The 44,970-nt window shown below is 62.1% G+C and carries 42 protein-coding genes; 17 read left to right on the forward strand and 25 right to left on the reverse strand.

The window, feature by feature from the left end:
* On the forward strand, positions 1-1,011 hold a 1,011-nt coding region (locus PARACOCCUSGL_RS20700; RefSeq protein ID WP_237701531.1), incomplete at its 5' end, for a DUF563 domain-containing protein.
* Positions 1,008-1,835 (forward strand): glycosyltransferase, encoded by an 828-nt coding sequence (locus PARACOCCUSGL_RS0114985; protein WP_138918365.1) that lies wholly within the window; start codon positions 1,008-1,010, stop codon positions 1,833-1,835. The genes PARACOCCUSGL_RS20700 and PARACOCCUSGL_RS0114985, both read left to right, overlap by 4 nt.
* Positions 1,836-1,887: 52 nt before the next feature.
* Here the strand turns inward: PARACOCCUSGL_RS0114985 and ettA are convergent, their stop codons facing one another.
* The 3 genes from ettA to rimO form a co-directional block, all read right to left on the reverse strand.
* Complete coding sequence (ettA, locus tag PARACOCCUSGL_RS0114990) at positions 1,888-3,543, reverse strand: energy-dependent translational throttle protein EttA (protein WP_010398205.1); 1,656 nt, start codon at positions 3,541-3,543, stop codon at positions 1,888-1,890.
* Positions 3,544-3,613: 70 nt separating this feature from the next.
* Entirely contained in the window at positions 3,614-4,471 is an 858-nt protein-coding gene (locus PARACOCCUSGL_RS0114995) for a sulfotransferase (RefSeq protein WP_010398207.1), read from the reverse strand.
* Positions 4,472-4,549: 78 nt separating this feature from the next.
* Positions 4,550-5,917 carry a 30S ribosomal protein S12 methylthiotransferase RimO gene (gene rimO, locus PARACOCCUSGL_RS0115000; protein WP_029372368.1) on the reverse strand — a complete coding sequence of 456 codons (1,368 nt, stop codon included), beginning with the start codon at positions 5,915-5,917 and terminating at the stop codon, positions 4,550-4,552.
* Positions 5,918-6,023: 106 nt separating this feature from the next.
* Here rimO and PARACOCCUSGL_RS0115005 point away from each other — a divergent pair, with 106 nt between their 5' ends.
* A complete protein-coding gene (locus PARACOCCUSGL_RS0115005) occupies positions 6,024-6,497 on the forward strand; it encodes a hypothetical protein (protein WP_227493403.1) in 474 nt (157 codons plus the stop codon).
* Positions 6,498-6,551: 54 nt separating this feature from the next.
* Here the strand turns inward: PARACOCCUSGL_RS0115005 and PARACOCCUSGL_RS0115010 are convergent, their stop codons facing one another.
* The 5 genes from PARACOCCUSGL_RS0115010 to PARACOCCUSGL_RS0115030 all read right to left on the reverse strand — a co-directional run bounded on the left by PARACOCCUSGL_RS0115010 (position 6,552) and on the right by PARACOCCUSGL_RS0115030 (position 10,709).
* On the reverse strand, positions 6,552-7,313 hold the full coding sequence (locus PARACOCCUSGL_RS0115010; RefSeq protein ID WP_010398213.1) for an ABC transporter permease: 762 nt from the start codon (positions 7,311-7,313) through the stop codon (positions 6,552-6,554).
* On the reverse strand, positions 7,310-8,239 hold the full coding sequence (locus PARACOCCUSGL_RS0115015; protein WP_010398215.1) for an ABC transporter ATP-binding protein: 930 nt from the start codon (positions 8,237-8,239) through the stop codon (positions 7,310-7,312). The genes PARACOCCUSGL_RS0115010 and PARACOCCUSGL_RS0115015 overlap by 4 nt, the downstream gene beginning before the upstream one ends.
* 102 nt (positions 8,240-8,341) lie before the next feature.
* The gene (locus PARACOCCUSGL_RS0115020) at positions 8,342-9,109 is read right to left on the reverse strand and encodes a 1-acyl-sn-glycerol-3-phosphate acyltransferase (protein WP_010398217.1); all 768 of its coding nucleotides are present in this window, start codon (positions 9,107-9,109) and stop codon (positions 8,342-8,344) included.
* Positions 9,109-10,038 (reverse strand): ABC transporter permease, encoded by a 930-nt coding sequence (locus tag PARACOCCUSGL_RS0115025; RefSeq protein ID WP_010398219.1) that lies wholly within the window; start codon positions 10,036-10,038, stop codon positions 9,109-9,111. The genes PARACOCCUSGL_RS0115020 and PARACOCCUSGL_RS0115025 overlap by 1 nt, the downstream gene beginning before the upstream one ends.
* Positions 10,035-10,709, reverse strand: a complete 675-nt coding sequence (locus tag PARACOCCUSGL_RS0115030) for a cell division ATP-binding protein FtsE (protein WP_010398222.1) — start codon at positions 10,707-10,709, stop codon at positions 10,035-10,037. Before PARACOCCUSGL_RS0115030 ends, PARACOCCUSGL_RS0115025 begins: the two co-directional genes overlap by 4 nt.
* A 123-nt stretch (positions 10,710-10,832) precedes the next feature.
* Here PARACOCCUSGL_RS0115030 and PARACOCCUSGL_RS0115035 point away from each other — a divergent pair, with 123 nt between their 5' ends.
* On the forward strand, positions 10,833-11,792 hold the full coding sequence (locus tag PARACOCCUSGL_RS0115035; RefSeq protein WP_010398224.1) for a zinc-ribbon domain-containing protein: 960 nt from the start codon (positions 10,833-10,835) through the stop codon (positions 11,790-11,792).
* Between the two features lie 3 nt (positions 11,793-11,795).
* Here the strand turns inward: PARACOCCUSGL_RS0115035 and PARACOCCUSGL_RS0115040 are convergent, their stop codons facing one another.
* From PARACOCCUSGL_RS0115040 to argH, 5 genes are all read right to left on the reverse strand, one after another.
* A complete protein-coding gene (locus PARACOCCUSGL_RS0115040; protein WP_010398225.1) occupies positions 11,796-14,309 on the reverse strand; it encodes a DUF4175 domain-containing protein in 2,514 nt (837 codons plus the stop codon).
* A 90-nt stretch (positions 14,310-14,399) separates the two neighbouring features.
* Positions 14,400-15,665: a diaminopimelate decarboxylase gene (lysA, locus tag PARACOCCUSGL_RS0115045; RefSeq protein WP_010398227.1), complete on the reverse strand. Its 1,266-nt coding sequence runs from the start codon at positions 15,663-15,665 to the stop codon at positions 14,400-14,402.
* Positions 15,665-15,940 carry a DUF2834 domain-containing protein gene (locus PARACOCCUSGL_RS0115050; RefSeq protein ID WP_010398229.1) on the reverse strand — a complete coding sequence of 92 codons (276 nt, stop codon included), beginning with the start codon at positions 15,938-15,940 and terminating at the stop codon, positions 15,665-15,667. The genes lysA and PARACOCCUSGL_RS0115050 overlap by 1 nt, the downstream gene beginning before the upstream one ends.
* Positions 15,921-16,076, reverse strand: coding sequence for a hypothetical protein (locus PARACOCCUSGL_RS22200; protein ID WP_010398230.1), 156 nt, complete (start codon positions 16,074-16,076; stop codon positions 15,921-15,923). Before PARACOCCUSGL_RS22200 ends, PARACOCCUSGL_RS0115050 begins: the two co-directional genes overlap by 20 nt.
* The gene (gene argH / locus PARACOCCUSGL_RS0115060) at positions 16,073-17,482 is read right to left on the reverse strand and encodes an argininosuccinate lyase (RefSeq protein ID WP_010398232.1); all 1,410 of its coding nucleotides are present in this window, start codon (positions 17,480-17,482) and stop codon (positions 16,073-16,075) included. Before argH ends, PARACOCCUSGL_RS22200 begins: the two co-directional genes overlap by 4 nt.
* Positions 17,483-17,504: 22 nt before the next feature.
* Here argH and PARACOCCUSGL_RS0115065 point away from each other — a divergent pair, with 22 nt between their 5' ends.
* Positions 17,505-18,047 carry a TlpA disulfide reductase family protein gene (locus tag PARACOCCUSGL_RS0115065; RefSeq protein ID WP_010398234.1) on the forward strand — a complete coding sequence of 181 codons (543 nt, stop codon included), beginning with the start codon at positions 17,505-17,507 and terminating at the stop codon, positions 18,045-18,047.
* Here PARACOCCUSGL_RS0115065 and PARACOCCUSGL_RS0115070 read toward each other — a convergent pair.
* A complete protein-coding gene (locus tag PARACOCCUSGL_RS0115070) occupies positions 18,025-18,609 on the reverse strand; it encodes a DNA-3-methyladenine glycosylase I (protein ID WP_010398237.1) in 585 nt (194 codons plus the stop codon). The two genes, PARACOCCUSGL_RS0115065 and PARACOCCUSGL_RS0115070, sit on opposite strands and share 23 nt — an antisense overlap.
* 91 nt (positions 18,610-18,700) lie before the next feature.
* On the opposite strand from PARACOCCUSGL_RS0115070, the gene PARACOCCUSGL_RS0115075 reads away from it, so the two are divergent.
* From PARACOCCUSGL_RS0115075 to PARACOCCUSGL_RS0115085, 3 genes are all read left to right on the forward strand, one after another.
* Entirely contained in the window at positions 18,701-19,528 is an 828-nt protein-coding gene (locus PARACOCCUSGL_RS0115075; RefSeq protein WP_010398239.1) for an EAL domain-containing protein, read from the forward strand.
* Positions 19,529-19,801: 273 nt separating this feature from the next.
* The gene (locus PARACOCCUSGL_RS0115080; RefSeq protein ID WP_010398242.1) at positions 19,802-20,977 is read left to right on the forward strand and encodes an acetyl-CoA C-acetyltransferase; all 1,176 of its coding nucleotides are present in this window, start codon (positions 19,802-19,804) and stop codon (positions 20,975-20,977) included.
* Positions 20,978-21,076: 99 nt separating this feature from the next.
* Positions 21,077-21,802, forward strand: coding sequence for a beta-ketoacyl-ACP reductase (locus PARACOCCUSGL_RS0115085; protein WP_010398245.1), 726 nt, complete (start codon positions 21,077-21,079; stop codon positions 21,800-21,802).
* Positions 21,803-21,901: 99 nt separating this feature from the next.
* Here the strand turns inward: PARACOCCUSGL_RS0115085 and PARACOCCUSGL_RS21565 are convergent, their stop codons facing one another.
* Genes PARACOCCUSGL_RS21565 through PARACOCCUSGL_RS0115100 form a run of 3 tightly spaced genes read right to left on the reverse strand, consistent with a single transcriptional unit; the run spans position 21,902 to position 23,088 of the window.
* Entirely contained in the window at positions 21,902-22,066 is a 165-nt protein-coding gene (locus PARACOCCUSGL_RS21565) for a YdcH family protein (protein WP_010398248.1), read from the reverse strand.
* Between the two features lie 58 nt (positions 22,067-22,124).
* On the reverse strand, positions 22,125-22,883 hold the full coding sequence (locus PARACOCCUSGL_RS0115095) for a tRNA1(Val) (adenine(37)-N6)-methyltransferase (protein WP_010398251.1): 759 nt from the start codon (positions 22,881-22,883) through the stop codon (positions 22,125-22,127).
* On the reverse strand, positions 22,876-23,088 hold the full coding sequence (locus PARACOCCUSGL_RS0115100) for a DUF2007 domain-containing protein (protein WP_010398258.1): 213 nt from the start codon (positions 23,086-23,088) through the stop codon (positions 22,876-22,878). The genes PARACOCCUSGL_RS0115095 and PARACOCCUSGL_RS0115100 overlap by 8 nt, the downstream gene beginning before the upstream one ends.
* 75 nt (positions 23,089-23,163) lie before the next feature.
* On the opposite strand from PARACOCCUSGL_RS0115100, the gene PARACOCCUSGL_RS0115105 reads away from it, so the two are divergent.
* Positions 23,164-24,165, forward strand: a complete 1,002-nt coding sequence (locus PARACOCCUSGL_RS0115105; RefSeq protein WP_010398260.1) for a polyprenyl synthetase family protein — start codon at positions 23,164-23,166, stop codon at positions 24,163-24,165.
* A gap of 69 nt (positions 24,166-24,234) precedes the next feature.
* On the opposite strand, the gene PARACOCCUSGL_RS0115110 is transcribed toward PARACOCCUSGL_RS0115105, so the two are convergent.
* Entirely contained in the window at positions 24,235-25,680 is a 1,446-nt protein-coding gene (locus PARACOCCUSGL_RS0115110; RefSeq protein WP_010398263.1) for an ammonium transporter, read from the reverse strand.
* A gap of 259 nt (positions 25,681-25,939) precedes the next feature.
* Between PARACOCCUSGL_RS0115110 and PARACOCCUSGL_RS0115115 the strand changes: the two genes are divergently transcribed.
* Entirely contained in the window at positions 25,940-28,264 is a 2,325-nt protein-coding gene (locus PARACOCCUSGL_RS0115115) for a transglycosylase domain-containing protein (RefSeq protein WP_010398266.1), read from the forward strand.
* 55 nt (positions 28,265-28,319) lie between these two features.
* On the opposite strand, the gene PARACOCCUSGL_RS0115120 is transcribed toward PARACOCCUSGL_RS0115115, so the two are convergent.
* On the reverse strand, positions 28,320-28,928 hold the full coding sequence (locus tag PARACOCCUSGL_RS0115120) for a phospholipid-binding protein MlaC (RefSeq protein ID WP_010398269.1): 609 nt from the start codon (positions 28,926-28,928) through the stop codon (positions 28,320-28,322).
* A complete protein-coding gene (locus PARACOCCUSGL_RS0115125) occupies positions 28,918-29,649 on the reverse strand; it encodes a VacJ family lipoprotein (protein ID WP_010398271.1) in 732 nt (243 codons plus the stop codon). The genes PARACOCCUSGL_RS0115120 and PARACOCCUSGL_RS0115125 overlap by 11 nt, the downstream gene beginning before the upstream one ends.
* 145 nt (positions 29,650-29,794) lie before the next feature.
* On the opposite strand from PARACOCCUSGL_RS0115125, the gene PARACOCCUSGL_RS0115130 reads away from it, so the two are divergent.
* On the forward strand, positions 29,795-31,537 hold the full coding sequence (locus PARACOCCUSGL_RS0115130) for a type I secretion system permease/ATPase (protein WP_010398273.1): 1,743 nt from the start codon (positions 29,795-29,797) through the stop codon (positions 31,535-31,537).
* The gene (locus PARACOCCUSGL_RS0115135) at positions 31,534-32,970 is read left to right on the forward strand and encodes an HlyD family type I secretion periplasmic adaptor subunit (RefSeq protein ID WP_029372380.1); all 1,437 of its coding nucleotides are present in this window, start codon (positions 31,534-31,536) and stop codon (positions 32,968-32,970) included. The genes PARACOCCUSGL_RS0115130 and PARACOCCUSGL_RS0115135 overlap by 4 nt, the downstream gene beginning before the upstream one ends.
* 311 nt (positions 32,971-33,281) lie before the next feature.
* Here PARACOCCUSGL_RS0115135 and argF read toward each other — a convergent pair whose 3' ends face one another.
* From argF to PARACOCCUSGL_RS0115150, 3 genes are all read right to left on the reverse strand, one after another.
* The gene (gene argF / locus PARACOCCUSGL_RS0115140) at positions 33,282-34,208 is read right to left on the reverse strand and encodes an ornithine carbamoyltransferase (RefSeq protein WP_010398279.1); all 927 of its coding nucleotides are present in this window, start codon (positions 34,206-34,208) and stop codon (positions 33,282-33,284) included.
* A 418-nt stretch (positions 34,209-34,626) separates the two neighbouring features.
* A complete protein-coding gene (locus PARACOCCUSGL_RS0115145) occupies positions 34,627-35,799 on the reverse strand; it encodes an aspartate aminotransferase family protein (RefSeq protein ID WP_010398281.1) in 1,173 nt (390 codons plus the stop codon).
* Between the two features lie 172 nt (positions 35,800-35,971).
* Positions 35,972-36,805, reverse strand: coding sequence for an ABC transporter permease (locus tag PARACOCCUSGL_RS0115150; RefSeq protein WP_050804202.1), 834 nt, complete (start codon positions 36,803-36,805; stop codon positions 35,972-35,974).
* Between the two features lie 130 nt (positions 36,806-36,935).
* On the opposite strand from PARACOCCUSGL_RS0115150, the gene PARACOCCUSGL_RS0115155 reads away from it, so the two are divergent.
* From PARACOCCUSGL_RS0115155 to rocF, 5 genes are all read left to right on the forward strand, one after another.
* A complete protein-coding gene (locus PARACOCCUSGL_RS0115155) occupies positions 36,936-37,538 on the forward strand; it encodes a GcrA family cell cycle regulator (RefSeq protein ID WP_010398288.1) in 603 nt (200 codons plus the stop codon).
* A complete protein-coding gene (locus tag PARACOCCUSGL_RS0115160) occupies positions 37,539-37,985 on the forward strand; it encodes an NUDIX hydrolase (RefSeq protein WP_010398290.1) in 447 nt (148 codons plus the stop codon).
* 77 nt (positions 37,986-38,062) lie between these two features.
* Complete coding sequence (gene metG / locus PARACOCCUSGL_RS0115165; protein ID WP_010398293.1) at positions 38,063-39,781, forward strand: methionine--tRNA ligase; 1,719 nt, start codon at positions 38,063-38,065, stop codon at positions 39,779-39,781.
* A gap of 216 nt (positions 39,782-39,997) precedes the next feature.
* Positions 39,998-42,139, forward strand: a complete 2,142-nt coding sequence (locus tag PARACOCCUSGL_RS0115170) for a TonB-dependent receptor domain-containing protein (protein WP_050804203.1) — start codon at positions 39,998-40,000, stop codon at positions 42,137-42,139.
* 94 nt (positions 42,140-42,233) lie between these two features.
* Positions 42,234-43,154: an arginase gene (gene rocF / locus PARACOCCUSGL_RS0115175; RefSeq protein ID WP_010398297.1), complete on the forward strand. Its 921-nt coding sequence runs from the start codon at positions 42,234-42,236 to the stop codon at positions 43,152-43,154.
* 987 nt (positions 43,155-44,141) lie between these two features.
* Here rocF and PARACOCCUSGL_RS20705 read toward each other — a convergent pair.
* On the reverse strand, positions 44,142-44,459 hold the full coding sequence (locus PARACOCCUSGL_RS20705) for a TetR family transcriptional regulator C-terminal domain-containing protein (protein WP_010398301.1): 318 nt from the start codon (positions 44,457-44,459) through the stop codon (positions 44,142-44,144).
* 183 nt (positions 44,460-44,642) lie between these two features.
* Positions 44,643-44,970: efflux RND transporter permease subunit (locus tag PARACOCCUSGL_RS0115190; protein WP_010398303.1), on the reverse strand; the 328-nt coding region annotated here is incomplete at its 5' end.

Raw genomic sequence — 44,970 nt, forward strand, 5'->3', positions numbered from 1 at the left:
AAGCGTAAATCAATGGGTCCTGACCCTAGCGGCGTGTGGAAGGACGGTGACATCCCCGAGGCAGCCCAATGGCGCGGAGCCGGGCGCATGTCCCTTGCCCTTGAAGAAGCGCCCGAACCGACCGCAAAGCTTGAGGGGCATTATCTTTTTGCCGGGATGTATTATGGCCATTTCGGCCATTTCATCTCTGAGACGATCAGCAGGCTTTGGGCGGCCAACAACGATTATGACGGGATAATCTTTACCCCAAAACACGCCACCCTGACGCATTTCAAAAAACCCCACCGCGAGCTTTTCGATATTTTCGACATCAAATGTCCGACCCTGGTGGTCGGTGAGCCGACACTTGTCGAAAAGCTGACCATTCCCGGTCAGGGGTTCGGTCTGGGCGACATCGCCTTCGGGACCGAAGAATACCGCAACTTCCTGCGCAATACCGTAGGCAAGGTTGCCCCGAACGGACCGGAAAAAATCTATATTTCGCGTACCAAGTATATCGCGAACGGCGGGCTTTTGGCCGAAGCTGTGCTTGAGGAAAACCTCAGCCGTGCCGGCTATGTTCCGGTTTTCCCCGAACAGTTGTCCTGGAAAGATCAGTTCGCGCTTTACCGCGCGGCGCAAAAGATCATCAGCCTTGACACTTCGGCCCTGCACATGGCCGGCATGGCAGCTGATCCCGGCAAGGAGATCGCCGTCATCCTGCGCAGAAACAACGCTGAACATCACAGCATGCGCCTGCAACTCAGCGGTATGATGGGCAAGGATCCGCTGCTGATCAACAGCCTCGTGGCAGAATATCTCGAACCCGGCAAGAAACCCAACCATAACAGCTGGGGTCATGCGGATTTTGGCGAGATCCGTACCGCTCTGATCGAGCATGGCTTCCTGACTGCTGACGATCCGTGGGATATTCCCACTGATGAGACCATCCAGGCCGACGTCGCCGAGGCCGAACGCCGCGCCGGGAAAAACCTTGTACATTCACCGATTAAAGCACGGTTCGCGGTATGACTAGAAAGATGACGATTGTCGGCATATGCCGATTTTCCATGATTGGCCGGGGCGACTGGAAAGCCTATCGCAACGTCGAGGACAAGGACCTCGAACCGATCTTCAAGGAAAAAGAGAAAGAGCTCTTTAGCGAAGAGCGCATGGCCGCCCGCTTTGAGACCTTTGAGCAGCTGACTCTTGCCTCTCTGGACGCTCAGACCGACCCGGATTTCAAACTCCTGGTGATCTCTTCGGACCGGATGCCCAAGACCTACCGCCAAAAGCTGCAGGCCCTTTGCGACGCGCGACCCTATGTCGAACTGCGCTTTGTCCCGCCGATGCATGTTGCGGACGCGCAGATCAAGACACTCGAAGAGATGGGCCTTGAGCTCAAGGATTGCTTGCAGTTCCGTCTGGACGACGACGATTGCGTCTCAAAGGATTATATCCGCAAGCTGCACAAGCACGGCGACACCCTTTGGAAAGCCCATGGCGCCTTTGCCGTCAGCTTCCCCACCGTGATCTATTCGGTCATTGATGGGCCGACGCAGGGGCTTTACCGCTGGTTCAATCCCTTCCTCGGCGTGGGTGTGGCGGTACGCCACCCGCAACGCACCGTCTTTGGTTTTGCCCATTACCGCATTCCGACGGTAATGGTTGCCCTGACCGACCCCTCGGTTCCAAGCATCGTGACCCATTACGGGATGAACGATACCCCGCGCCACGCCAAGGAAATTCTGGCGAAACGTGGCATGAAAAAAGCCTCACGCGAAGAGCTGGACCGCATAATCGAGCGGCACTTCGATTTTCTCCAGGGCCAGGGGGCGAAAACCGCAGGTCTTTGACCCGGTCACAATACCGCAAAAAAGAAAAGGGGGCGTTTCCGCCCCCTTTTTTCTACCGGGTGAACTTCTTGTACTTCACCCGTTTTGGCTCGACTGAATCCGGGCCAAGGCGGCGGATCTTGTCAGCCTCGTAATCCTCAAAGTTGCCCTCGAACCACTCGACATGGGCATCGCCCTCGAACGCGAGGATATGGGTGCACAACCGGTCAAGGAAGAAGCGGTCGTGCGAGATGATGACGGCGCAACCAGCGAAATCTTCAAGCGCCGCTTCCAGCGCCTGCAACGTCTCGACGTCAAGGTCGTTGGTCGGTTCGTCCAGCAGCAGCACGTTGCCGCCCGATTTCAGCAGCTTGGCCATATGCACGCGGTTGCGTTCACCGCCCGAGAGCAGGCCAACCTTTTTCTGTTGGTCACCGCCCTTGAAGTTAAAGGCCGAGCAATAGGCGCGGCTGTTCATCGAGGCGTCACCCAGCTCGATATGTTCGGCCCCACCCGAGATTTCTTCCCACACGGTCTTGTTGGGATCAAGCGCGTCGCGCGACTGATCGACATAGCTCAGCTTGACGGTGTCGCCGTAGGTGATCTCACCAGCATCAGGCTGTTCCTGTCCGGTCAGCATCCGGAAAAGGGTGGACTTACCGGCACCGTTCGGGCCGATCACGCCAACAATACCGCCCGGCGGCAGGCTGAAGGACAGGTCCTCGATCAACAGCTTGTCGCCCATGGCTTTGCGCAGCCCGTTGACCTCGATCACCTTGTTGCCCAGCCGTTCGCCGTTCGGAATGATGATCTGGGCGCGGGTCAGTTTTTCACGCTCGGACTGGCTGGCCAGTTCGTTATAGGCGTTGATCCGGGCCTTTTGCTTGGCTTGACGTGCCTTGGCGCCGGCACGGATCCACTCCAACTCGCGCTCAAGGGTCTTGTGACGCGCCTTGTCCTCACGGGCTTCCTGCTCAAGCCGCTTGGCCTTTTGTTCCAGCCAGCTTGAATAATTCCCTTCGTAGGGAATGCCGCGGCCGCGGTCGAGCTCAAGGATCCAGCCGGTGATATCGTCCAGGAAGTACCGGTCGTGAGTCACGATCAGGATGGTGCCGGGATATTCGATCAGGTGCTTTTGCAGCCAGGCAATCGTTTCGGCGTCCAGGTGGTTGGTCGGTTCGTCAAGCAGCAGCATGTCCGGCTGTTCAAGCAGCAGCTTGCACAGCGCCACGCGCCGCCGCTCACCCCCTGAAAGGCTTTCGACATCCGCGTCATCGGGCGGGCAGCGCAGGGCCTCCATCGCCACGTCGATCTGGCTGTCGAGATCCCACAGGTTCTCGGCGTCGATTTCATCCTGCAGGCGCGCCATTTCCTCGGCCGTCTCGTCCGAGTAGTTCATCGCCAGCTCGTTATAGCGGTCCAGCTTGGCCTGCTTGGCCTTGACGCCCTCCATAACGTTGCCACGCACGTTCAGGCTGGGGTCCAGTTGCGGCTCTTGCGGCAGATAGCCGACGGTTGCGCCTTTGGCGGCCCAGGCCTCGCCGGTAAAGTCCTTGTCGATCCCGGCCATGATGCGCAGCAGCGTCGACTTACCGGCACCGTTGACGCCGACAACGCCGATCTTGACGCCGGGCAGAAAGTTCAGGCGGATGTTTTCAAAGGTCTTCTTTCCGCCCGGATAGGTCTTGGACACCCCGTCCATGTGATAGACATACTGGTAGGAGGCCATGATCGTTCCCCGTCTCTGAAATTCGTGAAGTTGGCCGCTATGTAGTCGAGCCGGCAGGAAAGGGAAAGTCTCACCGGAATTGGCTGACGAATTCCGGGCCAAACTGACGTTCAAGGAATTCGAACTGCGGCTCAAGCTTTTCGCGCAGCCGGGCGCGGGCCTTGTCGGGCACCACCAGCGCATGACCCGAGGCAAAGACTTTCTTGCCCATATCGCGATAGTCATGAGGGTTAAGGCCGAAGAAATCTTCGATCTGGCGCAGCACGCCCAAGGGGTCACGGGCAATCCGGCCAAAGGGCAGATAAAGCAACTGGTCGGGACCGAAATGCCCGCTCCAGCGCGGGACATAGCTCAGGTAGTCACCGCGCTGCATCAGGACCGGATCCTCGACCTCTTGCAGCCACTCCTCGACCGTCGCGGGTTTGCGGCCCTTGCGGGTAAGGTTCATCTTAAGCTGCGAAATCGCGCGGTCCACCGGATGGCGGATGATATAGATGAACTTGGCGCGCGGCAGGAACTTGGCCACGAAATCAACGCCCTCCTGCGGAAGGGTCGAATATTCGGGCGTCACATCAATCGCCTTGGTTCCCGCAGGCGCAGGGGCAAAGACCAGCTTGTACCAATGGTTCGTAAACATGGGCTGGCGCGTCACGCGATCCATGTAACTCACCACCTCGGCCGGGACTTCCTGCCCGCGCGAGGTCCAGCGTTTCTCGATGTTCTGACGGCTGCGGCGGAAATGCCAGGGCAACCATTTGCGATGTTCTTCGATAAAGCGGTGGTTAAAGAACTGCGCTTCCTTGAAGGGTGGCGTCCACACACCGGGATGCTGCGACAGCATCTGCGACAACCACGTCGTGCCGGCTTTTTGGGCGCCAATGCACAGGAAATCAGGTTTGCGAGGCTTGCCTTCAGGATCCCAGTTCATCTGTTCCGCCGTACTGCGCCTTTTTCACCCCTGATAAGCCAGCGCGCCCAAAGTCACAACCTGCGCGAGTATTGCTGGCTATATCCTGCCCCAGAGATCGTATTCGCTTGCCTCATCCACGGTGACAGTGACGATATCGCCGGGTGAGAGCTCTGCAAAGCCTTCGTCTATAAAGAGGTTGCCGTCAATCTCGGGCGCATCGGCCTTGGTGCGACAGGTCGCGCCTTCTTCGTCGATGCTGTCGACAATGACATCAAGCCGCTGGCCGACTTTGGCCGCAAGCCGCGCCTGCGAGATCGCCTGCGCCTTTTGCATAAAGCGGTCCCAGCGTTCCTGTTTGACCTCATCTGGCACGTGATCGGGCAGATCGTTCGCCCGCGCACCCCTGACGTTTTCGTATTGGAAACAGCCAACCCGATCTAGCTGTGCCTCGTCGAGCCAATCCAGCAGTGTCTGGAACTCTTCCTCGGTCTCGCCGGGATAGCCAACGATAAAGGTCGAACGCAGGGTGATATCGGGGCAGATGGCGCGCCATGCCGCAATCTCGTCCAGCGTCTTTGCAGCCGCGGCAGGCCGGGCCATGCGGCGCAGCGTCTCGGGGTGGGCGTGCTGGAAGGGAATGTCGAGATAGGGCAGCACCAGCCCCTCGGCCATCAGGGGGATCAGATCGCGCACATGCGGATAGGGATAAACATAGTGCAGCCGAACCCAGACACCAAGCTGACCCAGATCGCGGGCCAGGTCGGTGATATGGGCGCGATGGCCGCGTTCGGTCGCGAATTTACGGTCCAGCCCATAGGCCGAGGTGTCCTGCGAGATGACCAGTAACTCGCGCACCCCTGCCTCGACCAGCTTTTCGGCCTCGCGGATCACGGCATGGGCCGGACGGCTGACCAGACGGCCGCGCATATCGGGAATGATGCAGAACTTGCAGGCGTGGTTGCAGCCCTCGGATATCTTCAGATAGCTGTAATGGCGCGGCGTCAGCCTGACGCCCGAGGCCGGAAGCAGGTCGATGAAAGGGTCGGGGCTGGGCGGTACCGCGTGATGAACGGCATCCAGCACCTGCTCATATTGCTGCGGTCCGGTCACCGCCAGCACGCTGGGATGTGCGCCAGTGATATATTCCGGTTCGGCGCCAAGGCAGCCGGTAACGATGACCTTGCCATTCTCGGCCAGAGCCTCGCCGATCGCTTGCAACGATTCCGCCTTGGCGCTGTCCAGAAACCCGCAGGTATTCACGATCACCGCACCCGCGCCCTTATAGTCGGGGCTGATGGCATAACCCTCGGCGCGCAGGCGGGTCAGGATGCGCTCACTATCCACCAGCGCCTTGGGGCAGCCAAGGCTGACCATGCCAATGGTGGGCTGGCCCTCTCTTCGACTGGTGTCAAAGATGGGCGCAGGGGCTAGATCGGGGCGCAACAGGGGCGGGTTCTGGCTCATGCGCGGCATATAATGCGGGTCGCGGCGCTTGTTAAGCGCCAAGCGTTGCTCGCCGGAACGTCATTTGGTCCTGGGCGTTCGGCAGGGCATAGCAAAGGACATGAAGATGCGCCTTCTTACCAACCGCCTTGCTGCCGCGCTGGCCCTGATGCTGGGGCTTGGCGCCACGATCACCGCCCTGCCCGGCATGTCCGAGGCTCAGGCCCGGGGCCGGGGTCAGCCTATCGTGATCATGAACGACAAGGGCGGCAATGTCGTAAAGACGATCCGCCACCGCAACCGTCTGGTTGCCAGCGGCCGCCCGGTCGAAATCCGGGGCTATTGCCGCTCGGCCTGCACCATCTACATCACCATGCCCAATGCCTGCCTCAGCCCCAGGGCGACGGTCGGCTTTCACGCCCCGCGTCTGCCCGGCACCACCATTATCCCGCCGGTGGTCGATGAGTTGATGGCCCAGTTCTATCGCAACGGCATCCTGCGCAAATGGAACAGCGAGTGGAAATATTCGCTCAAAATGCACAAGATCTCGGCCCGGGAATATGTGCGGCTGGACCCGCAGACCCGCCTGTGCCGCAAATAAAAAAGGGGCGGCCTGCGCGGCTGCCCCGATCGTTAACCCCCTGCCCGCTGGCGGTCATTCCCGCAGGCGCCATCCTGTCAGAAAGATCCAGCGGATGATTGCCATGCAGATCAGGATCATCAGCCCCACTGCGATAAGCGACAGCCCGACCGGCACATCGGCAAGACCGAAAAAGCTCCAGCGAAAGCCCGAGATCAGGTAAAGCACCGGGTTCAGCTTAGCGACCCCTTCCCAGAAAGGCGGCAGCATCGAGGCCGAATAGAAAGCGCCGCCAAGGAACACCAGCGGCGTGATGACCATCATCGGCACGATCTGCAGCTGTTCAAAGTTCTTGGCCCAAAGCCCGATGATAAAGCCCAAAAGCGAAAACCCAAGCGCGGTCAGGAACAGAAAGGCCAGCATCCAGAACGGATGCGCAATATGGACGCCGTTGAACCAAAAGCTGGTCAACAGGATCACCAGCGCGATCATCACCGCCTTGGTGGCAGCCGCACCGACAAAGCCCAGCGTCACCTCGATCCAACCGGTCGGAGCAACAAGGATCTCATAGATCGTTCCCGAAAATTTCGGGAAATAGATGCCGAAACTGGCATTGGCCACCGATTGCTGCAGGACGGTCAGCATCATCAGCCCCGGCACGATAAATGCGCCATAGGGCACGCCCTCAATCGCCTGGATCCGGCCACCGATAGCCGCACCGAAGACGACGAAATACAGCACCGTGGACAGCACCGGCGAGGCGAGCGATTGCCAGACCGTGCGGAAAAAGCGCGCCATTTCATGGCCAAAGATAGCGCGGGCGGAACGCCAGTTCATGCGGTTTCCTCCTCGAGCAAGGACATGAAGATTTCTTCGAGGCTGCTTTGCTTGGTCGATACATCGCGCACGGCAATGTCACGTTCAGCCAGATCGGCCAGCAGGCGGGCGATGCCGGTACGCTCGGCCCGGGTGTCATAATCATAGCCCATCTCACGCCCATCCGCCGAAAGCGTCAGACCCCGCGCCGCAAGTTCGGCCGGCAGGGTCGCAAGCGGCACGTCCAGCGCGATGGTCAGATGTTTTTTACCGAATTCTCCCATCAGCTCATCCTTGGGCTTGACCAGCAACAGCTCGCCTCGGTTGATGACGCCGATACGGTCAGCCATATCCTCGGCCTCTTCCAGATAATGCGTGGTCAGGATGATGGTCACGCCGTCGTTGCGCAGTTCCTGCACCCCCTGCCACATTTCGCGCCGCAGGGTGACGTCGACCCCGGCAGTGGGTTCATCCAGAAACAGCACCTTGGGCCTGTGTGACAACGCTTTTGCAATCAGCACCCGGCGCTTCATCCCGCCCGACAGTTCGCGTGTGCGGGCATCGCGCTTGTCCCAAAGCGCAAGGCTGCGCAACAGCTTTTCAATATAGGCCTCGTCCGGCGGCGCACCGTAAAGGCCGCGGGTAAAGCGCACGCAGTCGATAACCTTTTCAAAGGGCTCAAGTGCGATTTCCTGCGGCACCAGCCCGATAAGCTTGCGCGCCGCGCGCCAGTCCCTGCGAATGTCATGCCCGCCGACGCGCACCGTGCCACCGCTTGGCACGACAAGCCCGCAGATGATCGAGATCATCGTTGTCTTGCCCGCTCCGTTCGGGCCAAGCAGGGCAAGGATCTCGCCCTCGCTGATCTGCAACGAGACATCGTTCAGCGCCACCGTGCCGCTGTCGTAGCGTTTGGACAAATGATCAATGTCGATGATCGGACGCATTCCGTCCTCCTGTTTCGGCCCAAAGACCCGCGAATCCGCCGGGCAGGTTGGACCGCAACCGCCGGTCGGTGCAATGGTAAAACGTTTTGGCCTGACCCTGCGTCAGCCAGCCGGGCGAACGCCGCCCGCCTCGGCCAGCAGGCGATCGCTGGCGCTTTCAATACTGGCCTCAAGCGCCTCCATCACCTCGTCGGCACGGGGACCAGCAGGCAGCGGAGGCAGGAATTCGATCACCGTGGTACCGCCACGGATCGGAATACCGCGCTTGGGCCAGAACAGGCCACAGTTCACCGCAACCGGATGGACAGGCAGGCCGGTGGCCCGCTGAATCAGCGCCGCGCCATGCTTGTAGGGCAGCTTATGTCCCGGACGGGTCCGGGTGCCCTCGGGATAGATGATCAGCTGACCCAGCCCCTCGGGGCGGGCGCGGGCGATCTCGATCCCAGAGATGATCTGCTTCATCGCCTCTTTGCCGCGGGCGCGGTCGATGGGAATGCAACCGACCTTACGGGCAAACCAGCCCATGATCGGCACGCGCAGCACCTCGCGCTTCATCACGAAAGCGCGGCGGGGACAGGCGCGGGCAAGCGCAAGAATGTCGAGAAAGCTTTGATGCTTTGAGGCGACGATACAATCGCCCACCGGAGGCGTGCCGCGATATTCGACCCGCACCCCAAGGATCAGCCGCGCAGCACCCAGCATCTGGCCCAGCCAGACGCTTGCGACACGCTGGGCGCGTTCCGGGCGGACCAGCACCTGCGGCAGGCCCCAAAGGCCCAGCACCAACGTCACCAGCGCCGCGTAAAGGTAGTAGATCACCGCCAGCGGCCAGTCGAGAACCGAGGCTTTCCGCGGGTGATAAAGGCTCATCAGCGCACCTCGCGCAGCATCTTCAGCGCCGCCCAACGCGTGGCGACAAATCCGATCCCGGCAGCGCAAAGCGGGATCAGCAACGGCCAAAGCCAGCCCCAGCCATGAAAGCCAAGCCCGGTCAGGAACCCACCCGCCTGATCGACCGAGGGCAGCGCCCAGATCGCCGCCATGCCCAGCACCATACCTGCGACGGACCCCATGGCGGCGCGACGGGTAAAGCGGCGTACAAAGGCCGTGGCGATGGTGATGTCGCGCGCACCGATCAGCCGCAACACCCGGATCACCTGCCCGTTCGCCGCCAGCGCCGCCTTGGCGGCCAGTGTGATCATCGCCCCCGAAGCCGCCGCGATCAGCAGCAGTGAAAAAAGCCCAAGCACGCGCAACCGCGTCGCGGCCGAGACCAAAGGCTGGCGCCAGCGGGTATGATCGTCCAGCACCGCGCCCGGCGCCTCACCCTGCAGACGCAGGCGCAGCGCCTCGGCGTCAAAGCCGTCGCGGTCCTCGGTCACTTCGATCAGCCGGGGCACGGGCAGCGCCTCGACCGGGACGTCAGGACCAAACCAGGGCTCAAGCAGCTGTTCGACCTCGCTGTCGGGCAAAAGCCGGGCTTCGGCGATACCGGGCGTGGTCTTGAGCACCTCCATCACCGTGGCGGTCTGCTCATCAAGCTGATTTTCGGGGGCTGCGATTCGTACAGTCACGGTCTGCGCAAGTTCGGTCGACCACCGCTCGGCCAGACGTCCTGTCGCCAGCGCCAGCGCCAGCGCAAAGACCGCCAGAAAGGCCATGGCTGCTGCCGAGAACACCGTCAGCTGCGCGGTGAACCCGGTCGGAGGCACGACGCGATCGGTTCCCGCCGGGTCAGGGCGGGTCAGCCCGCGCCACAAGGTCGCCAGATCCAGCGATTTCAGGTCGGGTTTCTTCACAGGTCCGCTCCTGCCAGTTGCAGCCTTTTGCCCGCGATGCGCAGCACCCGCGCCTGCACCTGCTGTTTGGCAGCACGGATCAGGTTCAGGTCATGGGTGGCAATCAGCACCGCCTTGCCCGAACGGTTCAGCTCGATCAAGAGCTGCAAGAGCCGCATCGACATATCCCAATCAAGGTTGCCGGTCGGTTCATCCGCCAGAATCAGGTCGGGCGACATGATGACGGCACGGGCAAGCGCCGCGCGCTGCCTCTCACCCCCCGACAGTTCGGGCGGCCGGGCGCGAGCGTGGCCCGAAAGCTGAACCCAGGCAAGCAGATCCCCCAGCGCAGCCATATCGACCTGCTGACCCGAAACGATCAGCGGCAGAGCGATGTTTTCAGCCACCGGCAGGTGGTCCAGAAACTGGGTATCCTGGTGCACCACCCCGACCCGGCGACGCAGCGCCGCAATGCCATCGCGCGACAGGCCGCGCACATCCTGACCAAAGGCGGTCATCCGCCCGGCGGTCGGCAAAAGATCGGCATAACAAAGCCGCAGGAATGTCGTCTTGCCCGCCCCCGACGGGCCGGTCAGGAAATGGAACGAGCCCGGCTGTAGTGTCAGCGACATATCGGCCAACAGCGGATCGTTGCCGCTGTAACCGAAGGACAGGTTCTGCATCTCGATCACTGGTGGTCCCTTTCCGTGCGGGCTGCTTGGCGCGCGGTTCCTGGCTTGATAGAACAGTCCCGCGGCGAATGCGAGACGCCCGCATCATCGAAACAGCCCCGTCCGGAGCCGAAAGACCCGCCCATGCGCCTTACCTGCCCCCGCTGCGCGGCTCAGTACGAGATCGCGGAATCTGCCATTCCCCCTGCGGGACGCGAGGTCGAATGTTCGGCCTGCGGACATGTCTGGCGTCAGGCAAGGGCGGAAAAATCTGTGGTGAACCCTGTCCGCCCGCTGTCGGCCACGGCATCAGCGGGGGGCGATTCCGCCACCTCTGCGGTATTGAGCAGGCCGCTGGACGAATCGGTTCTGTCAATCCTGCGCGAAGAGGCTGAGCGTGAAATGCGTGCCCGCGCCACCGAACAGCGTGCCGCTGCAGCCGATCACAATCCCGCGACAGCCGAGCCTGAACCCCATCAGAAACCGCCCGCGACCGCCCCCGAGATCCCGGAAGCGGTCGAGCCGGCCAGTGACTGGCCCGCAACCACGGTGACCGGAACCGAATCTGCACCACCCGTCGACAAGCCGACGAGCCATCCAGCCGGGCAACCAGATGCCCCCGCTCCCACCGAACCCGCGGAAACCATGCAGGCCGGGCCCGAACCCGACTGGCCCGACTCGATAGCCCCGGCTTTGCCCGATGCCGAAGAGCTGGCGGCGACGCTGACCCGTCCGCTTATCCAGCCCTCAGCAGCACCGGACAACGCCGAGGCCAGTTACCCGGCAAAAGATGAGGATGAGGCACCCGTATCTCTGGGCAGCCCCCTGCTTCGCCCTGCGGCAGAGATTGAGCCAGCGGCTGTAGAATCGGCACCCTCACCGCCGCGTCCTGCGCCTGTACCAGCACTGATCCCGCAGCCGCGCCGCTCTTCGGGCTATGGCGCGGGCTTTGGTCTTGCGGTGCTTCTGGCATTGGGACTTGTTGCGCTTTACGCGCTGACGCCCCGGCTGACGGCGGGCACCGAAGGCGGCATTCTGACCGAATGGCGTGAACAGGTCGATCGCGGCCGACTTTGGCTGCACGATCGCATTCTTGGCGAATAGCCCTTAAAAATTCTCCAGCAGACGGCCCAGATAATCACGCTCATCCCGCGGACGCTCTCGTTCGCCGCTGCGGCGGCGGATCTCGTCCTGCAGCTCGCGCGCCTTGCGTGAGGGGTCCGTCCCCTCGGCCAGAGGATCGCCGGTTGTGATTGAGCCACCATCGCCCGACAAGGACCGGCCCAGAGGATCGGTCTGCGGACGGCGGTCATAGGGCTGCGCCAGCCCGCGCTGACCGCGCGGATCGCCCGACGGCCCCTCGGGTCCATCCTGCTGGCCGCCCTGCTGTGGCGCGCCCTCCTGCCCCTGCTGCTGATCACGCGCCATCATGTCGCCAAGCGCGCGCATACCCTCACGCATGGATTGCAGGGCCTGCGCCTGCCCCTCCATCGCACCCCCTGCATCACCGCGACGCAAGGCATCCTCGGCCTCTTCCATCGCGCGCCCGGCCTCGTCGAGCTGACGCCGTGCCTCTTCGCCCTGAGGCGTGCCGCGACCGGGCAAAAGACCGCGCTGCCGGCCCAGGTCCTCGCGCAGCGCACGCTGGCGGTCGGCAAGCGACTGGTTTTCCTGATCGCCTTGCTGGCTCTGCTGGTCCTCACCCTGCATCCATTGACCGAACTGGTTCTGCATCTGGCGCATCGCCTCGTCGGCCAGCTTCTGCTGGTCCCGCAGCGTCTCGGCCAACCGGTCCGAGGGCCGCTGACGACCACCCGAGCCGCCCTCGGACTCGGTCACGCGCATGTTCTGCATCATGCGGTTGAACTGTTCGAGCAGCTCTTGCGCCTCGGCCATACGGCCTTCGTTCATCAGGCGCTGGATCTCATCCATCATCTGCTGGATCTGGTCGCCGGTGATGGTCTGATTGTTCCGGGGTGAGCGGCCGAACCGTTCGGAAGGATCCGTGCTCTGCTGCTGCGCCAGCATATCCAGATATTCATCGGTCGCCTGTTTCAGCTCATTCATCAGGCGCTGGACCTCATCGGGGCTGGCGCCATTGCGAATCGCCTCCGATAGCCGCTCTTGCGCCTGCTGCATCCGCTCAAGCGCATCGGCAAGCCCGCCATCCTCAAGCGCCACCGCCGCATCCCACAGGACCTGCGCCAGCTTGTTGCGTGCTTCTTCGGTCAGTTCACCGGATTCGAGCGTACCGATAACGCCGTGCAGACCCTGATAAAGCTCCTGATCCATAAAGCCGTCGGGCTGCCAGCTTGCCGCACGCAGGATCTGTGCACTACGGCGCATATTCTCGCGCGACCACAGCAGATCACGCCGCACTTCGATCAACGCGGCCGCAAGCGGATCAAAAAAGCGCCGCCCGGGCAGGATCATCTGCATCGGGGCCGAGACGCCCTCTTGCGCGATCCCGTCCTCGACCTTCAGCGAGATGGTAACAGGCAGGTTCGCCCAAGGGTGGCGCGACAGGTCGCTGACCAGCCGCCCCCGGATCTCATTGCGATTGCCGCTTGCAGGCAGAGGCAGATCAAGCGCCACCGCGTCGCGCGGCTCAGGCTCAACCGCAAGGCCAAAGCGGCGATCAACCGCGGCAAGGTTCAGCGTGATCACAGCCTGCCCCGCCGCTATGCCATTGTCGTCACTGGCAGTAAAATCCTGCACCAGACGCCCGTCAGCGCGCCGTTCGGGTGCCTTGCCGGGCTGCACCTCGGGCGCAGCATCGGGCAGAACGGTCACATCGAAACGGCGGCCCGAAACCTCGATCACGCCGTCACGTTCAGCCATGAACTCTGGTGCGGCAGGGTCGCCACCCGGCACCGCAGCACCAATGTCCTGCGTGATCTCGCCCCCCTCGCCATAAAGCCGGAAGCTTAGCTTTGAACCTTTGGGCAGTTCCAGCAACTGCCCCTCGGGCAATGCGTTCAGGTAAAGCGTCGGGCGGCGGGTATAGGCTGGCGGCTCGGCCCAGCCCTCCCATGAAGGCGCGGATTCAGTCTCTGGTCGTTCGGCAAGCTGGGGGCGAAACGTCGCGCCAAGGGCAGCAAGCCCCTGTCCCAGCTGACCTGCCGGGGCAAAGATCAGCGCCATGACCAGCGCCACCATCCCGGCAAGCCGCAACCCGGCGGGATCGCGCCAGCGCAGCCGCGCATCAGGTGCGACTGGCCGCGCGGCAAGGGCAGTGGCCCGCATCCGCGCAAGATGGGCGCGCCACAGCGCATCCGCCCCCTCATCCCCGGCACCGACTGCAACGCGGTCACGCAGGGCGGACAAGGGACGTCCGGGCAGGGTAAGATCAACGCGCAGCCGCGCTGCCTCGGCCGAAGGGCGGCGAAAGCGCCAGATGCCCCAGCCCGCCGCCGCGACAACGGCCAGTGCGACAAAGCCAATAAGCCACAAAAGCGCGCGTGATGAGAAAAGATCGGTCACGCCAAAGGCCAGCGCCGCAAGCGTCAGCGCAACGATCAGCGCCAAAGGCCAGAAGGCGGCGGCCAAAGCCTCCCACCACATGCCGGCGCGGGTCAAAGCGACCGCGCGCGCGATCCGGCGCTGTTCAGCTGGCGTCATTGCCCCGCCCCCTCATTCTTTCGTGGACAAATATCCCACGAAGGCCCGGGAGAGTGGACCCCCTGGCCAGAGCGGCACGGGATTGAGCGATCAGAGCCATTCCGGGATGGTATCGCGTCCCAGCATTTCCTCAAGCGTCGGTCGCGCACGGATGACGGCGAATTGATCGCCATTGACCAACACCTCGGGCACCAGCGGGCGCGAGTTGTACTCCGAGGCCATCACCGCTCCATAGGCCCCGGCCGAGCGCAGCGCCACCAGATCTGCGGGCGCCAGCGTGGGAAGCTGAGTCCCCTTCTGGAAGGTGTCGCCGGTTTCGCAGACCGGACCGACCACGTCGTAGGGCGCAACCTCGGTTCCCGGCGCAGCCTCGCGCACCGGAACGATGTCGTGATGGGCCGAATACATCGCCGGACGGATCAGATCGTTCATGGCGGCATCCAGAATCAGGAAATCCCGCCCCTCACCCTCTTTCAGATAGATGACCGAGGACAAAAGTATACCGGCATTGCCCGCGATATTGCGACCGGGCTCAATCTCGATCTCGCAGCCCAGATCGCCAACCGCATCGCGGATCACCTGTCCGTATTCGATGGGCAGAGGCGGCGCGTTATTGTCGCGGCGATAGGGAATCCCCAGCCCCCCGCCCATGTCGAGCCGGGTGATCTGATGTCCGTCGGCGCGCAGCGCGCGGGTCAGGTCGGCCATTTTGGCATAGGCCTGCCGGTAAGGTTCAAGATCGGTCAGCTGGCTGCCGATATGCATGTCGAGGCCGACCACCTTTATCCCGGGCAGACGCGCGGCATTGGCATAGACTTCGCGCGCGCGGGCGATTGGAATGCCGAACTTGTTTTCCGATTTGCCGGTGGCAATCTTTTCATGCGTCCTGGCATCCACGTCGGGGTTGACACGCACGGCGATCGGCACCTCGACCCCCATCGAAACTGCAACGCGGGACAAAACCTCAAGCTCGGGCTCGGATTCGACGTTGAACTGGCGGATGCCGCCTTCCAGCGCCATGCGCATCTCGGCCTCGGTCTTGCCGACGCCTGAAAAGACGATCCGTTCGCCCGGCACGCCCGCCGCCCGCGCCCGGGCGTATTCCCCGGCCGAGACGATATCCATGCCCGCGCCCAGGTCACCCAGAAGCTTGAGCACAGCGATATTCGAGTTCGCCTTGACCGCGAAACAGACCAGATGATCGGTCCAGTTCAGCGCCTGCTGGAACAGCCGGAAATGGCGGGTCAGCGTCGCGGTCGAATAGACATAGACCGGGGTTCCGACCTCGGCCGCGATACGGCTCAGCGACACCTCTTCGGCATGAAGCCAGCCATCGACATAGTTAAAGTGATCCATCAGGCGATCCTGCGAGAGCGGATGAATAAATAAAGCGGCAGCGCGCAACCAAGTCCCAGCGCCAGCGCCGGCAGCGTCAGAAGCGCGATCCAGTTGCGGCGTTGCATTGTCTCGATCACACACCAGAAGGCCAGCGTAGCATGAGCGACAAGATCCGACCCCCCGGCCCCACGCCACAACACCTCGCCCCGCCATAACGCCAGGGCCGCGCCAAAAAGCGTAAGCCCCGCCCAGACCAGCCGGACCGGTGTCAGCTCAGAGCTTCGAGACGACACCGATCTGCGCCTCTCCGCTGATATGCAGCCCCGGTTCGGGGGTGGGTTCGGGCCGGGTCGGCGGGCCATCCACACCGCAGGCGGCCAGAGTGGCCAAAATCAGCGCGAACAGCGCAAACAGCAGGGGTTGCGTCATGCGATCTCTCCCAGTTTCTGCTTCCAGCGCGCGATCTGGGCGCGAACCTGCGCCGGAGCGGTGCCGCCATAGCTGGTGCGCGAGGCGACGGAATTATGCACGCCAAGCACGCCATAGATATCCGCGGTGATTGCGGGATGGACCGACTGCATCTGCTCAAGCGACAGATCGGGCAGGTCGATCCCCTGTTTCTCGGCCATGGCAACCAATGCACCCGTGACGTGATGGGCATCGCGGAAGGGCAAGCCGGCCTCGCGCACCAGCCAGTCAGCAAGACCGGCCGGGGCCGAAAACCCCGCCCCGGCAGCCGCTTCGAGCCGCTCGCGATTCGCGGTCAGGTCCGACAGCATCCCTGTCATCGCCGCCAGTGCCAGCATCAGGTTGTCGGCGGCGTCAAAGACCTGTTCCTTATCCTCTTGCATGTCCTTGGAATAGGCCAGGGGCAGGCCCTTCATCACCACGAACAATGCCACCGCTGCGCCAAGAATGCGGCCGATCTTGGCCCGGATCAGCTCGGCCGCGTCGGGGTTCTTTTTCTGCGGCATGATCGACGAGCCAGTCGAGAAACGATCCGACAGCGTGACAAAGCGGAACTGGGCCGAGGACCAGATCACCAGCTCTTCGGCCAGCCGCGACAGATGGACCGCGCAGATCGCCGAGGCCGAAAGGAACTCCAGCGCGAAATCCCGGTCGCTGACCGCATCAAGGCTGTTCGCCATCGGCCGGTCAAAGCCCAGCGCCCGCGCCGTCGCCTCGCGGTCGATGGGAAAGCTCGTCCCGGCAAGCGCCGCCGCACCAAGGGGCGATTCATTCATCCGCCGCCGCGCATCCTCAAAGCGTGACAGGTCGCGGCCGAACATCTCGACATAGGCCATCATGTGATGACCCCAGGTAACGGGCTGGGCGGTCTGCAGGTGGGTAAAGCCCGGCATCACCCAATCCGCGCCCCGCTCGGCCTGCGACAAAGCAGCGCGGATCAGCGCGCCAAGCCCCTCGATTGCCGCATCGCATTGCCCGCGCACCCACAGGCGAAAATCCGTCGCCACCTGATCATTACGCGAACGGGCCGTGTGCAGGCGGCCCGCCGGCTCTCCGATCAGCTCTTTCAGGCGTGATTCCACGTTCATGTGGATATCTTCCAGCGCGGTCGAAAAGGGAAAATCGCCCTTCTCGATCTCTGACAAGACCGTGAGCAGCCCTTCCCCGATCGCCTCGGCATCGCTAGTGCTGATGATGCCTTGCGCGGCAAGCATCGCTGCATGGGCGCGGCTGCCCCGGATGTCCTGGGCATAAAGCCGCTGGTCGAAGCCGATCGAGGCGTTGATTGCCTCCATGATCGCGTCCGGGCCTGCGGCGAAACGTCCGCCCCACATCTGGTTAGCGGTGCTGCTGGGCTGCTCGGTCATGACTTGTCCTTCGGGGGGTGAAATGCGTTGGCTGGTTCTTTATACGGCGCTGCTCTTTGGTGCAAATGCCGCTTTCGCGGGGGAAATCGACTGGCAGGCCGCCAGTGATGGCGGGCTGGCCAAGCTGACCCGGACCGAGCCGGTGGCCGTGCCCGAAACCACCTTTACCGACCCCGAGGGCGGCACCCACAGCCTTGCCGACTGGAAAGGCAAAGTGGTGCTGTTGAATTTTTGGGCGACCTGGTGCGCGCCCTGCCGCGAAGAGATGCCTTCGCTGGACGCGTTGCAGGCCGAAATGGGCGGCGAGGATTTCGAGGTCGTCGCCATCGCCGCGGGCCACAACCCACCGCCAGCCGTGCGCAAGTTTCTGGATGAGGAAAACATCACCAACCTGCCCGTGCGCCTGGACCCGCGCCAACAGCTTGCGCGCCAAATGGGTGTGATGGGTATGCCGGTAACGGTACTGATCGACCGCGACGGCAATGAAATAGCGCGACTGATCGGCGGGGCGGACTGGTCGTCCGACACCGCCAAAGAGCTGATCAGGCAGGCGATAGCGCCTTGATCCGGGCGTGGCAGGGACAGCCTGTCATGTGATCGTTGACCAGCCCGCAGGCCTGCATGAAGGCATAGGTGATCACCGGTCCGCAAAAGTTGAAACCACGCTTTTTCAACGCCTTGGACATCGCCTCTGATTCTGCGGTCTTGACGGGCACATCGCTCATGGCGGCGAAATGGTTCTGGATCGGCCGCCCGCCGACAAAGGACCAGATAAAGGGCGAAAACCCCTCGCTTTCCTCAATCTCAAGAAACAGCCGCGCGCTTTTGACCGCCGCCTCGATCTTGCCGCGATGGCGGATGATGCCGGGGTTTTGCAGAGCGCGGGCCATCTCGGCCTCTTCCCAGACGGCGACACGCTCAGGGTCAAATCCCTCGAAAACCTCGCGAAAAGTCTCGCGCTTGCGCAGGATGGTGATCCAGCTCAGCCCGGCCTGAAAACCGTCCAGCACCAGCTTTTCCCACAATGCCCGCGAATCATATTCGGGCACGCCCCATTCGTGGTCGTGATAGGCGACATATAGCGGGTCTGACCCGCACCAGGCACAGCGTTTGATCACATCAGGCAAGGAAACGTTAACCTCGAATTGAGAAAGCAGACAGAGTTTACGCGATGTTAGGACATCATCGCCAGAGTTCCGACAATGACAGGAGCTTGGCATGACCGACAATACCGATTCACTTCAGAAGGCGGACTCTCCGCTGGATTTCATTGTCAATGAACAATCGCGGGTGACGATGGCCTCCGTACGGCGGGCGGTATCGCGCGGGGATGGGGTTCTGGCCTTTCAGCCGGTGGTGCGGGCCGACAGTCCCGACCGCGCCGCCTTTCACGAAGGGCTGATCCGAATCATCGACGAAACCGGTCGGATCGTGCCGCTAAGGGATTTCATGCCACTGGCGGAAACCACTGAACTGGGACGTCAGATCGACTGCCTGTCCCTGTCTTTGGGGCTAAAATCGCTTGCACAGGAACCCTCTTTGCGGCTGTCGATCAACATGTCGGCGCGCTCGATCGGCTATTCTCCATGGCTGCGCATCCTGCAACAGGGCCTTGCCGGTAACGACAGCATCGGTGAACGGCTGATCCTTGAGATCACCGAAAGCTCGGCCATGGGCCTGCCTGAACCGGTCGATCGCTTCATGCACGAACTTCAATCGCACGGTGTCAGTTTTGCCCTGGACGATTTTGGCGCGGGCTATACCTCGTTCCGCTACCTGCGGGATTTCTGTTTCGACATGATCAAGATCGACGGGCAGTTTATCCGCGACATTGCCCAGACACGTGACAATCAGGTGCTGGCACGGGCGCTGCAATCCATCGCGCGCCATTTTGACATGTTCACCGTCGCAGAATCGGTCGAGACAGCCGAAGATGCGGCCTTCCTGATCGAAATGGGGGTCGATTGCCTGCAAGGGTATTATTTCGGCGCGCCAACCATCGTACCGCCGTGGAAATCCCCCGGCACACAGGCGCATCGCAAATAGGGCAGCGCCAGTCAGTTGAAAGGGCCGCACAATAATCGCGCCCTGCTCTCGTCCGCGTTTCGCCCTGCCAGCACCCCACGCCTTCCCGGTCGCAGCCCGAAACCCGCCCCTGCGTGATCCGCCAAGCAGCGCTGCCCGGTCGGCAAGACACCGAACCATCTGACAATGCGCCAGGCCGTTGCTGCAGCGTGGAGTTCGCTTGACCTTGAGTAACGAAACAGGAAACAGTTTGGCTGTAACCGATTGTCCCGGCCATCAGCGAAGGAGCCTGTCATGACCAAAGCCGTAATTGTTTCCGCAGCCCGCACACCCGTCGGAAGCTTTCTGGGATCCTTTGCGAACATCCCCGCGCATGAGCTGGGTGCCATTGTGCTGAAAGCCGTGGTCGAACGCGCAGGCGTCGATCCGGCCGAAATTTCGGAAACCATTTTCGGCCAGGTGCTGACCGCCGGTCAGGGTCAGAACCCCGCCCGTCAGGCGCATATCAAAGCTGGCTTCCCGCAAGAATCCGCTGCCTGGACGATCAACCAGGTCTGCGGTTCTGGCCTGCGCTCGGTCGCGCTGGCGGCACAGCAGGTGATCCTTGGCGATGCCACCGTCGTTGCAGCAGGCGGGCAAGAGTCGATGTCGCTTGCCCCCCATGCCGCCTTTATCCGCGCCGGGCAGAAAATGGGCGACATGAAAATGCTCGACACGATGATCAAGGATGGGCTCTGGGACGCTTTCCACGATTATCACATGGGCACCACGGCCGAGAATGTGGCTGCGAAATGGGGCATCACGCGCGAGGCGCAGGACGAATTCGCGGTCAATTCGCAAAACAAGGCCGAAGCCGCGCAAAAAGCCGGAAAGTTCGCCGATGAAATCGTGCCGGTGACGATCAAGACCCGGAAAGGCGACACGGTAACTGATGCCGATGAATACATCCGCCACGGCGCAACACTGGATGCGATGCAAAAGCTTCGCCCCGCCTTTAGCAAAGAGGGCACGGTTACCGCAGGCAATGCCTCGGGCCTGAATGACGGCGCGGCCGCTGTGCTGGTGATGACCGAGGAAGAGGCCGCGCGCCGTGGTCTGACGCCGCTCGCCCGCATCGCCTCTTATGCGACAGCCGGCGTCGATCCGCAGATCATGGGCACCGGTCCGATCCCCGCCAGCCGCAAGGCTTTGGAAAAGGCCGGCTGGTCGGTTAGCGATCTGGATCTGGTCGAGGCGAACGAAGCCTTTGCCGCTCAGGCACTTGCCGTGAACCGCGACATGGGCTGGGATCCGGCCATCGTCAACGTGAACGGCGGCGCCATCGCCATCGGCCACCCGATCGGTGCTTCGGGCTGCCGCATCCTGAACACGCTGCTTTTCGAAATGAAGCGCCGCGATGCAAAGAAAGGCCTTGCCACGCTGTGCATAGGCGGCGGCATGGGCGTTGCCCTGTGTCTTGAGCGTCCCTGACCGTCAGGAAGTCACGCAAAAGGTGTGCGCAACTATCTTGCGCACACCAGCCTTGTTCGGTAACACAATTTCAAGACCATTTTCAGAGGGGGACGAAAAATGGCAAAAGTAGCCCTTGTTACCGGTGGTTCGCGCGGTATTGGCGCGGCAATTTCAAAGGCGCTGAAGGAGGCAGGCTATATTGTTGCGGCAAACTATGCTGGCAATGACGACGCCGCCCGCACCTTTACTGAAGAAACCGGTATCAAGACCTACAAATGGTCGGTGGCGGATTACGACGCCTGCGCCGCAGGCATCAAACAGGTCGAGGAGGAGCTTGGCCCCATCGCGGTACTGGTCAATAACGCCGGGATCACGCGTGACGCGATGTTTCACAAAATGACCCAGCAGCAGTGGAAAGAGGTAATCGACACCAACTTGACCGGTCTTTTCAACATGACCCATCCGGTCTGGTCCGGGATGCGTGACCGCAAGTTCGGCCGCATCGTCAACATCAGCTCGATCAATGGTCAGAAAGGGCAGGCAGGGCAGGCGAATTATTCCGCCGCCAAAGCGGGCGACATCGGCTTTACCAAGGCACTGGCGCAAGAGGGCGCGCGTGCCGGGATCACCGTAAATGCGATCTGCCCGGGCTATATCGGCACAGAGATGGTCCGCGCCATCGACGAAAAAGTTCTGAATGAGCGCATCATCCCCCAGATCCCGGTCGGTCGTCTGGGCGAACCGGAAGAGATCGCCCGCTGCGTTGTCTTCCTGGCCTCGGATGACGCGGGATTTATCACCGGCGCAACCATCAGCGCCAATGGCGGACAGTATTTCTCCTGATACGCGGCCCTGAAAGGCAACGGCCCACGAAATCTCGTGGGCCGTTTCTTATTTCGCTGGTTATGCCGGGGGCAGGTTCCCCCGTCCCGTGTCGCTGAATCAATGCGACAGGCGAGAAATCTCTTCCTTGAGGCGAAGTTTTTCCTTCTTCATCCGGGCGATGATGAGGTCATCCATGCCGGGGCTGCGATGCGCGGCCTCGATAGCGTCCGACAGCGACTGATGTTTGCGGCGAAGCTCCTGCACATGGGATTCAACCGACATTTCGTCCTCCTCTTGGATTGATCGAACCAGAGGATTGCAACACAGAATCGTCACATTGTCACCGAAAATTCGGCACCCCGAGCGAAAGTGCCGCACCCCCGCGTAAAACCGCCTGTGCGGCCTCGGTCAGGTCCTCTTCATCGGCGGAATGTAACGGTTTTGCATGCATGACAAAGGGTGGCAGCAGGCGCAGCGGCGCCCGCGCGCCCTTACGGGCCAGAACAATAACACGCCCCGCCTCGCGCCCCTCACGCGCCGCGACCGGCAGCACAGTGATCGCCCCCGCCGCCCCTCCCAGCGCCGAGAGAATCACCGCCAGCCGATCCGCCCGCTGGATCAGGGTGATCCACCCCCCCGGCTGCAGCCGGCGCAGCCCGGCCGCAATCCACAGCCCAAGCGGCGTTTCTTCGTGCCGGGCGCGGCTGCGGCCCGCATCAGGCGCCAAGGTGCCATCGGTGAAATAGGGCGGGTTGGCGATGACGTGATCAAAACTCTGGCTGCGCAGGGCGGTTGGCATCTGCGCCAGATCGCCCTGATGCACCTCAAGCGCAAAGCCGTTTGCTGTGGCATTCTGCGCTGCAAGCTCGGCATAGGCAGGTTGCAGCTCTAACCCGGCAAGCCGCAAACCTGGCACCCGCGCGCCAAGACACAGGATCGCCGCCCCTGCCCCACAGCCCAGTTCAAGCACCGATTCGCCCGCACGCGCCGGACAGGCAGCGGCCAGCATCACCGCATCCGCCCCGGCGCGATAACCGCGCATGGGCTGACGGATGCGCAGCCGACCACCAAGAAAGCCGTCCTCTCGCAGTTCAGTCATGATGGATGCGATTGTCCCGCAGGATCGCCCGCGCCATGAACAGGTCACGGTCCGCCACCATCAGCCGCCGGGGCAGGATGCCGAGCGATCCTTCAAGCACGCTCATGTGCTGGTCCAAAGGAAAGGACTGGATCCCCTCGGCCGCCAAAAGGTCGGCGGCGCGGGTGATCAGCAGCGGATCGGTGGTGCGCAGAAGCTCTTTCATGACCCCGGAAAGCTACGCCCCTGTTGCGAATGTGTCCATGGCGTGGCAATGGCTTGCGACGAAAGGGGATCGCTGATGGGCATGAACGAAAACGTTTCCAAGCCGCTGGACCGGCTTTCGGCCGAACTCGCCGGGGATATGGAACGGGTCAATGCGTTGATCCGGTCGCGCATGGCAAGCCGTCACGCCCCCCGCATCCCCGAGGTCACCGCCCATCTGGTCGAGGCGGGCGGCAAGCGGCTGCGGCCGATGCTGGTGCTCGCAGCTTCACGGCTGTGCGGATACGAGGGTGAGGCGCATGTGCTGCTGGCCGCCGCCGTCGAATTCATCCACACCGCCACGCTTTTGCATGACGATGTGGTCGACGAAAGCGAGCAGCGCCGCGGTCGCCCGACTGCGAACCTTTTGTGGGACAACAAGTCCAGCGTTCTGGTCGGGGATTACCTTTTCGCCCGCAGCTTTCAGTTGATGGCCGAAACCGGCAGCATGGAGGTCATGCATATCCTGTCGAACGCCAGCGCCACCATCGCCGAGGGCGAGGTGTTGCAGCTGACGGCCGCGCAGGACATCACGACCACCGAGGACACCTATATCCAGATCGTGCGCGGCAAGACTGCGGCGCTGTTCTCGGCCGCGACCGAGGCAGGCGCGGTGGTCGCCCACGCCGATAAGACGGTGCAGCAGGCGCTGTTCGGCTATGGCGACGCGCTGGGGATCGCCTTTCAGATCGTCGATGACCTGCTGGACTACAGCGGCTCCTCGACCACCATCGGCAAGAACGTCGGCGACGACTTCCGCGAACGCAAGCTGACCCTGCCGGTGATCAAGGCCATTGCCCGCGCCGATGCGACTGAGCGCGCCTTTTGGGAACGCACGATCGGCAAGGGCCAGCAGGACGAGGCCGATCTGACCACCGCGCTTGAGATCCTGCACCGGCGCGAAGCGCTGGATGCATCGCGCGCCGATGCCATCGCCTGGGCGGAACGGGCCAAAACAGCGCTGCTGGCCACACCGGATCAGCCGCTGCGCCAGATCCTTTCCGACCTTGCGGATTTCGTGGTCTCGCGGCTGTCCTGAGCGCCCGCCATCCACACATGAAAAAGCCCGGCTTTATGCCGGGCTTTTCCTTTGCCTGATGATGCTGCCTTAGCTGTTGTAGGCGCTTTCGCCGTGGGTGGTAACGTCCAGACCCTGACGTTCGTCGCTGTCCGAGACGCGCAGGCCGATCAGCGCCTTGACGATCATCAGCGCGATGAACGAAGCAACCGCCGACCAGATCACCGCCACGATCACACCCAGCGTCTGGGTGGTAACCTGACCGAACATGTCATAGCTCGCCGCGACCGACTCCGTGGCATAATCGTAGATGCCCGACCCACCCAGCGACGGGGCAGCAAAGACCCCCGTCAGGATCGCGCCGACAATGCCGCCGACCCCGTGGATGCCAAAGACATCAAGGCTTTCGTCGATGCCCAGCCTGGCTTTCAGGCTGATGACGAACCACATGCAGATAAAGCCCGTAGCCAGACCGATGACAATGGCGCCCATGGGGCCGACGAAACCAGCCGCCGGAGTGATGCCAACCAGACCGGCAATCGCCCCCGAAACGCCGCCCAGCAGCGAGGGATGACCGCGGAACAGCCACTCACCAAAGGCCCAGGCCAGCGCAGCGGCGGCGGTCGCGACCGTGGTGTTCAGGATCGCCATGGCAGCGGTGCCGGTGGCCTCCATGTTCGAGCCAGCGTTGAAGCCGAACCAGCCGATCCACAGCAGGCAGCCGCCAAGGAAGGTAAAGGGCAGGTTATGCGGGGCCATCAGCTCGCGGCCATAACCAAGGCGGGGACCGACGACCAGCGCAGCGACCAGACCAGCGACGCCAGCGTTGATGTGGATGACGGTGCCGCCGGCAAAGTCCAGATCGCCATGGCCGAACAGATAGCCGCCGGGCGCCTCATAGGCCGAGGGGCCGCCCCACCACCAGACCATATGGGCCATAGGCAGGTAAGAGATAAAGAACCAGATCACCACAAAGGCCAGCACCGCCTGAAACTTCATCCGCTCGACCGTGGCGCCGACGATCAGCGCCGGGGCGATACAGGCAAAGGCCATCTGGAAGATGATGAAGACATATTCCGGCACATAGACATTGGTGGTGAAGGTCTCGGCCAGCGATGAGGTATCAACCCCGGCAAGGAACGCCTTCGAAAGACCGCCGATAAAGGGGGTCAGCCAGGTCGCCTCTTCGGCCGAGCCTGCACCGGTGAAGGCCAGCGAATAGCCAAAGCAGACCCACAGGATCGACATGATGCAGAAGATCGTAAAGACCTGCATCAGCACCGACAGCATGTTCCGCGCCCGGACCAGACCGCCATAGAACAGCGCCAGCCCCGGAATGGACATGGCCATGACCAGAATGGCCGAAACCATCATCCAGGTCGTGTCACCCTTGTCGACGATGGGCGCGACGGTCTCGACCACGGCTTCTACAGTGCCGGCGGGGGCCGCAGCCTCTTGCGCAAGGGCCGGCACCGCCAGCCCGATAAGCGGGAGGGCAAGCGCCGGGATCATGGGTTTGATCGCGGTAGGTCTCATCATGTTTCCTGCACCTTCTTTCTGCGTTGCAGCAGTTCCATGTCCCGGTCAGAAAACCCGCCCCTGCCCCGCTGGCACAAGGTTTGTGCAGCTTTCGGCCGAGCCCGCGCCTCGACTGCCCGAATTTAGGGCATCAACGCCGGGTTCTGCGCCATGTCGCGGCAGTTCACTGATAGGTCATCGCGGTTCTCAAGGCGCGGGCTTTCATGTATCTTGCGCAGCTACAGGCCGGACTACTCGGCTGGGCAGGAAAGCAGGCATGAAGACACCGACCGGCAGGGGCCGCATTGTCGCGGACAAGCGCAATTTCGACCAAGCCCCTCAGAAAACGCAGAAACAGCCCCCACGTCGTTCCGGAAAGCCGCCCAAAAGGCCGCGCCGGGGCAATGTGGTGACGCGCGGAATCGCCGGATTCGTTTTGCTGATCTGGCGGGTAATCTGGGGCTCGTTCTGGCGGCTTGGCCTGACGGTGGCGCTGATTCTCTTTGCCGCAAGCTTTTACTACTACACGACGCTGCCCGAACCTGCGGCGCTTTTCGACGGTCGTGCCCGCGGCTCGGTCACCATGCAGGACAGCGAAGGCCGGGTGTTCGCCTGGCGTGGTGAAACTTTTGGCATGGTCAGCGCCGACAAGATCGCCCCGGTCCTGAAGGACGCGGTGGTTGCGACCGAGGACAAGCGATTCTACCGCCACCTTGGCGTCGATCCGCGCGGTATTGCCAGCGCAATCAAGATCAACATGTCCGAAGGACGCGGCCCGCTTGAAGGCAACGGCGGCTCGACCATCACGCAGCAGGTCGCCAAGCTTTTGTGCCTTGGCGAGACCTTTGACCCGATCCGCTGGAAATCCGAAGCCGACTTCGAGGCCGAATGCCGCAAATCCTCGATCTGGCGCAAGATCAAGGAAGTGCCCTACGCGCTGGCGATGGAGGCGAAATACTCGAAAGAGGATATCCTCAACATCTATATGAACCGCTCATACCTCGGGGCGGGCGCGCGCGGTTTCGAGGCGGCAGCACAGCGCTATTTCGACAAATCAGCAGCTCAGGTTAACGCCGCCGAGGCAGCAATGCTTGCCGGCCTGCTCAAGGCACCAAGCTATTTCGCGCCGACCTCGAACCTGCAAAGGGCGCAGGACAGGGCAACGGTCATCCTTGGGCTGATGCATGAACAGGGCTATCTGGACGACAAATCCTATGCCGAGGCCAAGGCCAGTCCGGCTGCGCTTTCCAAGGCGGCTGCGGCGCGGGCGGGCGGTTACTTTGCCGACTGGGTGATGGAATCCGGCCCCGGCTTCCTGACCAGCGAAACGACCGAGGATGTCACTATCAAGACCACCTTCGACCAGCGTGTGCAACGCGCGGCCGAACGGGCGCTGAAGCGCATCTTTGACGAAAAGGTGGCACCGGGGTCGAAGGCACAGGCGGCGGTGGTCGTGATGTCGCCCGACGGCGCGGTGCGTGCCATGATCGGCGGGCGCGACAATACCGCGACCGGCACCTTTAACCGGGCAACGCAGGCCAAGCGCCAGACCGGCTCCAGCTTCAAACCCTTTGTCTATGCCGCCGCGCTGGATCAGGGGTATAGCCCGAACGACACCGTTCTGGACGCGCCGCTTACCATCAACGTGCGCGGCTCGGGCCCGTGGTCGCCTCAGAACTATACGCGCCGCTATCTCGGCGAAGTGACGCTGACCCGCGCCCTGTCGCAGTCGCTGAACACCGCGACGATCCGCCTTCAGGAAATCGTCGGCCGTGATGCGGTACGCCGCGTAGCGCAGGACTTTGGCTTCTCGAACGATCTGGCCAGCGGCCCGTCGCTGGGCCTTGGGGTGTCAGAATCGACCCTGCTGGCCATGACCGGCGCCTATGCCGGCATCCGCAATGGGGGTACTGCCGTCAGCCCCTACGGTCTGGTTGAACTGCGCATCAAGGGTGACGATCAGGCGCTGATCGGTCAGGTCGGCGGCATGGGCCAGCGCGTGATCTCACAAAAGGCAGCGCGCGAGCTGATCGGCATGATGCAGCAGGTGATCGAAAACGGCACCGGCGGCAGGGCGCGGCTTGCAGGACGACCGGCTGCAGGCAAGACCGGCACGACCTCAAGCTATCGCGACGCATGGTTCATCGGCTTTACCGGCCAATATGTGACCGGCGTCTGGATGGGTTATGACGACAACACTCCGCTCAAGGGCGTGACGGGTGGCGGGCTGCCGGCCGAGGTCTGGCAGGCCGTCATGAACGAGATCCACGAGGGCTTGCCCGTCGAGCCGCTGGGTAACTTCGCCTTTGACCCGGATAGCGCAGTGCCGCAGGTGGTCAGCACCACGGGCGACGGCGCAGCCGATCCGCTTGCCGCCGCGCTGTCCGAGGCGCTTGGCCAACCCTCGCCGCAAGCTCAGACAGCACCTGTCGAGGGCGGCCAGGCCCTGCCCGACCCTGCGGCGGGTGGTGGTGTGCCGACCTTCCCGGCTCAGACCGTGACTTCGAACCCCGAAGCCGCGCCACCTGCGCCCGCCGATGGCGGCGCAGATGATCCGCTGACCCAGGCGCTGCGAAATATCGAGGGCGTCTATCAGGAGTAACGACAAAGGCCGGCCCCAAGGGACCGGCCTTTAACTTGCGATGGGCCTACCTGCCTTATCCCGCCTGCTGCAGATCGGCGGTCAGCGCCGCGATATCGCCCTTGCGCCGCGCAAGCATCGCCCCGATCTCGGCCCGTTCCGAGGCGAGCATGTTCACCCCCTCGATGATGATGTTGAAATAGCGGCTCTGCCCGGACTTGTCCGAAACGTGCCATTCAACCTCCATCGGGCTGCGTCCCTTAAGATAAGCGACCGAAGTCACGGCATAGAATGATTTTACCGGCCGCGCGCCCGTCACCTCGATCTCTGAGCCGATGAATTCGCGGAAGCGCTTGCCGTATTTACGGCCGATATAACCCTGAAACGCCTGTTTATAGGCGGCAAACCCGGCCGCACCCGCCTGCCGCGCCGCCGGACCCAGCGCGGAACGCGCAATGATGTCCACATCGGCATAGCGGGCAAAGATCGCCTCAAACGCCTTGAACATCTGCGCCGGAGGCTGACCCGAGTTGATGACCGTATAGACCTCGTCCAAAGATTTCTCGATCAGCGCCCGCGCCTCGTTGGTATCCAGCGCCCAAGCCGGCTGAGCGACAAGTGCCAGCCCCGCGCCGATCAGGCCCAGAAAACCGCGCCGGTTATGGCGCCGGAACTCATTCGGCATAAGGGTCAATATTCTCTCCTTCTTCGCCCAGTTCATGGCGGCGATGCTGCAACCAGATCAGCCGCGTCTGGGCATAACTATCCGCGCTTTCATACAGGATGGAATCGACGGAATCGCTAAAACGCCCTCGTTCACCGGCTTTTGAGGCCGCGCGCGCGCCCATCCCGATCAGATACTGGTCCCGGTTCAGCCATCCGCGCATCGGATCAATCACCAGATCGACGACGCGGCCCACCGCATCACGTTCAGTCGAGGGGCCAATCAGTGGCAGTTCAAGATAAGCACCCTCACCCACGCCCCAGGCAGCCAGTGTCTGGCCGAAATCGGTATCCTCTTCCGGCAGGGCGAAATCTTTGCCGGCTGGGTCAAGCAGTCCCGCAAATCCCAACGTCGAGTTCACCAAAAACCGAAAGGTCGTGCGCACCGCTGGCGCAGGCTTGCCCTGTAAAAGATGGTTCACCGCCGTGCCCGGCAATGCAAGGTTCGAGCCGAAATTTCCTGCGGCCTCAACTATATGGCTGCCGATACCCTTGCCATCTTTGCCCGACACGCCAGAACTCAGCGGCTTGACGACGCGCGAGTCGACCGCCCGGTTAAAGGCGTGAACCTTGCGGTTCATCGGCTCGTAAGGATCATGGATGCCGTCGCCGTCCCGATCCGCTGAACAGCCCCCCGCCAGAGCGGCTGCAAAAAAAGCGATCAGATGATACCTGGCAATCAATTGCTAACCTGCTGCTGATAGGTTCTGGTGAACAGTGGCGATTCGAACGGTGATGGTTTAGGGGCATGTATTGCCGTTGCGCTTTGGGATATGCGCTGGAACAATTCCGGGCAAGCCCGGTGAGGTTAACGAGGAAAGGACGAGCATGGCCTTGCCGCCGATGCGACATGATGGCGGGCGCGAGCTAAAGACTGCCCGGGCGCTGGCATGGCAGCTTTATGGCGCCGTCGGCCTGTTTTCTTTCGCAGTGAACATGCTGATGCTGACCGGACCGCTCTTCATGATGCAGGTCTATGACCGGGTACTTGCCAGTCGTTCGGTCGAAACGCTGACAGCGCTGTTTCTGCTGGTGACCTTTCTGTTCACCCTTATGGGGGTGCTGGACCTCGCCCGGAACCGGATCATGGCCCGTATCGCTGCCCGTTTTCAGGAACGGATGGAGGGGCGCGTCTTTACCGCCGCCTTGCAGGATGGTCAGGCCGTCGGTTCTGATGTCGTCGTGCGCGGCGGGATGCGTGATCTTGAGGCCGTACAGAAACTGATCGCCTCGCCGGTTCTGATGGCGCTGTTCGACCTGCCTTGGGCCCCGTTCTTTCTGGCGGCGGTATTTCTGTTTCACCCGCTGCTTGGGGCTGTCGCGACTGCGGGTATGGTAATTCTGATCTCATCAACCCTTCTGAACCAATGGCTTAGCCGCGATTCCCTGCAGCAAGCCGCCATCGCCAGCCATTCGGCCGAACGCATGTCTGACCTTTATCGCGATGAGGGTGAGGTCATCAGCTCACTCGGCATGCGCGGCGCGGCTTTCCGGCGCTGGCAGGCCGCACGCGACAAGGCGACCGAGGCGACGATGCGCTCCAGCGACCGCGCCTCTGGCTTTACGGTATTTTCGCGCACCTTCCGGCTGTTTCTGCAAAGCGCCCTTTTGGCGGCCGGCGCATGGCTGGTCCTGCAACAAGAGGTAACACCCGGCGCGATGATCGCCTCATCTATCCTGATGGGCCGGGCGCTGGCCCCGATTGAGCAGGTGGTTGGCAGCTGGTCGATCGTCCAGCGCGCCCAAGATGGATGGAGGCGGCTGAGCGAACTGCTTTCGCGCCGCCCACCGCCTGCGCAACGCACCCCCCTGCCCAAACCAGAGGCGCGGCTTGAGGTTCGCAATCTCACTGTTGTGCCCCCCGGCCAAGGCATGGCGACCCTGCGTGGTGTCAGTTTCGACCTTGGACCCGGTCAGGCACTTGGCGTGATCGGCCCTTCGGGTGCTGGCAAGTCCACACTGGCGCGCGCACTTATCAGCGCATGGCCCATTGCCTCTGGCTCGATCCGGCTGGGTGGCGCGACCCTCGATCAATATGACCCGGATGTGCTGGGGGGGCTGATCGGCTATCTGCCCCAACAGGTGACCTTGTTTGATGGCACGATTGCGGAAAATATCGCCCGCCTTTCGCCCGAGCCTGACCCCGAGCGCATTGTTGCCGCCGCTATGGCCGCTGCCGCGCATCAGATGATCCTTGATTTGCCGCAGGGTTATGACACACGGGTCAGTCAGACCGGCGGGCGCCTGTCCGGAGGACAGATCCAGCGCATCGGGCTGGCGCGCGCGCTCTATGCCGATCCGGTGATCTTTGTGTTGGACGAACCTAACTCCAACCTCGACAACGAAGGCTCAACCGCACTGAACATTGCAATCCGCAATATCAAGGCGCGCGGAGGCTCAGTGATCATCATGGCCCACCGCCCAGCCGCGATCACGGAATGTGAACTGCTGCTGGTAATGGATCAGGGCCTGCGCCGTGGTTTTGGCCCGCGCGATGAGGTCCTGAAATCGCTGGTCAAGAATGCGGAACAAATCGCCCGCGCCCAGGGCCATGGCGGAGGCGTGACATGACGAACCCAGATCAATTGGACCAGGCCCCGGCAGAGCACCCAGCCGCAACCCCGGCGGCACCACAACCCGAGCCGCTCCAGTCGAAATTCCACGCTCGTCCGACGCCAACACCGTCGCCACAGCCCCTTGCTGCGCGGTCCCGACCGGAATGGTCAGCGCGCGGGCCGGTAGTCCTGGGGTTGGTCGCCATGCTGGTTCTGGTCGGCGGCTTTGGTCTTTGGGCCTGGGGAGCTCGTATAGCCGGCGCCGTCGTCGCCCCCGGACAGGTCGAAGTTGAACAGCGCCGGCAGGTTGTCCAGCATCCTGATGGTGGTGTGGTCACGGAAATCCTGATCCATGACGGCGAAAACGTGACTGCCGGCCAACCGCTGATCCGGCTTGACGGCACATTGCTCGACACCGAACTCGCCATCGTCGAAGGTCAGTATTTCGAGATCCTCGCCCGCCGCGGCCGGCTTGAGGCCGAGCGTGCCGACCGCGAGAATATCGAGTTTCCACAGGAACTGATCGAGACAGCTGCGAAACATCCCCAACTGAAAACCATGATGGAGGGGCAGACCAGCCTGTTCCGTGCCCGGCTTGACACTCTTCGGCAGTCCATTGGCCAGTTGGCCAAGCAGGCAGAACAGGTGCAGTCGCAGATCGGCGGCGTCGATGCGCAGATGGAGGCATTGAAGCAGCAGCGAAGCTTTATCGAACAGGAATTGCGCGACCAGCGGTCTCTGCTGGAAAAGGGTCTGGCCCAGGCCCCCCGGGTTCTGGCACTGGAACGCGAGGCGGCCCGTCTGGATGGCATGTTGGGTGAGACGACGGCCGCCCGGGCCCGCGCTGTCACCCAGCTGGCCGAAATCGACCTGTCACGGCTGGAGAAAAGTGCCTCCCGTCGCGAAGAGGCCGAAACCGAGCTGCGCGAACTTGGCTATCGTGAGCTGGAGTTGGCTGAGCGGAGAAGATCGCTGATCGAACGCATCTCGCGACTGGAAATCCGCGCCCCGGTATCGGGGGTGGTGCAGGAACTGCAGGTTACCACACCGCGCTCGGTCATCCGTCCGGCTGATCCGATCTTGTTCATTATCCCTCAGGACCGGCCGTTGGTGGTCGCCGCGCGTATCGCCACCATCAACATCGACGAGGTCCACCCCGGACAAAAGGTGGTGCTGCGCTTTTCGTCCTTTTCGTCGCGCACCACGCCCGAGATTGATGGTACGCTAAGCCGCGTCTCACCCGATACGCTGGTCGATCAGGCAACCCATATCCCCTATTACCGGGCCGAGGTGACTATCCCGGCAAGCGAGGTCGAAAAACTTGGGGAGCTGGCGCTAATCCCCGGCATGCCGGTCGAGGTCTATGTCCAGACCGGCGAGCGCAGCCCGCTGGCCTATCTGATCAAACCACTGTCGGATTATTTCACCCGCGCGTTCCGCGAGAACTGATCTTTCAGAATAACAAACTGTTGCGCGCCCCGATGCCCGGCAAACGCAACAGCAGGCACCGGACGTAACAGACCCTGCGTTACGCAGGCTTTGCTTTCTTCGCCTTAAAGTCGCAAGCCTGAGAAAGTGCTGGAAATGCGCAGCAGACAGAGAGGCTGACGGCGCCTGCAAGCAGGTCGATGACCAGAAGGAACCCGGAGAGGCCAATAAGAAAAAGCGGTTGGCGCTCAGCCACTCACGCAGGCGCTTACGATAAAAAATTAAGCCGGCACGAAGCAACGTGCCGGCGATGTTTTCAAAGCGAAGACGGCTTAGACGCCGAGACACCAGCGCATGACGGCTTTTTGTGCGTGCAGGCGGTTCTCGGCCTCATCAAAGATGACCGAGTTCGGCCCGTCCATCACCGCGCTGGTTACCTCATCGTCACGATGGGCAGGCAGGCAATGCATGAACAGGGCACCGGGCTTGGCAAGCCCCATCAGCGCTTCGTTGACCTGATAAGGGCGCAGCTGATTGTGCCGCCGCTCGCGGGCCGATTGCGGATCGTGCATGGACACCCACGTATCTGTCACCACCAGATCGGCCCCCTCGACCGCCTTGGCGGGATCACGTTCGATTGCGACCTGCACACCTTGGGCGCGGGCAAAATCCACGGCCTCACGCTCGGGGTCAAGCGTGGGAGGACCAGTAAAGACAAAATCATAGCCAAACTGTCCGGCGGCATGAATCATCGAGCAGCAGACATTGTTGCCATCGCCCGACCAGACCACCTTGCGGCCCGCGATCGGGCCGCGATGTTCTTCGAAGGTCATCACATCGGCCATGATCTGGCAGGGATGGGTGCGGTTCGTCAGCCCGTTGATGACCGGCACGCTGGCATGTTCGGCCATCTCAAGCAGGGTCGCCTCTTCAAATGTACGGATCATGATCAGATCGACATAACGCGACAGCACACGGGCGGTATCGGCGATGGTCTCGCCATGGCCAAGCTGCATTTCTTTGCCCGACAGCACCATGGTCTGGCCGCCCATCTGGCGCACACCAAGATCAAAGCTGACCCGGGTGCGGGTCGATGGCTTTTCAAAGATCAGCGCGACCATACGGTTTTTGAGCGGCTGTTCGGCATCGGGCGCCCCTTTGGGCAGGCCGTTGCGCGCGTCCTTCATCCGGCGCGCATTGTCGATCATGCCGCGCAACTCTGCCTTATCGGTGGTGTGGATGTCGAGGAAACTATTCATCTGAGTGTCTTTCGGATTGATCCAGCAAGCAAGCCGCTTTGCCAAAGCGAGGTCAAGGGTCAAGGTCCGCTGCCGCTGCGAAAATCCGGCGCGAAACGTAACACCGCTTCATCGGTGCCGGGTCATGACACGGGCAAGCGTACCATCTGCCCGCGGGCGCAACGTCGGCGCCAGACCGCCCAGCAGGGACCGGCCGTCAGCACCGCCCCCAGCGGCAGGCGCACCAGCGCAAGGTCCGAAAGAAAGAATATGGTTCACCAATGCCCCATATGCCCCGGGATGCGGGGCGGGACAGCGACGGGCCGACAGGCTGGGAATGGGGCGGGCCGGGGCCGCCCGGGATTTATGCACGTCACAAGGGTGCGACCGATCCGCCCACAGGGGCAGATCGGCAAATCTCAGCGGCTGAGGGCCGAGCCTATCCATCAAGCCGCCCGGCAGCACGATCCAGCCGTGCAACCGCCTCGGCGATCTCTTCGTCCGAGATGTTCAGCGGCGGCAAGAGGCGCACGGTATTATCGGCCGCGCCAACGGTCAAAAGATGTTCAGCGTAGCCTGCGTTGACCAGATCGGCGGGGGCAACCTTGCATTTCAGCCCCAGCATCAGACCCTGACCGCGCACAGCCTCAAAAACTCCGGGATGGGCGGCGATCAGCCCTTCGAGCTTTTGCCGCAGCAGCGCGCCCTTGCGGTTTACCCCGGCCAGAAACTCGGGCTGGGCAATGATCTGCATGACGCGCACCCCGACCGCACAGGCCAGCGGGTTGCCGCCATAGGTCGAGCCATGGGTGCCCGCCGCCATACCCGAGGCCGCCTTTTCAGTCGCAACCACCGCGCCCAGCGGAAAGCCACCACCGATACCCTTGGCAACCATCATGATGTCAGGCGTGATACCCGCCCATTCATGGGCAAACAGCCGGCCGGTCCGGCCCATGCCCGACTGGACCTCATCCAGCACCAAAAGTGCACCGGTCTGATCGCAAAGCCCGCGAATCAGGCGCAGATCGGCATCGGGCAGCGGCCGGATGCCACCTTCGCCCTGAACCGGCTCCAGCATGACGGCGGCAGTGCGGTCAGAGATGGCGGCCTTCAGCGCCTCCATGTCCCCCCAGGGCAACTGGCGGAAACCGGGCATCAGCGGACCGAACCCCTTAACCATCTTTTCCGATCCCGCAGCGGCGATGGCACCGGTCGAACGGCCGTGAAAGGCGCCCTCAAAGGTCAGTATCTCGTACCGGTCGGGATCGCCTTGCTCGGACCAGTATTTGCGCACCATCTTGATTGCCAGCTCCGCCGCCTCGGTGCCCGAATTGGTGATGAAGGCGGTGTCGGCAAAGGTGTGCTCGACCAGCAGATCGGCCAGCTGTTCCTGCTGGGGAATGTTGTAAAGGTTCGAGACATGCCAGATGCGCCCGGCCTGCTCGGTCAGGGCAGAAACCAGATCAGGGTTGGCATGGCCGAGCGAGTTCACGGCGATGCCCGCGCCAAGATCCAGATATCGGGTCCCGTCCGTCGCAATGGCCCATGTGCCCTCGCCTCTTTCAAAGGCGATTGGCGCGCGGTTATAGGTCGGCAGGACGTGCGAAATCATGGAGTTACCCTCTCTGGGAACGGCCGCGTGGCGGCACCATGGCTGACGAAAATGCAGAAAGGCAGGCGTGATCGTGCGTTGACAGCGTCAACGTCGGGGACGGGCAATATGAGCGGTCCATGCGATCATGCCCGTCGCATAGCGCGGAAGCGCGCGCCGTGCAACGAAGATTTCAAGGCTTCATCCGATAGCCTGTCGCAAGCCAGCGCCATGCGGTGAACAGAACCGCCGCCACGGTCAGCCCACAGATCAGCAGCCCGCGCAGCACCGGCGCATCCGACACACCGGCGATGCCGTAACGCGCCCCGTCGATCAGGTAAAAGATCGGGTTCCAATGGGCCAGCACCCGGAAAGGCTGGGGCAGCACCTGCACCGAATAAAATGTGCCCGACAGAAACGACAGCGGCGTCACGATGAAATTGGTGATCGCAGCCATATGGTCGAATTTCTGCGCGACGATCCCGCCCAGCAGGCCAAGCCCCCCCATGAGCAAGGCGCCAAGGATCACAAAGACCAGCGCCCAAACCGGATGGGCAATCCCCTGCCCGATTACCAGCGCCATGCCTATTGCGATGGCTGTGGCGACGATCAGGGCACGCATCACCGCCCCGATCAGATAACCGGCCAGGATCTCACCCGCCGACAGGGGCGGCATCAGCGTATCGACGATATTTCCCTGCATCTTGGCCGAGATGATGCTCGACGACGTGTTGGCGAATGCGTTCTGGATCACCGTCATCATCAGGATCCCGGGTCCCAGAAAGGCAAGATAGGGCAACCCCATCACCTCGCCCCGGTTGCGCCCCAGCGCCAGCGCAAAGACGATCACGAACAGGGCCGATGTCATCAGCGGCGCAAATATGGTCTGCTGCCAGACGCTCATGAAGCGCATGACTTCGCGTCGGCTTAGTGTATAAAGGCCCAGCCAGTTCACCCGGCCAAAGCGCCGCACACCCATCTGGCGAAATTCCGGGGGCGTTCCGGAGGATGTCGGGATCGTTTGCATCGGCGCTCCTTGAATTCGCGGGCTTGTGTGGGTAAATCTGGCTATCCCCGGATTTAAGGCCGGGTCTTGCGGAATTGAAGCCACTAGCACGAAGGGCACCGGAAAGCACCCGGTGCAGGAAAGGCAAGCCATGTCCTGGACCGACGAGCGCGTCGAGACGTTGAAACGCATGTGGGCCGAGGGCCAGTCGGCCAGCCAGATCGCCAAGGAGCTGGGCGGCGTGACCCGTAACGCGGTGATTGGCAAGGTGCACCGCCTTGGCCTGTCGAACCGTAATGAAGAAAGCCCCGAGCCCGCGCCCGAAGCTGCGGCCAAGCCTGCCGCCCCCATTGCCGCCGCACCCGAGCCGAAACCGGCGCCTGCACCCGCAGCAGCCCCGGCGCCGAAACCCGCGGCTGCTGCGCCTGCCGCTGAGCCCGCGCCCGCACCTGCGCAGCCGGCAAGCTTTAACCGCCGGCCTATCGTGCCGGCTGGGCAGCCGCTGCCGCCCCAGCCCTCGGCCAATGAAATCAGCCCCGAAACGCTGGCCAGCGTGCGCGAGGTTGAAAAGCGTGCCCGCAAGCTGAGCTTGATGGAGCTGACCGAGCGGACCTGCAAATGGCCGATCGGCGACCCGGCGACCGACAAGTTCTGGTTCTGCGGCCTGCCGACCGTGGCCGGAAAACCCTATTGCGAGGCGCATGTCAGCGTCGCATTCCAGCCGATGAGCGCGCGGCGCGACCGCAGGCGCTAAGTGGCCCATTTCCCCAGACTTGCCGCATTGGCGGTGACGCTGGACGGCGTCGGCGATACGGCGCGGGCGCTGCTGGTTCAGCGGCGTAACCCGCCTGACGCCGGGTTATGGGGTTTTCCGGGTGGCCATGTCGAGCCGGGCGAAACCGCGCTTGAGGCCGCCGCCCGCGAACTGGCCGAGGAAACAGGGGTCATCGGTCGCCCGCTTTCCTATCTCGAAAATATCGACGTGATCGAGCGTAACGACGACGGTTCGTTGCGCTTTCACTTTCTGCTGACAGCAGTGCTATGCGACTATATTTCGGGTGAGCCGCTGGCAGCGGATGACGCGGCGGACGCACGCTGGGTGCCGGTTGCCGATATCCTCTCCGCACAGCTGCCGCTAAGCGCAAGCGTGCCCGAGGTGGTCCGCAAGGCGCTTGCCCTGTGGTCGGAAAGAACGCGTTGATCCGGGGATTGCCGAGGCTCTGGCCTTCGCGCCCACTGCTGGATAAAGAAACCCGAGGAACCTAACAGGACCCGATCATGGCGCGGCATCTCATTACTTCGGCGATCCCCTACATCAACGGGATCAAGCACCTCGGCAACCTCGTCGGCTCGCAGCTTCCCGCGGACCTCTATGCCCGTTACCTGCGGGGACGTGGGCATGAGGTGATGTTCATCTGCGCCACGGACGAGCATGGGACGCCTGCCGAACTGGCAGCCGCCAAGGCCGGGAAGCCGATCGCCGAATATTGCGCCGAAATGCACGAGATTCAGGCCGAGATCGCCCGTAACTTTGGCCTGTCTCTTGACCATTTTGGCCGCTCTTCCAGCCAGCGCAACCATGTGCTGACCCAGCATTTCGCCGGCAAGCTGGACGAAAACGGATATATCTCGGAGGTCGAGGAACGTCAGGTCTATTCGATTGACGACGGTCGTTTTCTGCCCGACCGCTATATCGAAGGCACCTGCCCCAACTGCGGCTATGACAAGGCCCGCGGCGACCAGTGCGAGAACTGCACCAAGCAGCTTGACCCGACCGACCTGATCAACCCGCGCTCGGCCATTTCGGGCTCAACCAATCTGGAAGTGCGGGCAACCAAGCATCTTTATCTGCGCCAGCGTTCACTCCGGGATCAGATTTCGGCCTGGATCGACAGCAAGACTGACTGGCCGATTCTGACCACCTCGATTGCCCGGAAATGGCTGAACGACGGCGACGGCTTGCAGGACCGTGGGATCACCCGCGACCTGGACTGGGGCATCCCGGTCAGGAAAGGCGACAAGCCCTGGCCAGGGATGGAGGGTAAGGTCTTCTACGTCTGGTTCGACGCGCCGATCGAATATATCGCCGCGACAGCCGAAGGCACGGATAAGCGGGGCGAACCTGACAGCGCATGGCGCCGCTGGTGGCGTCTGGACGAGGGCGCCGATGACGTGACCTATACCCAGTTCATGGGAAAGGATAACGTGCCCTTCCACACCCTCTCCTTCCCCGCGACGATCATCGGTTCGGGCGAGCCGTGGAAGCTTGTCGATTATATCAAGAGCTTCAACTATCTGACCTATGACGGCGGCCAGTTCTCGACCAGTCAGGGACGCGGCGTGTTCATGGATCAGGCGCTGTCGATCCTGCCCGCCGATTACTGGCGCTGGTGGCTGTTGTCCCATGCGCCCGAATCGGGGGACAGCGAATTCACCTGGGACAATTTCCAGCAGTCGGTGAACAAGGACCTGGCCGATGTGCTGGGCAATTTCGTCAGCCGCATCACCAAGTTCTGTCGCAGCAAATTCGGCGAAGCCATCCCCGAAGGCGGCAGCTGCGGCCCCGAGGAAGAGGCGCTGATCGAGGCGCTGACCACCCGGATCCGCGCCTATGAAGGGTTCATGGATCATATCGAGATCCGCAAATCGGCAGCCGAGCTGCGCGCGATCTGGGTCCTTGGCAACGAATATCTGCAATCGGCGGCCCCTTGGTCCACCTTCAAGACCGACCCCGGAAAAGCCGCAATGCAGGTGCGTCTGGGGCTGAACCTGATCCGGCTTTACGCGGTCCTTTCGGCGCCCTTCATTCCCTTCGCCTCGGAGGCGATGCTGGAGGCGATGCACACCGACAACCGCGACTGGCCCGATAACGTCCGTGCCGCGCTTGAGGCCCTGCCCGCAGGCCATGCGTTTACCGTGCCAGAGGTGCTTTTCGCCAAGATCAGCGACGAAAACCGCGATGAATGGCAAGAGCGGTTCAAGGGCATCCGCGACTGATCAAAGGGGCACGCTACGGTGATCGGGACAAGGCTGCGGCAAATAACCTAGTAAATTTGTCGCATTTCTGCCACAGACATTTTGCAGACAGAACTATACCCTTGTCCCGCTTGCCCGGGACTGATTAACCGCCCGTCAGCGACCCAGGCATCGGCGCTCCCTCTCGTCCGGTCGACCAAGGCAGAAATCCATCTTTTCTGTTGTCGAGAGGTGACCATGCCTTCCCCATCCTTGCCCCATCCAGCCCGCACTCGCGGGCACCGCAGCCTGCGCACGGCGCTGCTTTCACTTTCGGCGCTATGCGCCCCGGCGCTTGCGCTGGCCCAGGAACAAAATGCCGATGTCGTCGTTCTGGACAGCATCGTCATCACTGCTGCGGGCTTTGAACAGAACATCAAAGAGGCCCCGGCCAGCATTTCGGTCATCACCTCCGAAGAACTGAAAAAGGGCAGTTTCACCAGCCTGACCGATGCTCTGAAAGAGGTGCAGGGGGTTGTCACCACCGGGGTCGCCAACGAAACCGATATCTATATCCGCGGCCTGCCGGGCCAGTACACCCTGATCCTCGTGGACGGAAAGCGCCAGACCACCCGCGATGCGCGCGTGAACGGCAACTCGGGCTTTGAGCAGAGCTTTATCCCCCCGATCGCAGCCATTGAGCGGATCGAGATCGTGCGCGGCCCGATGTCCTCGCTTTACGGTTCGGACGCCATGGGTGGGGTGATCAACATCATCACCAAACCGGTCGCCGATACCTGGACCGGCTCGATCACGGCCGAGACCGTCATTCAGAACGAAAAGGGCTTTGAAAACAACCAGCAAACCTCGTTCTACGCCTCTGGTCCGCTGATCGCGAATACGCTGGGCCTGCAGGTCTGGGGCCGCAAGTTCGATCAGGACGCCTCGTCGATCTCGGGCGGACCCGGCGGCTCGGACGACTATGACCTGGGCGCCCGTCTGACCTGGCATGTGAACGACCAGAACCAGGTCCTGCTTGAAGCCGGGCGGACCCGGATCAGTGCCGAGGATTACGGCGATCTGGGCTATCGCGACCATGATCGGGATCACTGGTCGCTGACCCATAAAGGTGATTACGGGGATCTGAGCACCGAGTTCAGCTTTTCGCAGGAGGTGGGCGAACGCACAACTTACAGCCGCGCGACCCCCGACGCCGCATTCACGCGCAACCTGCGGTCCCCCGAGGTGCGCAACACGGTTCTTGACGCCAAGGCGACCCGCAGCCTGTCCTGGAATGGCGAGCATCGGCTGACCTTTGGCGGCCAGTTCCTGCGCACCGATATTACCGACCAGAACCCCGGAGCGACGGCGCCCGGCGCCACGCCACGGGATGAAAAGTTCCGCGGCGATGAATGGTCATTGTATGTCGAGGATGAATGGCGCATGCGCGATGATTTCGCGCTGACGCTGGGCCTGCGTTATACCAATAACGAATTCTACGGCGGTCATATTGCCCCGCGGATCTATGGCGTCTGGAATGCGACCGAAAACCTGACCGTCAAAGGCGGTATCTCGACAGGCTACAAGACGCCTGAACTGCGTTCGATTATTCCGGGCTATGCCTATACCAGTGGTGGCGCGGGCTGTGCCAGCAATACCCCGCCCTCTTGCGCGGTTATCCTTGGCAACCCGGATCTGAAGCCGGAAAAAACACTGAACTTTGAATTGGCTGCCGTTTATGAGGCGGATACATTCACGGTCAGCGCCACGGCCTTCCACACGAAGTTCGAAGACAAGCTGCAACAAAGAAGCCTTGGCCGCGACACCAATGGCGATGGCATCCTTGACGAATACGATTACTGGACGGACGGTCCGCAATATGTCGGCTCGGACGGACAGCTATATTACCGGCGCATTATCCAGAACTTCAACGTCGACGAGGCCGAAATCTCGGGCGTGGAATTGGCTGGCGACTGGAACATCACCCCGGACCTGTCGGCGCGCGCCTCATATACCTATACCAAATCCGAGCAAAAGACCGGCGACTTTGCGGGCTTCCCGCTGGCGCGCACGCCTGAACATATGGCCAGCCTGCGCTTTGACTGGGTAACCCCGGTCGAGGGGCTGGATACCTGGCTGTCGGCCAATTACCACGGCTCGGAAATCGCCTCGGGCCTGCGTATCGGCAGCAATGGCCGCGAGGTGGAAATCAACGGTCAAAAAGGGCGCAAATATTCGCCTTATACCACCGTCGATATTGGCGCGAACTACCAGCTGACCGAGACGGCAGCCCTGAATGCCGCCGTCTATAATGTTTTCAACGAAGAGGTCCGCGAAAGCGACTTCAACACGGTGCTGGAAGGCCGTCGTCTGTGGTTGGGTCTGACCGCGAGCTTCTGATCCATCTTTCCTGACAAGTCTTGTGCCCGGCTGTGGACTTTCCACCGCCGGGCATGTTCTTTTCAGAGGGTACAAGACAGGAGAAGAAGCGCGCATGACCCATTGCATCCTGATCGGCGCCCCGGTGGACGAGGGGCAACGGCGACCCGGCTGCCTGATGGGACCGGCGGCCTATCGCGTGGCCGGTCTGGCCGCGACGCTTGAGGATCTGGGCCATACTGTCGAGGATCGTGGCGACCTGGCACCGGCCCCCGGCCGACACCAGACCTGCACCAACCCCGCCGTCCATCACCTGCCCGAGGTCATCGCCTGGACCGAGGCCCTGCAGGCCGCAGGCGCTGCCGCAATGAACGAGGGGATGCCGATCTTTCTGGGCGGCGACCATGCGCTGGCGCTTGGCACGCTGGCCGGGGTTGCGTCACATGCGCAGGCAAAGGGGCGGCCGCAATTCGTACTATGGCTGGACGCGCATAGCGATTTTCACACGCCCGAGACGACCTCTTCGGGGAACCTTCACGGCACGCCTCTGGCCTATGCCTCGGGACGGGCTGGGTTCGATCCATTTCCACCATTCCCTGTGCCGATTCCCGGTCACAACATCTGCATGTTTGGCATCCGCAGCGTGGACGGCGCCGAATCCGCCGCCTTGCGTGAAACGGATATCATCGTCAACGACATGCGCGTGCTGGACGAGCGTGGCATCATCGCCCCCTTGCGCGAATTCCTTGACCGCGTCCGGGCCGAGAACGGGCTTTTGCATGTCAGCCTGGACGTCGATTTCCTTGACCCGTCGATCGCGCCCGCAGTCGGCACCACGGTTCCCGGCGGCACCACCTTCCGCGAGGCGCATCTGGTGTGTGAGCTATTGCATGAAAGCGGGCTGATGACCTCGCTGGACCTTGTCGAGCTGAATCCGTTTCTGGACGAACGTGGCCGCACCGCCAAGCTGATGGTCGATCTGGTTGGCTCGCTGATGGGGCGCAAGGTTTTCGACCGCCCGACCCGCAGTTATTGAGAGCGCAAGCAGCTACTCTTGCCAATTCCCGCCGCGCCCGTTAACCAGCGTTCTGGCGCGGGCGTGGCGGAATGGTAGACGCGTGGGACTTAAAAAGTCTTTTTTCTACCATCCCACAAAAAGCTCGCGGCGGAGAAAAGATAGGTTATACAACGTCTTAGGTGACGTTGCCGTTCGAGGGTGAAAACAAGCGATTCGGCGCTAGGTGCAAGATAGGTGCAGAGAGCCAGGGCTAGGATCGGCGACAAAAGGCGGACGTGGCGAAATCGGTAGACGCAGCAGACTTTAGAATTGGAGTGCCCGCGGGGAAATCCGCGGAGTAGAACCGCTCAAAGTCGGGGAAAGCTAACGGGCAACGCCCTAGGCCAATCCCGAGCCAAGCCCCTAAAGGGGAAGGTGTAGAGACTGGACGGGCGGCGCCTAAAGCCTTCTGGCCATGGCGAAGGGACAGTCCAGACCACGAACGCCATATGGCGGCGGCGAAAGCCGAGGTGGTACGAAAATCTGCTTCTCTGTGAGAGTACGGGTTCGAGTCCCGTCGTCCGCACCATACATACATCGTTTAAGGATAATAGGCGGCTGTAGGTTCGCATCCCGAGCATGCACCCATTTTCAATTGCTGTTCCAGACGACGGCGTAAGTGCCGATCCTTGCCAAGGTTGGGTCGAGGGTTCGACTCCCTTCGCCCGCTACAGTTCTCCTAAAGAAATCAAAAGCTTAAATGAGGGCAGCCTATTGGCGGCCTTTACTTTTTTGGCTTGATCAACACATGATCAACCGCCATGGCGAACAGTGCTGGAGGGCGGGGCTGTGGTTGTGCAGGGACCAAACGACCGAAAAGGTGACCGGATCTGCCTCGTCGGTGATCGGTAGGAAGTCGATCTCGGCCACGAATGCAACCGGCTTGATCTAATTCTCTTTCTCTAACTCCACCATCACTTTTCGGTAGAGGCAGACTGCGACATGCATCGGCATGACGTACAAATTTCATGTAGCAGGTCGCAAGAAGCGGCTCACCATCGTTGTGATCAGCTTCCTGCTTTCCTTGAAACCAATGTCGGACGCCATCAGCGGCAGCATCGGCGCGGCATCAAGGATGACCACCAGAACCGCGCTTGTGTGCTTCGGGTCAAGATCGGGATCGACCTCTCCACGCGATTGACCGGCTTTCAGGGCCTCCATCAGGAGCGCCCGCACGCCATCGGTATTCTCTCTGAGGATAGCGCGGATTCTTTCGTTACGTCCCGCTTCTGCCAGCAATTCAAACAGGATGCGACAATGGGTGAGGTCGTCCCACCCCTTCATGCTCCAAAGCTCCGATAGCAACAAGGTCGCAGTTTGCACTAGATCTACGCTAGGTTGAATATGGGCAGCGTGGCGTGTTCCGCTGTGATTAGTCTTCCAGCACATCTGAATTGATTTTGATCCTGGGAGCGATCGCACTCGGTCATCCGGTCATGTGACCCGACTGAATGCGATCGCTGTTGTTTATTGTTGCTGTTCCTGGACCGCCCCATCACCGCTTTGGCCTTTCTCGCGTCGCTGCCCGAGTTTCCGCACGGCGACGTAGAAGACTGGCGTCAGGAGCAGGCCGAAGAGTGTGACGCCGAGCATGCCGGCGAACACGGCAATGCCCATGACATGCCGCATTTCGGCGCCGGCGCCGGTTGCGATGACAAGTGGAACGACACCGGCGATGAATGCGAGTGATGTCATCAGGATCGGCCGCAGGCGAAGCCGGGCTGCTTCAAGCACAGCATTCAATGGATCGACGCCTTCATCTTCCTTGAACCGCACCGGGTTTGCCGGAGGCTGA

Origin of the sequence: Paracoccus sp. TRP (assembly GCF_000185925.1) — a bacterium.
Classification (GTDB): Bacteria; Pseudomonadota; Alphaproteobacteria; order Rhodobacterales; family Rhodobacteraceae; genus Paracoccus; species Paracoccus kondratievae.

Bases quoted from the DNA above. Each gene is read 5' to 3' on its own strand.
- PARACOCCUSGL_RS0115065 (WP_010398234.1), top strand. From the start codon at position 17,505: ATGCGTTGGCTGGTTCTTTATACGGCGCTGCTCTTTGGTGCAAATGCC.
- PARACOCCUSGL_RS0115105 (WP_010398260.1), top strand. From the start codon at position 23,164: ATGGGCATGAACGAAAACGTTTCCAAGCCGCTGGACCGGCTTTCGGCC.
- rocF (WP_010398297.1), top strand. From the start codon at position 42,234: ATGACCCATTGCATCCTGATCGGCGCCCCGGTGGACGAGGGGCAACGG.
- PARACOCCUSGL_RS0115130 (WP_010398273.1), top strand. From the start codon at position 29,795: ATGGCCTTGCCGCCGATGCGACATGATGGCGGGCGCGAGCTAAAGACT.
- PARACOCCUSGL_RS0115095 (WP_010398251.1), bottom strand. From the start codon at position 22,883: ATGACTGAACTGCGAGAGGACGGCTTTCTTGGTGGTCGGCTGCGCATC.
- PARACOCCUSGL_RS0114995 (WP_010398207.1), bottom strand. From the start codon at position 4,471: ATGAACTGGGATCCTGAAGGCAAGCCTCGCAAACCTGATTTCCTGTGC.
- PARACOCCUSGL_RS0115100 (WP_010398258.1), bottom strand. From the start codon at position 23,088: ATGAAAGAGCTTCTGCGCACCACCGATCCGCTGCTGATCACCCGCGCC.
- PARACOCCUSGL_RS0115010 (WP_010398213.1), bottom strand. From the start codon at position 7,313: ATGAACTGGCGTTCCGCCCGCGCTATCTTTGGCCATGAAATGGCGCGC.
- PARACOCCUSGL_RS0115020 (WP_010398217.1), bottom strand. From the start codon at position 9,109: ATGAGCCTTTATCACCCGCGGAAAGCCTCGGTTCTCGACTGGCCGCTG.
- PARACOCCUSGL_RS0115170 (WP_050804203.1), top strand. From the start codon at position 39,998: ATGCCTTCCCCATCCTTGCCCCATCCAGCCCGCACTCGCGGGCACCGC.
- PARACOCCUSGL_RS0115110 (WP_010398263.1), bottom strand. From the start codon at position 25,680: ATGAGACCTACCGCGATCAAACCCATGATCCCGGCGCTTGCCCTCCCG.
- PARACOCCUSGL_RS0115145 (WP_010398281.1), bottom strand. From the start codon at position 35,799: ATGATTTCGCACGTCCTGCCGACCTATAACCGCGCGCCAATCGCCTTT.
- PARACOCCUSGL_RS22200 (WP_010398230.1), bottom strand. From the start codon at position 16,076: ATGACGCAACCCCTGCTGTTTGCGCTGTTCGCGCTGATTTTGGCCACT.
- rimO (WP_029372368.1), bottom strand. From the start codon at position 5,917: ATGAGCCAGAACCCGCCCCTGTTGCGCCCCGATCTAGCCCCTGCGCCC.
- PARACOCCUSGL_RS20705 (WP_010398301.1), bottom strand. From the start codon at position 44,459: ATGAAGGGGTGGGACGACCTCACCCATTGTCGCATCCTGTTTGAATTG.
- PARACOCCUSGL_RS0115075 (WP_010398239.1), top strand. From the start codon at position 18,701: ATGACCGACAATACCGATTCACTTCAGAAGGCGGACTCTCCGCTGGAT.
- PARACOCCUSGL_RS0115135 (WP_029372380.1), top strand. From the start codon at position 31,534: ATGACGAACCCAGATCAATTGGACCAGGCCCCGGCAGAGCACCCAGCC.
- PARACOCCUSGL_RS0115005 (WP_227493403.1), top strand. From the start codon at position 6,024: ATGCGCCTTCTTACCAACCGCCTTGCTGCCGCGCTGGCCCTGATGCTG.
- PARACOCCUSGL_RS0115115 (WP_010398266.1), top strand. From the start codon at position 25,940: ATGAAGACACCGACCGGCAGGGGCCGCATTGTCGCGGACAAGCGCAAT.
- PARACOCCUSGL_RS0115155 (WP_010398288.1), top strand. From the start codon at position 36,936: ATGTCCTGGACCGACGAGCGCGTCGAGACGTTGAAACGCATGTGGGCC.
- PARACOCCUSGL_RS0115085 (WP_010398245.1), top strand. From the start codon at position 21,077: ATGGCAAAAGTAGCCCTTGTTACCGGTGGTTCGCGCGGTATTGGCGCG.
- ettA (WP_010398205.1), bottom strand. From the start codon at position 3,543: ATGGCCTCCTACCAGTATGTCTATCACATGGACGGGGTGTCCAAGACC.
- PARACOCCUSGL_RS0115015 (WP_010398215.1), bottom strand. From the start codon at position 8,239: ATGCGTCCGATCATCGACATTGATCATTTGTCCAAACGCTACGACAGC.
- PARACOCCUSGL_RS0115120 (WP_010398269.1), bottom strand. From the start codon at position 28,928: ATGCCGAATGAGTTCCGGCGCCATAACCGGCGCGGTTTTCTGGGCCTG.
- argH (WP_010398232.1), bottom strand. From the start codon at position 17,482: ATGACCGAGCAGCCCAGCAGCACCGCTAACCAGATGTGGGGCGGACGT.
- PARACOCCUSGL_RS0114985 (WP_138918365.1), top strand. From the start codon at position 1,008: ATGACTAGAAAGATGACGATTGTCGGCATATGCCGATTTTCCATGATT.
- argF (WP_010398279.1), bottom strand. From the start codon at position 34,208: ATGAATAGTTTCCTCGACATCCACACCACCGATAAGGCAGAGTTGCGC.
- lysA (WP_010398227.1), bottom strand. From the start codon at position 15,665: ATGGATCACTTTAACTATGTCGATGGCTGGCTTCATGCCGAAGAGGTG.
- PARACOCCUSGL_RS0115150 (WP_050804202.1), bottom strand. From the start codon at position 36,805: ATGCAAACGATCCCGACATCCTCCGGAACGCCCCCGGAATTTCGCCAG.
- PARACOCCUSGL_RS0115080 (WP_010398242.1), top strand. From the start codon at position 19,802: ATGACCAAAGCCGTAATTGTTTCCGCAGCCCGCACACCCGTCGGAAGC.
- metG (WP_010398293.1), top strand. From the start codon at position 38,063: ATGGCGCGGCATCTCATTACTTCGGCGATCCCCTACATCAACGGGATC.
- PARACOCCUSGL_RS0115040 (WP_010398225.1), bottom strand. From the start codon at position 14,309: ATGACGCCAGCTGAACAGCGCCGGATCGCGCGCGCGGTCGCTTTGACC.
- PARACOCCUSGL_RS21565 (WP_010398248.1), bottom strand. From the start codon at position 22,066: ATGTCGGTTGAATCCCATGTGCAGGAGCTTCGCCGCAAACATCAGTCG.
- PARACOCCUSGL_RS0115035 (WP_010398224.1), top strand. From the start codon at position 10,833: ATGCGCCTTACCTGCCCCCGCTGCGCGGCTCAGTACGAGATCGCGGAA.